Annotated in this window: 56 protein-coding genes and 8 pseudogenes (1 of these 64 only partly in view); 40 read left to right on the top strand and 24 right to left on the bottom strand. The window is 54.8% G+C overall.

The annotated features are described in order from the left end of the window. Positions 1 to 987: 987 nt before the first annotated feature. The gene (locus AM329_RS24980; protein WP_022644917.1) at positions 988 to 1,893 is read left to right on the top strand and encodes a hypothetical protein; all 906 of its coding nucleotides are present in this window, start codon (positions 988 to 990) and stop codon (positions 1,891 to 1,893) included. A gap of 368 nt (positions 1,894 to 2,261) precedes the next feature. Further along, positions 2,262 to 2,843 (top strand): DUF2913 family protein, encoded by a 582-nt coding sequence (locus AM329_RS24970; RefSeq protein ID WP_032408940.1) that lies wholly within the window; start codon positions 2,262 to 2,264, stop codon positions 2,841 to 2,843. A 39-nt stretch (positions 2,844 to 2,882) separates the two neighbouring features. On the opposite strand, the gene AM329_RS24965 is transcribed toward AM329_RS24970, so the two are convergent. Next, positions 2,883 to 3,836, bottom strand: a complete 954-nt coding sequence (locus tag AM329_RS24965) for an Rpn family recombination-promoting nuclease/putative transposase (protein ID WP_022644915.1) — start codon at positions 3,834 to 3,836, stop codon at positions 2,883 to 2,885. A gap of 107 nt (positions 3,837 to 3,943) precedes the next feature. Further along, the gene (locus AM329_RS24960; protein WP_022644914.1) at positions 3,944 to 4,531 is read right to left on the bottom strand and encodes a recombinase family protein; all 588 of its coding nucleotides are present in this window, start codon (positions 4,529 to 4,531) and stop codon (positions 3,944 to 3,946) included. A gap of 539 nt (positions 4,532 to 5,070) precedes the next feature. Here AM329_RS24960 and AM329_RS24950 point away from each other — a divergent pair. From AM329_RS24950 to AM329_RS24940, 3 genes are all read left to right on the top strand, one after another. After that, positions 5,071 to 5,589, top strand: a complete 519-nt coding sequence (locus AM329_RS24950) for a hypothetical protein (RefSeq protein ID WP_022644913.1) — start codon at positions 5,071 to 5,073, stop codon at positions 5,587 to 5,589. A 329-nt stretch (positions 5,590 to 5,918) separates the two neighbouring features. After that, positions 5,919 to 6,566, top strand: a complete 648-nt coding sequence (locus AM329_RS24945; RefSeq protein ID WP_022644912.1) for an AAA family ATPase — start codon at positions 5,919 to 5,921, stop codon at positions 6,564 to 6,566. Next, positions 6,557 to 6,832 carry a hypothetical protein gene (locus tag AM329_RS24940; protein WP_032072061.1) on the top strand — a complete coding sequence of 92 codons (276 nt, stop codon included), beginning with the start codon at positions 6,557 to 6,559 and terminating at the stop codon, positions 6,830 to 6,832. Before AM329_RS24945 ends, AM329_RS24940 begins: the two co-directional genes overlap by 10 nt. A 200-nt stretch (positions 6,833 to 7,032) precedes the next feature. Here the strand turns inward: AM329_RS24940 and AM329_RS24935 are convergent, their stop codons facing one another. From AM329_RS24935 to AM329_RS24920, 4 genes are all read right to left on the bottom strand, one after another. After that, the gene (locus AM329_RS24935) at positions 7,033 to 7,221 is read right to left on the bottom strand and encodes a hypothetical protein (RefSeq protein ID WP_223834410.1); all 189 of its coding nucleotides are present in this window, start codon (positions 7,219 to 7,221) and stop codon (positions 7,033 to 7,035) included. 113 nt (positions 7,222 to 7,334) lie between these two features. After that, positions 7,335 to 8,606, bottom strand: coding sequence for a Y-family DNA polymerase (locus AM329_RS24930; protein ID WP_022644910.1), 1,272 nt, complete (start codon positions 8,604 to 8,606; stop codon positions 7,335 to 7,337). A gap of 11 nt (positions 8,607 to 8,617) precedes the next feature. Then, on the bottom strand, positions 8,618 to 9,079 hold the full coding sequence (gene umuD / locus AM329_RS24925; RefSeq protein ID WP_022644909.1) for a translesion error-prone DNA polymerase V autoproteolytic subunit: 462 nt from the start codon (positions 9,077 to 9,079) through the stop codon (positions 8,618 to 8,620). Then, the gene (locus AM329_RS24920; protein WP_022644908.1) at positions 9,064 to 9,309 is read right to left on the bottom strand and encodes a DinI-like family protein; all 246 of its coding nucleotides are present in this window, start codon (positions 9,307 to 9,309) and stop codon (positions 9,064 to 9,066) included. The genes umuD and AM329_RS24920 overlap by 16 nt, the downstream gene beginning before the upstream one ends. 203 nt (positions 9,310 to 9,512) lie before the next feature. Here AM329_RS24920 and AM329_RS24915 point away from each other — a divergent pair, with 203 nt between their 5' ends. From AM329_RS24915 to AM329_RS24795, 24 genes and pseudogenes are all read left to right on the top strand, one after another. Next, on the top strand, positions 9,513 to 9,743 hold the full coding sequence (locus tag AM329_RS24915; RefSeq protein WP_022644907.1) for a hypothetical protein: 231 nt from the start codon (positions 9,513 to 9,515) through the stop codon (positions 9,741 to 9,743). A 194-nt stretch (positions 9,744 to 9,937) separates the two neighbouring features. Continuing rightward, positions 9,938 to 10,052, top strand: a pseudogene (locus AM329_RS26385) (hypothetical protein); the annotation flags it as partial. 126 nt (positions 10,053 to 10,178) lie between these two features. Further along, the gene (locus tag AM329_RS24910; protein WP_022644906.1) at positions 10,179 to 11,111 is read left to right on the top strand and encodes a DUF1281 domain-containing protein; all 933 of its coding nucleotides are present in this window, start codon (positions 10,179 to 10,181) and stop codon (positions 11,109 to 11,111) included. A 34-nt stretch (positions 11,112 to 11,145) separates the two neighbouring features. Then, positions 11,146 to 11,379: pseudogene (locus AM329_RS24905) on the top strand (hypothetical protein); the annotation flags it as partial. Further along, on the top strand, positions 11,376 to 11,711 hold the full coding sequence (locus AM329_RS24900; RefSeq protein ID WP_022644905.1) for a hypothetical protein: 336 nt from the start codon (positions 11,376 to 11,378) through the stop codon (positions 11,709 to 11,711). The pseudogene AM329_RS24905 and the gene AM329_RS24900, both read left to right, overlap by 4 nt. 144 nt (positions 11,712 to 11,855) lie before the next feature. After that, positions 11,856 to 12,025: pseudogene (locus AM329_RS26215) on the top strand (hypothetical protein); the annotation flags it as partial. Between the two features lie 71 nt (positions 12,026 to 12,096). After that, positions 12,097 to 12,798, top strand: a complete 702-nt coding sequence (locus AM329_RS24895) for a DNA methylase (RefSeq protein WP_004152355.1) — start codon at positions 12,097 to 12,099, stop codon at positions 12,796 to 12,798. Continuing rightward, a complete protein-coding gene (locus AM329_RS24890; RefSeq protein WP_022644904.1) occupies positions 12,798 to 13,019 on the top strand; it encodes a hypothetical protein in 222 nt (73 codons plus the stop codon). The genes AM329_RS24895 and AM329_RS24890 overlap by 1 nt, the downstream gene beginning before the upstream one ends. Before the next feature lie 9 nt (positions 13,020 to 13,028). Continuing rightward, complete coding sequence (locus tag AM329_RS24885; protein ID WP_022644903.1) at positions 13,029 to 13,448, top strand: DUF1380 family protein; 420 nt, start codon at positions 13,029 to 13,031, stop codon at positions 13,446 to 13,448. 53 nt (positions 13,449 to 13,501) lie between these two features. Then, positions 13,502 to 14,269: a hypothetical protein gene (locus AM329_RS24880; protein WP_032072058.1), complete on the top strand. Its 768-nt coding sequence runs from the start codon at positions 13,502 to 13,504 to the stop codon at positions 14,267 to 14,269. Between the two features lie 680 nt (positions 14,270 to 14,949). Continuing rightward, on the top strand, positions 14,950 to 15,378 hold the full coding sequence (locus AM329_RS26210; protein ID WP_022644901.1) for an antirestriction protein: 429 nt from the start codon (positions 14,950 to 14,952) through the stop codon (positions 15,376 to 15,378). 44 nt (positions 15,379 to 15,422) lie between these two features. After that, on the top strand, positions 15,423 to 15,929 hold the full coding sequence (locus AM329_RS24870) for an antirestriction protein ArdA (protein ID WP_022644900.1): 507 nt from the start codon (positions 15,423 to 15,425) through the stop codon (positions 15,927 to 15,929). Positions 15,930 to 15,971: 42 nt separating this feature from the next. Further along, positions 15,972 to 16,163, top strand: a complete 192-nt coding sequence (locus AM329_RS24865) for a hypothetical protein (RefSeq protein WP_022644899.1) — start codon at positions 15,972 to 15,974, stop codon at positions 16,161 to 16,163. 193 nt (positions 16,164 to 16,356) lie between these two features. Then, a complete protein-coding gene (locus AM329_RS24860; RefSeq protein WP_025404029.1) occupies positions 16,357 to 16,611 on the top strand; it encodes a DNA polymerase III subunit theta in 255 nt (84 codons plus the stop codon). A gap of 35 nt (positions 16,612 to 16,646) precedes the next feature. Next, on the top strand, positions 16,647 to 16,967 hold the full coding sequence (locus AM329_RS24855; RefSeq protein WP_022644897.1) for a hypothetical protein: 321 nt from the start codon (positions 16,647 to 16,649) through the stop codon (positions 16,965 to 16,967). A gap of 674 nt (positions 16,968 to 17,641) precedes the next feature. Continuing rightward, positions 17,642 to 18,184 (top strand): single-stranded DNA-binding protein, encoded by a 543-nt coding sequence (gene ssb / locus AM329_RS24845; protein WP_022644896.1) that lies wholly within the window; start codon positions 17,642 to 17,644, stop codon positions 18,182 to 18,184. Positions 18,185 to 18,232: 48 nt separating this feature from the next. Then, positions 18,233 to 18,481, top strand: a complete 249-nt coding sequence (locus tag AM329_RS24840; RefSeq protein WP_022644895.1) for a DUF905 domain-containing protein — start codon at positions 18,233 to 18,235, stop codon at positions 18,479 to 18,481. A 68-nt stretch (positions 18,482 to 18,549) separates the two neighbouring features. Next, the gene (locus AM329_RS24835; RefSeq protein WP_022644894.1) at positions 18,550 to 20,550 is read left to right on the top strand and encodes a ParB/RepB/Spo0J family partition protein; all 2,001 of its coding nucleotides are present in this window, start codon (positions 18,550 to 18,552) and stop codon (positions 20,548 to 20,550) included. Positions 20,551 to 20,594: 44 nt separating this feature from the next. Beyond that, positions 20,595 to 21,026 carry a conjugation system SOS inhibitor PsiB gene (gene psiB / locus AM329_RS24830; RefSeq protein WP_015632482.1) on the top strand — a complete coding sequence of 144 codons (432 nt, stop codon included), beginning with the start codon at positions 20,595 to 20,597 and terminating at the stop codon, positions 21,024 to 21,026. Beyond that, positions 21,023 to 21,751, top strand: a complete 729-nt coding sequence (locus AM329_RS24825) for a plasmid SOS inhibition protein A (protein ID WP_022644893.1) — start codon at positions 21,023 to 21,025, stop codon at positions 21,749 to 21,751. The genes psiB and AM329_RS24825 overlap by 4 nt, the downstream gene beginning before the upstream one ends. Then, a complete protein-coding gene (locus AM329_RS24820; RefSeq protein WP_015632484.1) occupies positions 21,748 to 22,074 on the top strand; it encodes a hypothetical protein in 327 nt (108 codons plus the stop codon). Before AM329_RS24825 ends, AM329_RS24820 begins: the two co-directional genes overlap by 4 nt. A 188-nt stretch (positions 22,075 to 22,262) precedes the next feature. Beyond that, positions 22,263 to 23,638, top strand: a protein-coding gene (locus AM329_RS25310; RefSeq protein ID WP_369815890.1) for an IS3 family transposase whose coding sequence is annotated in 2 segments (ribosomal slippage) — positions 22,263 to 22,743 and positions 22,743 to 23,638 — 1,377 coding nt in all. Because the reading frame shifts where the segments join, the coding sequence is not laid out codon by codon here. A 169-nt stretch (positions 23,639 to 23,807) separates the two neighbouring features. Further along, positions 23,808 to 24,848: an AAA family ATPase gene (locus AM329_RS24800; protein ID WP_022644891.1), complete on the top strand. Its 1,041-nt coding sequence runs from the start codon at positions 23,808 to 23,810 to the stop codon at positions 24,846 to 24,848. Beyond that, a complete protein-coding gene (locus AM329_RS24795; protein WP_022644890.1) occupies positions 24,826 to 27,336 on the top strand; it encodes a S8 family peptidase in 2,511 nt (836 codons plus the stop codon). The genes AM329_RS24800 and AM329_RS24795 overlap by 23 nt, the downstream gene beginning before the upstream one ends. A gap of 433 nt (positions 27,337 to 27,769) precedes the next feature. Here AM329_RS24795 and AM329_RS24790 read toward each other — a convergent pair whose 3' ends face one another. Further along, positions 27,770 to 29,302, bottom strand: coding sequence for an IS3-like element ISKpn38 family transposase (locus tag AM329_RS24790; protein WP_015065592.1), 1,533 nt, complete (start codon positions 29,300 to 29,302; stop codon positions 27,770 to 27,772). Between the two features lie 88 nt (positions 29,303 to 29,390). Here AM329_RS24790 and AM329_RS24785 point away from each other — a divergent pair, with 88 nt between their 5' ends. Then, positions 29,391 to 30,731 (top strand): IS1202-like element ISEsa1 family transposase, encoded by a 1,341-nt coding sequence (locus AM329_RS24785; RefSeq protein WP_004196353.1) that lies wholly within the window; start codon positions 29,391 to 29,393, stop codon positions 30,729 to 30,731. Positions 30,732 to 30,986: 255 nt separating this feature from the next. Here AM329_RS24785 and AM329_RS24780 read toward each other — a convergent pair whose 3' ends face one another. The 8 genes and pseudogenes from AM329_RS24780 to AM329_RS25735 form a co-directional block, all read right to left on the bottom strand. Further along, positions 30,987 to 31,409: a nickel resistance OB fold protein NcrY gene (locus AM329_RS24780; protein WP_032072095.1), complete on the bottom strand. Its 423-nt coding sequence runs from the start codon at positions 31,407 to 31,409 to the stop codon at positions 30,987 to 30,989. A 161-nt stretch (positions 31,410 to 31,570) separates the two neighbouring features. Continuing rightward, positions 31,571 to 32,701 (bottom strand): Ni(II)/Co(II) efflux transporter permease subunit NcrC, encoded by a 1,131-nt coding sequence (locus tag AM329_RS24775; protein WP_004196366.1) that lies wholly within the window; start codon positions 32,699 to 32,701, stop codon positions 31,571 to 31,573. Between the two features lie 12 nt (positions 32,702 to 32,713). Continuing rightward, a complete protein-coding gene (locus tag AM329_RS24770; protein WP_004196355.1) occupies positions 32,714 to 32,983 on the bottom strand; it encodes a nickel-sensing transcriptional repressor NcrB in 270 nt (89 codons plus the stop codon). 105 nt (positions 32,984 to 33,088) lie between these two features. Then, positions 33,089 to 34,387: an MFS transporter gene (nirA, locus tag AM329_RS24765; RefSeq protein WP_004196314.1), complete on the bottom strand. Its 1,299-nt coding sequence runs from the start codon at positions 34,385 to 34,387 to the stop codon at positions 33,089 to 33,091. A gap of 233 nt (positions 34,388 to 34,620) precedes the next feature. Continuing rightward, positions 34,621 to 35,379 (bottom strand): hypothetical protein, encoded by a 759-nt coding sequence (locus tag AM329_RS24755; protein ID WP_004196325.1) that lies wholly within the window; start codon positions 35,377 to 35,379, stop codon positions 34,621 to 34,623. 53 nt (positions 35,380 to 35,432) lie between these two features. Beyond that, positions 35,433 to 36,353 (bottom strand): methyltransferase domain-containing protein, encoded by a 921-nt coding sequence (locus AM329_RS24750; RefSeq protein ID WP_004196315.1) that lies wholly within the window; start codon positions 36,351 to 36,353, stop codon positions 35,433 to 35,435. A 62-nt stretch (positions 36,354 to 36,415) separates the two neighbouring features. Then, positions 36,416 to 36,787, bottom strand: a complete 372-nt coding sequence (locus AM329_RS24745; protein ID WP_004196359.1) for a hypothetical protein — start codon at positions 36,785 to 36,787, stop codon at positions 36,416 to 36,418. Positions 36,788 to 36,896: 109 nt separating this feature from the next. Beyond that, a pseudogene (locus AM329_RS25735) lies at positions 36,897 to 37,104 on the bottom strand (MFS transporter); the annotation flags it as partial. 29 nt (positions 37,105 to 37,133) lie between these two features. Here AM329_RS25735 and AM329_RS26380 point away from each other — a divergent pair. Beyond that, a pseudogene (locus AM329_RS26380) lies at positions 37,134 to 37,322 on the top strand (chromate resistance protein); the annotation flags it as partial. Between the two features lie 376 nt (positions 37,323 to 37,698). Continuing rightward, positions 37,699 to 39,018: an IS1182-like element ISKpn6 family transposase gene (locus AM329_RS24730; RefSeq protein WP_004152397.1), complete on the top strand. Its 1,320-nt coding sequence runs from the start codon at positions 37,699 to 37,701 to the stop codon at positions 39,016 to 39,018. Between the two features lie 249 nt (positions 39,019 to 39,267). On the opposite strand, the gene AM329_RS24725 is transcribed toward AM329_RS24730, so the two are convergent. The 5 genes from AM329_RS24725 to tnpA form a co-directional block, all read right to left on the bottom strand. After that, entirely contained in the window at positions 39,268 to 40,149 is an 882-nt protein-coding gene (locus AM329_RS24725) for a carbapenem-hydrolyzing class A beta-lactamase KPC-3 (RefSeq protein WP_004152396.1), read from the bottom strand. Between the two features lie 28 nt (positions 40,150 to 40,177). Further along, complete coding sequence (locus AM329_RS26375) at positions 40,178 to 40,471, bottom strand: hypothetical protein (RefSeq protein ID WP_305953344.1); 294 nt, start codon at positions 40,469 to 40,471, stop codon at positions 40,178 to 40,180. Further along, on the bottom strand, positions 40,468 to 41,247 hold the full coding sequence (gene istB / locus AM329_RS24715; RefSeq protein ID WP_004152394.1) for an IS21-like element ISKpn7 family helper ATPase IstB: 780 nt from the start codon (positions 41,245 to 41,247) through the stop codon (positions 40,468 to 40,470). The genes AM329_RS26375 and istB overlap by 4 nt, the downstream gene beginning before the upstream one ends. Beyond that, entirely contained in the window at positions 41,244 to 42,269 is a 1,026-nt protein-coding gene (gene istA, locus AM329_RS24710) for an IS21 family transposase (protein ID WP_004199214.1), read from the bottom strand. Before istA ends, istB begins: the two co-directional genes overlap by 4 nt. 106 nt (positions 42,270 to 42,375) lie before the next feature. Next, positions 42,376 to 45,405: a Tn3-like element Tn4401 family transposase gene (tnpA, locus tag AM329_RS24705; protein WP_004152392.1), complete on the bottom strand. Its 3,030-nt coding sequence runs from the start codon at positions 45,403 to 45,405 to the stop codon at positions 42,376 to 42,378. Positions 45,406 to 45,514: 109 nt separating this feature from the next. Here tnpA and tnpR point away from each other — a divergent pair, with 109 nt between their 5' ends. Beyond that, entirely contained in the window at positions 45,515 to 47,230 is a 1,716-nt protein-coding gene (tnpR, locus tag AM329_RS24700) for a Tn3-like element Tn4401 family resolvase TnpR (protein ID WP_004152391.1), read from the top strand. Positions 47,231 to 47,281: 51 nt separating this feature from the next. Here tnpR and AM329_RS24695 read toward each other — a convergent pair. Further along, positions 47,282 to 48,181 (bottom strand): annotated as a pseudogene (locus AM329_RS24695) (DUF4158 domain-containing protein); the annotation flags it as partial. Between the two features lie 163 nt (positions 48,182 to 48,344). Between AM329_RS24695 and AM329_RS24690 the strand changes: the two are divergent. From AM329_RS24690 to AM329_RS24660, 7 genes and pseudogenes are all read left to right on the top strand, one after another. Further along, positions 48,345 to 48,902, top strand: a complete 558-nt coding sequence (locus AM329_RS24690) for a recombinase family protein (protein ID WP_001217881.1) — start codon at positions 48,345 to 48,347, stop codon at positions 48,900 to 48,902. Between the two features lie 233 nt (positions 48,903 to 49,135). Then, positions 49,136 to 49,690 carry an aminoglycoside N-acetyltransferase AAC(6')-Ib' gene (locus AM329_RS24685; protein WP_014454105.1) on the top strand — a complete coding sequence of 185 codons (555 nt, stop codon included), beginning with the start codon at positions 49,136 to 49,138 and terminating at the stop codon, positions 49,688 to 49,690. Between the two features lie 69 nt (positions 49,691 to 49,759). Then, the gene (gene aadA1 / locus AM329_RS24680; RefSeq protein WP_001206315.1) at positions 49,760 to 50,548 is read left to right on the top strand and encodes an ANT(3'')-Ia family aminoglycoside nucleotidyltransferase AadA1; all 789 of its coding nucleotides are present in this window, start codon (positions 49,760 to 49,762) and stop codon (positions 50,546 to 50,548) included. 59 nt (positions 50,549 to 50,607) lie between these two features. Continuing rightward, positions 50,608 to 51,432: an oxacillin-hydrolyzing class D beta-lactamase OXA-9 gene (locus tag AM329_RS24675; RefSeq protein WP_000722315.1), complete on the top strand. Its 825-nt coding sequence runs from the start codon at positions 50,608 to 50,610 to the stop codon at positions 51,430 to 51,432. Between the two features lie 199 nt (positions 51,433 to 51,631). Next, a pseudogene (locus AM329_RS24670) lies at positions 51,632 to 51,949 on the top strand (recombinase family protein); the annotation flags it as partial. A gap of 182 nt (positions 51,950 to 52,131) precedes the next feature. Beyond that, on the top strand, positions 52,132 to 52,992 hold the full coding sequence (locus AM329_RS24665) for a broad-spectrum class A beta-lactamase TEM-1 (RefSeq protein ID WP_000027057.1): 861 nt from the start codon (positions 52,132 to 52,134) through the stop codon (positions 52,990 to 52,992). A 209-nt stretch (positions 52,993 to 53,201) separates the two neighbouring features. Then, positions 53,202 to 53,606, top strand: a pseudogene (locus AM329_RS24660) (IS91 family transposase); the annotation flags it as partial. A gap of 106 nt (positions 53,607 to 53,712) precedes the next feature. On the opposite strand, the gene AM329_RS24650 reads toward AM329_RS24660, so the two are convergent. The 3 genes in view from AM329_RS24650 to sul2 are tightly spaced (at most 60 nt apart) and all read right to left on the bottom strand, a layout consistent with a single transcriptional unit that may run on beyond the window. After that, on the bottom strand, positions 53,713 to 54,549 hold the full coding sequence (locus AM329_RS24650; RefSeq protein ID WP_000480968.1) for an aminoglycoside O-phosphotransferase APH(6)-Id: 837 nt from the start codon (positions 54,547 to 54,549) through the stop codon (positions 53,713 to 53,715). Next, positions 54,549 to 55,352 (bottom strand): aminoglycoside O-phosphotransferase APH(3'')-Ib, encoded by an 804-nt coding sequence (gene aph(3'')-Ib / locus AM329_RS24645; protein WP_001082319.1) that lies wholly within the window; start codon positions 55,350 to 55,352, stop codon positions 54,549 to 54,551. Before aph(3'')-Ib ends, AM329_RS24650 begins: the two co-directional genes overlap by 1 nt. A 60-nt stretch (positions 55,353 to 55,412) precedes the next feature. Then, positions 55,413 to 56,042: the 3' portion of a sulfonamide-resistant dihydropteroate synthase Sul2 gene (sul2, locus tag AM329_RS24640; protein WP_001043260.1), read on the bottom strand. The gene runs 186 nt beyond the window's last position; the window shows 630 of its 816 coding nt (coding positions 187-816); the start codon falls outside the window, past its right edge; the stop codon is at positions 55,413 to 55,415.

Genomic DNA, 56,042 nt, shown 5'->3' with positions numbered 1-56,042 from the left:
CGGCCCCTCCGGGGCTTTTCGTGCTGGATTTTTTCAGTCACTGTTGTCAATTCAGTCCGTCTCCGACCTGATTTCACACTTTTTCTTATGATTTTGCTGCCGTCATGGCCACAGCGCGCATGTGCCTGAATACTTATCCACATAAATCCGCAAACAGATAACATACAGATTCCGGAAACAGATAAACAGAAATCTGCAAAACAGTCTTAACCCAGTTATTAATCCCCTGCATAACAAGCAGCAGGGAGATCCTTTATCTGTGTCACTTCCGTGAATAATCACATTAATGCCTTCGCTCGCAGCGACCGCAGGCGTTCGCGCCGCTCAGAAATTAGGTACCTCCCGCCGCCATGCGGCGGGCCTGTCAGCAACACTTCATCATTTAGTTACATCATCCGGGTAAATCCCCTGAGAGCCGCACCCGTGCTGTCCTCCGCATCGCATCAGACACCACAAAACAGCAGAAACCTCGCCTCTGACCACCGGAGAACGCTGACGCTTCAATCGAAACAGTGCCCACATGACCGCCACTGAAAAGCGCCGCCCCACCCCGGCCATCGGCCGGGGTAATGCATCGCTTTAAAATGGCGGATGTTGTAACTAGATCCTGTGGTTGCTGTGGGTGGTGTGGCTTTGAGTTCTGGTATACACGCTCGTAAGCGACCCTGACGGCCCGCTAACGCGGAGATACGCCCCGACTGCGGCTACCGCCTTGTCGTGACCACTCCGACCGCGCACAGAAGCTTCTGTATCGTTTTTAGCGGGTTTTGGTCTGGCAGGGCGAAGGGATGGATTGGTGGAACCTATCAACAATGTAACCGGCTGCGCCGGGCTACGGCGCCAGTCTCTCACTGAGCCATATTCACTATCAGCTGGCGCCTCCATGACGCTTCGCGCCATTCAGTGGACCGGCTGCGCACTGCTCGCCAGTCCGGTATGCATGTGATATAAACGATAGTGTTTATAAACACTTCTGTGGATATCGTTATGTTGCTGACCGACTACATTGACAGCGTGTACGGAACGGCGCGCGGAAACCGGGCGCGCTTTCTGAAGGACAACCCGGATATCCTTCCCCAGGAGCTGAGCCGCTGGCTTAAAGCTGGCCTGAAAATCAGACCTGAGACCGGAGAAATCTACAAACCCGTATCACGTCGCGTCAGGATACCGTCAGCGGTTGCCGCCGGAGCTGGCGTCTTTCTCTCTGATGACCTGCGTGAACGTGTCGCATCGCTGGCCACCGCACAGAACGTGACCACTGATGCCATGCTGAATGCCCTGGTGGAGCGCGAGGAGCTGTGCCGTAAACTGTCCCTTCAGACGGAGAATAGTGACGCCGTGCCGGAACAGCAGATTGCCGGCATTGTCAGCCGGTACTTTTCAGCACTGTCTGAGCGCAGTGAAACCGGTGCCTGGCACAGGGTGCTGGAGGGGCTGGTCCGGGAACTGACGGAGTCTGGCCTGCTGTCATTCCATACCGGTAATATTGCCGAGAGCCGCCGGCTGAACATTCCCCGCACCGCGTATTACTGGTACGGCGGTTTTGTCGCAAAGCGGGTGGCCATGATGCTGGGCTGCTACGATATCTACCTGTGGAACGAAATGATGCGGCCGGACAGCGACGTGGTCTTTGTGGGCGATGCGCGCAACGTGGTGGCCTGCTACTTCATCTGCCAGCAGATGTGCCGCCTGCTGAAAGCCGTGAGGCTGAACTGGCGTAAGCAACAGGGGACATGGGGAAGCCGGGCAGAGCTGGATGAGGCTGCGCACCGGTACACGCAGCGGCTGGCGGAGGGGATAATGGATAATGGTATTTATATTGGTGGCGACGAGCAGAACTCTTACCGACTGTACGATTATGCGGAAAAACATTACGCCTGGGCCATGCGCTGAGGCGGCAGACCCTCCTGCATGATATCAATGCTAATGTACGCATACATTAGCATTGATAATGAACGTTAATCACCTTCAGCTCTCTCGTTGTTCTGATTTTTACGGTAGTCCTGCTTCACTCTTTCGATATTCTTCAGGATACTCTGCCAGTGGTTGTCTGCCTGCTGCCGGTAACGTTCGGCAACGGCAGCAACAACGCCAGGATCGCTGTCATGGCTGCGGTGTATGGGGTTGTACGCCGGAACCGCCGAAATTTCCGTGATGGGGTTGTAAGCGGCAAGCCGCCAAAATTTTGTATATCATGGTGTAGTGAACGAGGTGCAGCCAACTTAAATAGAAAGAGGACAGCCCCCCGCGCTGGTGATGATATGAGAAATATGGAAAAAACGGGTCACCTGGCATGGTGCGCACTTATCGCCCTGCTGACTGCCAGGGAAGATGGCCTGGTGGCGTCGGAGTCGCAGGAAAACCTGTTTATCACCCGCTGGTTTGCGCAGGTGAAAAAACAGCGTCGCTTTTCTCGTGACGTGGCCACCGATGTTGACTGGATACTCAACCAGGGCCGTACGCTCGGCGTTCGCGCGCGGCTGCGCCATAAGCTGGATTATCTCTGGCGTAGCTGCACCGGCGAACTGTCTGAGCAGAACGACCTTTTTCGCCTGACCTACGCGCTGGAACTGGCGAAGCAGTACGACTGGGGGTATCACGTCCTCAGCGACAGTGAGTGGAGCGGTCGAAATAAGATTCTGCCATCGGCATCGGTGAACAGTATTTGTCTGCTGAAAAGCGCGCTGGATATTGGTTTTAATGATGACGGGACGCAGGTGCTACCTGTGCCGGCAAGAATTGGCGGCCGCGCCGAGGGGCTTAATGCGCTGCTGAAAAGCTGTGGCTGGGAGGCCGTCAGCAACGACGATCACTGGAAACTGGTGACCATCAGCGCTGGTTGACCAGTAAAGAACGGGTCGCCAGCAGGCAACCCGGTAGTGTCAGTGGGTGATGCGCTGTAGATCTTCTTCAGTCAGACCGGTCATGGCCATCACTGTATTGCGGTCGATGCCGCTCTGCAGCATCGTGCGGGCAATTCTCAGGGTCGCTTCGCGCTCGCCTTCAGAGCGTCCTTTCTCGATGCCGCGCTGTTCGCCAAGCTGGATACCTTCTTCACGGGCCTTCTGTTCCAGGCGTTGTGCAATAGTCATTAAAATCTCCTCGTGTTGCGGTGACCGGCGGGCCAGTTCCTGCAGGAATGCCTCGGGTCTGGCCGTGTCTCCCGTCTGCAGCATCCAGTTCATCACAGTGACCAGCTGCTCATCGGTAGTGTAACCCGCAATCAGCAGGGTGACCAGATGTTCGGTCAGCTCAGCCAGGTCGCGGGTTTGTGCGTGCTTCAGCATCAGTTCCAGCAGGGCCATCCGGCGGTGCTTCATGATTTCATCGTCATCGATGGCGCCAACATCAATGAGGGGAAAATCACCGGTATACAGTTTTCGTGCTGTTTCCGGGCTGGCAAACAGCTCCGTCCAGTTCAGCGTCCAGGGCCAGGGGCTGCCACGGCCGTGGGAAAACAGCAGCGGAATAACCAGCGGCAGCTGCTCATGGCCGGCGTCCAGGTGTTTCTGCATGGCGGCAATTGAGTACCGCATGAGTCTGAACGCCATATGCCTGTCCGGACTGCTCTGATGCTCAATGAGCGTATAAATGTATCCCTCACCCTCGGTGGTCTTCAGGGAGTACAGCACGTCGGCAAAATAGGTTCGCAGGTTTTCCTCAATAAAGGAGCCTGACTCCAGCTGCAGGGTGGTCAGGTCACACAGCTGCAGTAACTCTGCCGGCAGATGCAGGGCCAGAAAATCCCGGGCGGTATCTGTATGGGTCAGGAAGGTTTTAAACAGCCCGTCATGGGGAACCGGTGACTTCCCGCCCTTTCCTTTTCTGCCTGACATTCCGCGTCTCCGTTGGTTTAAGTGTGGTCATCTGGCAGTATTATACCGGAGCTGAGGTCCTAGGGGACCGTTCCGGGGTGGTTCGGTCCCCTCCCCTGTTATTCTAGTCACTCCGAGCTCACCGCATCGTCACGCAGGCGCATGATGGTTTGTCGTGAGGTTCCAAGCTGGCGGGCAACGGCGCTGATACTGGCCCCTGCCTTCAGCTGCTCAAGCGCGGTCTGTCGCTGTTCGTTATTCAGCGCCGGTGGCCGACCAAACCGTTTCCCGGCTGCTCTGGCCCTTGCCAGGCCGGAATGTGTGCGCTCAATCAGCAGGTCCTTCTCAAACTCCGCTACCGCCGAAATGACCTGCATGGTCATCTTTCCGGCCGCGCTGGTGAGGTCCACGCCACCCAGCGCGAGGCAGTGTACACGAATACCGGACGCTGCCAGCTGCTCTACGGTCTTTCGCACGTCCATTGCGTCACGACCCAGACGATCAAGTTTGGTCACTATCAGCACATCGTCATTTTCCATGCGGTCAAGTAACCTGGCAAAACCGGGCCGTTCGCTGGCCGCTACCGAACCACTAATTTGTTCCTCAATCAGGCGCTGTGGTTTAACGGTAAAACCGGCTGCTTCAATTTCCCTGCGCTGATTTTCCGTTGTCTGTTCAAGCGTGGAGACCCGACAGTAAGCAAAAACTCGTGACATGGCATAATTTTCTGTACGAAATGGGTGTACGAATTATAACGCATGTACGAAACTAATTTCACTAAGTTTTGGACAGGTACTGTAAGCAATGTACGAAAACGGTCGGTTTTGTACATCCCATATTGTATATCCCAGAGTGACTGGCAGACGCGCTCTACGGGCTTATGTATAGGCATTACTGTCGGCACTGTTTCTAATTTTTTGATGAATGAACCTTTATATTATTGAAAGGCTTTAGCTTTACATTTAAGAGACTCTGCTCACCAGACGTATCTCGGCTGAATAATTTTCGATATCCAAACTGACCCCTATTTACTGTTCTCGCTCCATTCTGAGCTGCTAGGTCGCGCAGCCAGTACTGGCTCCCCCGATAACCTGCTCCCGGGCTCCCCTTCTGCTTCTCCAGAGCATGGTAGTTGGATAGCTGAGGACAATTTTTTCACGTTCAGCTGATTAATTCTAGCTAAAAAACTAGCTATGTAATATAACTATAATTAATAGCTAATTTGTGTATCATCCACGCTTACAGGAGAGAGAGTATGTACGTAAAACCCACAGATGTTTTATCCCCCAGAGGCCATGTAGAGGTGCTGGATGTGCTTTACGATGCGGGCGAATGGGACGTGTCCGTCGCCCGCATTAACTACCGGGACGAACTGAACCAGCCCTTCAGCGAATGTACCGGCATACGCTGGAATGGTAATCTGGATGAGGGTAGTAAAGGTATGCCGCTGTCGCGGGGATATCCCGTGTGGTTTGTAATCCCCAAGGAGTTTGCCGCGTGCATTCAGGCTAGAGCACTGGAGCTCAACACCGATAATATTCCTGCAGTCATTGCCGAAATTAAAATGAAAGTCGAGTCTGAGCGCGCATCGAACCCTAACACTTACATGTTGGAATACAAAACAGCGCGTCAGCTGTCAGAAACTGACGTCGATGCGATACTGGGCGGTCTGAAAGACGTCGGGATTTTTGAGGCTTTCACGGAAGGCGCCCATACGATCGATATCAACGGTGTTCACACCCTGATGCTGATGTTTCCGGCCAAAAGAAAATAGGCAAGTAGAAAAATCGGATACCAATATAAACTGGTTGGTCAGGGAGGCATTCAGTGCTGACTTTGCCAGCCAGCCACAACTTATGTGGTCACAATAATATTACCCGATATCTTTTTAAGTGGAACACATAGAGCATACCCAAATAAAACCACTTGGCTTTCCACCCATCCCCCCCACTCAGGTTATGCACCAGATTACAAGTGGATTTGAATTTATGCTTTTGTTAAATGATAAAATGATAAAATGATAAAATGATAAAAAATCATATTATCAAAATAATTTTTTATGATAAAGTGGCTTCATAATGTCCATTTGCACTAGAGGTCCCTATGATTACTGTAATAGGTTCAAATAAAGGCGGTGCTTCAAAGAGCACAACCGCTACAAACATTGCAATTGCTTTAGCATTACGCGGAAAGGATGTTTGCCTTTTGGATGCGGATCTTCAGTCATCTGCGGCAAAGTGGCATGCTTCTCGTGAGGAAGCCGACCTGCTACCTCGCATTACCCTTATCCAGAAATATGGCAACATCAGCCAGACTTTGCGCCAGCTCGATGAAAAGTTTGATCACGTAATTGTAGATGTGGCAGGTCGCAATAGCCGCGAACTCGCTAATGCTGGGGCTGTGGCTGATATAATAATTGCTCCGCACTTGTGCTCACAGTTCGATCTGGACACTTTGGAAGAGCTTGAAGGCCAGTTGGAAGCTTGGCAGGATCTAAATCCTGATTTAAACCTCTATATGTACCAGACACGAGCGACGACTAATCCCGTATTGCGTGGTAAAGAGCGTGCAGAGTTTCTCGAATATCTGAAGGATTTCCCAACCTTACCTCCTCTTAATGCTATTAACTGTGAACGAAAAATTTATCGAGATGTTGTTCCTCTCGGGAAATCTGTTTTGGAGGCAACCAATAGAACTGCAATAGAGGAGGTTGAGCAACTGATTGAAGAGGTGTATTCCAAATGGCTTTAAAACCACGATCTGCTAAAAAACCATCCGATGCTCAGGTAGCTGCGCTCGCTGACAAACTGGCTGATAAGCAATATGGGGGGGCTGCACCTATAGTTAAAACTGAAAAAACAGTACAGCGGAGTCTTGCTCTTCCGCTGTCTCTTGATCAGGCAATTACTCGTGTGTCAGCAGAGAACAAACTCAGCGGCTCTGGTCCGAAAAATACCAGTGCTGTCATACGAGAGGCTTTAGAGCAATATCTTGAGCGGCGGAATAGTGATAACTGATTTTATGATTTTATGATTTTATGATTTTATGATTTTATGATTTTATCAAAATATTATTTAATGATTTTGATAAATAACTATGTGCTTCCAGCCTGGTCGTTCTGTTTTTTTCCGGCTATCCCGTGACTGATCTCTGTCGTAGACGCGTTCCAACCCCGGTAAATTTCCGGGGCTAACTCCTTAATACTGCCTCTTCAATTTTAGTGCCGGGGGATGCTGCTGACGTCTTCTTCAGTCTGTATGACACGACCAGGCGCATTGAACGTGATGGTGATGATCTTTTTGGCCAGCCCCTCATCTGAAAGGGCATCATCCACACTGACATCACGTATCAGTGGGCTTTCCTCTTCTATATGTTGGGCAATATCCCGTAGCCACTCTGCCAGCATTCCTCTGTCCATCCTTTTTCGCTCCCGTTGTGTACAGTCAGCATCAACATATCACACTGCATATGTGCTTTTGCATCCTCACAGAGGATGGATGATTGCTCAAATTTTGTGGATTACAGATGAGCGACGGGCAAATCAGTCCATCTGGTGGTGTAGGCAGGGGAGAGCATTTCTCGTTTCATTTGCCACTCGGGAGCGATGCCTCGTCCTGCAAACCACACTTTTCCAAGCCCTGAATGGTTAATCCCGTCCACGACGTTCATCAGCGCTTCGCTGTTTGCCCGGGGCTGAACATCATCAAACAGACTCAATTGAGAACCCCCCGCAGGTGTGAAATCGTTCAGCATCACGCCGGCTTTGGCATAACGGTGACCGGGGACCCAGATGTGTCCGAGGGCTCTGACGGCAGCGGCGATGATATCCCGCGAGTCTCTGCTCGGGAACGGCAGACTCTCGCTGGCCATGTTTCCGTAGTAAGGCTCCTTCACGGCAAACGGCGACGTTTTCACAAAGACCGCGATGTGTCTGCAGTACTGCCGCTCACTGCGCAGTTTCTCCGCAGCACGCTCCGCGTACTGGCAGACAGCCTGGCGCATTGCGTCATATTCCGTGATGCGTTCACCAAAACTCCGGCTGCAGACTATCTGCTGTTTTGGCGGAGGCGCTTCTTCCAGCGAAATACAGCTTTCTCCGTTCAGCTCCCGGACCGTTCTCTCCAGCACCACGTTGAAATTCTTCCTTATGAAGGTCGGATTCGCGCGCGCCAGCTGCAGCGCGGTGGTGATCCCCATTGTGTTCAGCTTCTTCGAGATCCGGCGCCCAACACCCCATATTTCTTCCACCGGCTGCAGTGAAAGCAGTTTCTCTGTCTGGCGGGGATTACCCCGCGTGAGCGCGAGCACGCCACCAAATTGCGGCCACTCTTTGGATGCCCACTGCGCCGATTTCGCCAGTGTTTTGGTTGGCCCCATACCGACGCCGATGGTCAGGGCGGTGTGACGGAGAACATGTTCACGCAGCTGACGACCGAAGTCCTCAAAAGCGATGCAGCTGTCGATGCCGGCGACGTCGAGGAACATTTCATCAATACTGTACTGTTCCACGCGCGGGGCCAGCGCCTCAAGGCAGCGCATGACGCGTTCTGAAAATGAATGATAAAGCGAATAATTGCTGGAGAAGACCGCCACGTGGTGCTTTTCCGCCAGCGCTTTCACCTTAAACCAGGGGGCGCCCATCGGGATACCGATGTCGCGGGCTTCGCGGCTGCGCGCGATTACGCAGCCGTCATTGTTACTCAGGCAAATGACGGGTTTTCCGCGCAAATCAGGGCGAAAGACCTTCTCGCAGCTGGCATAGAAGCTGTTGACGTCAGCCAGGGCAAACATACCGGTACTCCTTACAGGCGGGCGCGGGTACGATGAATGAAGTGCATCACCACCCCGAACAGCGTGAGTTCTTCCGGCCAGAGCGTCGGATAAGCCGGATTCATCGGCTCCAGGGCAGGGCGGGGGGTAAGGCGCAGCCGCTTCACCGTAAACCCGCCGTCCACTTCCGCAATCACCACATCGCCGTCCACGGCCTTCTCTGCACGGTCGACTACCAGAATGTCGCCGTCATACAGACCCAGGTCTCGCATACTTTCCCCGCTGGCGCGCAGAAAGTAAGTGGCTGCCGGATGGCGGATACACAGGCTGTTTAAGTCCAGCTCCTGCTCAACGTAATCCCCGGCAGGACTCGGAAAACCCGCCGCACAGGCATCCGCAAACAGGGGGATCTGCTGGGAAGACGGCGTGGCCGGGAGTGTGAACACCGCCTCCGGGTCAAACAGGGGCTCCCTGCGACTCATTCCGGCAGCCATGTGTCGTCCTGCCAGATAGCTTCAAGCGTGTTCATGATGTCTGACTTTTCCTGGTCGCTGCGCGCGCCGCTGACATCCAGCGCGGTCTGCGAACTTTTCCCGATGTTCAGCCAGAGGTGAGGGTAGCGTGGGGTGAGGCGGCGCTCAATTTCCTGCTGCAGTGCGGCAAAGGTACCGCTGCGCATGGCCTTCACCTGCTCCGGGGAGAAACGGACGGAAATCTGTAACATGGCGCACCTCTTTACTGTATGGATGTACAGTTATTATTTTCCCGGTTTTCAGAATTTGCAAGCCTCTTTGTGCAGTTCCGGGCTAAAACATTGCTGTGGTTGCGAAAAAATGAGTGACGTGAAAAAACGTATGTCGGGGCTACACCGGTAGCGGTATCCTGTAATGTACAGATACCCAATGAATTTTCATCCAGGAGGTCTTTATGTCACCCGGCTTCAGAAACGTTCTTCGCTTTGCCGGCGTCCCCGTCGACAGCAGCGAACCGGTACGCAGGCAGTACGGCAGTCGCATGATTGGCATTGTGACGGTATGCCTGCTCCCGCTCCTGGTGTTCGACGTCCCGCTGTGGGTTTTCGTGCTCTCCCAGGTCATCTGGGGCGCGGGCGTGTATATCGGGCTCTCCGTGGCCGGAGATAAAACCCGGAGCCGTTGATATCCCGCCGCTGATTGTACAAAAAAAGAACAGACGTGGTGGCGCCTGTTCTCCCGCGCTTCTCCGCTGTCTGCCTTCAGGTTATCCACAATCTTAAACCCCGCGTTTGTGGACAGGTATGTCGATGCTCCTCTTTCCCCTGGTGTTGCTGAAGGCCTGCCTCCCGCTGCCAGTGTCTCGCGTCCGGCCTGGTACGGGACGGGCGGTTTTTTTGCTCAGCCCCGGCGCCGTTGAGTGTGTACGCCAGTCCCTCGCCCTGTCAGGGAACGCCCTTCAAGCCGCTTTCGCGGCATAAACCCGTCGCCATAAAGCCGGCTCCGGGTTATTCCACGGTCGGCATTGACCCGTGACCGGACGCGATGAACAGGCAGCGTGCGGCAGGGAACGGTATCGCGGTGATACCTCCTGTCCACACTGACTATTCAGGAGCTGCATATGCCGAACTGGTGCGCCAACCGACTGACCTTCAGTGGAATACAACAACACGCCGATGAACTCAAGTCATGGGTGCGTGGCGAGCAATTATCCCTGCCCGGACGGGCAAAACGAGAAGGAATACAGCTGTTTCTGGCCGGATGTGCTGGCCTGCTGCGACCAGATACGGTCTCGCCGTATCTGCCCTGTCCGGCGCTGACCGCCAGCGGTGTGGCGACAGAAAGTACGCCCGCGTCGCAGGCATTCACCCGCTGGCTGGCGATGTTTACCGCTGGCGCTGAACTGGACACCGACACCTGTCAGACGTTGCACCAGTGCTGGCTGGACTCTGGCATCAGTCGCCTGCGCTGGAACAGGCTTGACGAGTACGCAATGGCGGTCATTGAACGCCTGTACCGCCAGAAGTCCTGCGACTGGAGCGATATTTTTCGTCCGCAAGACCCGGAGTCCTGGTGGAACACGTTGTGCGATGGCGAAGAGAACGCGGATTGCGGCGCGCCAATGGATTTTCGTCTGGTGCTGCCGACTCGCCTGGATATTGAGGTGAACGGCTTTAACGGCGGTCTGCTGGACGGCATCCCGTCCTCATACAGCCATTACATCAGCCAGTATGGCTGCAAATGGCCGGTCGGCTACGACATGAATATCTGTTTTGACGGCGACACCTCGCTGACGGTGGATTTTGATACGCCGTGGAGTCCGGTCAGTGAAGACGTGGTGGCGGCGCTGAGTTTGCGGTACGGCGCGGAGATTGAGCACTGGTACGCTGAACAGGGATGCGATTACTGCGGCTACGGACGCTACAGCAATGGCGACATTACCGAACGACTCAGCGACAGTCTGGAATGGGGAGAACCCGACCCGGAAGACGACTACCCGGACGTGACCGGCCCGGACTGGATTATTAACAACTTTGCACGCTTTGGCGGCTGAACAGGGGGCGGGCGGGAGACCGCCCGGAAACAGAATGGAAAAACGCATGACCGTGAAAGCCTTTATAGACCGCTTGTCGCAGTACCCCGACGACGCGCTGTGCTGCGGCACGTTCTGGCTGGCCGATGATTTTCTCTCACTGGACGGCTCGCTCACGGAAGGCGACATCGATGCAGCGATGGAGCGGGCGCAGGACAGTCATGATGCGAATGACGGATTTAACTGGAGCCACCTGCAGGCGGCGATTGATGAGGTAAAACGTGTATGAATACCTGGCTGGTCGGCTTTGCCGTTGAAATCAGCGGCGTGGAAATGATGGTGCATCACATGATATCAGCAACCGGCCTGGCGCAGGCTGAATCGGGCGCGATACAGATGGGCCGGACGTGGTGGGACAATTTGCTGCTCGAGGATGACCGTCACTGCTGGCAATATCCGGATGGCGTGGTCTGGTTTAACAGCATCATCCTGCTCGATGACGTGGAGAGCAGTATCCTGCGCGGACTGAAGTTTCTGGATACGTGGGCAGTAACCGGCGTAACGGATACGCCCGGCCTCTGCGATGAGTACGGAAATGACTGGCGGGATATCACACGCTGACTTTCAACCAACAGGGCGCAGTGCCCTGTTTTTAGCCCCTCTGATGCCGTCGCCTTTTCCGGCTCCGCTTTTCTTCCGCGACCGCCGGGCGGCGCGGGGGATGAACCTGCCGCCCGCTGCCAGTGTCTCGCGTCCGGTCTGGTACGGGACGGGCGGTTTTTCCGCTCCGGCCCGGCGTCGTTGAGAGTGTGCGCCAGTCCCTCGCCCTTTTAAGGAACGCCCTTCAAGCCGCTTTCGCGGCATATCCTTGCCGTCCAAAAGACGGACGGCTGCGGTATTCCACGGTCGGCCTGACCCGTGACCGGACGCGATGAACAGGCAGCGTGCGGCAGGGAACGGTATCGCGGTGATGCCTCCTGCCCCCTCAGACTACAGGAGTGCTGCCATGTCCAGATTCATTCTCGGGAACTGTATTGATGTGATGCGCGGATTCCCCGACCGTGCCGTGGACCTTATTGTGACCGATCCGCCTTACCTCGTCGGTTTTAAGGACCGTCAGGGCAGACAGATTGCCGGGGATGTGACGGACGAATGGCTGCAACCGGCCACGCTGGAGATGTACCGCGTCCTTAAAAAAGACGCGCTGATGGTGAGCTTCTACAGCTGGAACCGTGTGGACCGCTTTATGGCCGCGTGGAAGGCGGCAGGATTCTATGCCGTGGGCCAGCTTGTGTTCACCAAAAACTATGCCTCCAACCGTCGTAACGCCAGGGCCCGACGCGGATTTGTGGACTACTGCCATGAAGGGGCTTATGTCCTTGCCAAAGGCCGCCCCGTGCCGCCCCTTAAACCGCTGCCGGATGTGCTGCCCTTCCCGTATACCGGTAATACCCTGCATCCGACGCAGAAACCGGTGGAGGCGCTACAGCCGCTGATTGAGTCATTCAGCGCCCCGGGCGCGATTGTTCTCGACCCGTTTGCCGGAAGCGGTTCGACCTGCGTCGCTGCATACCGTGCCGGACGCCGCTATATCGGCATCGAAATGCTGGCGCAGTACCACCGGGCCGGAACCGAACGACTGGCCGCCATGCACCGGGCCGTCAATACCCCGGCGGCGAACGATGAATGGCTCCCGGAGGCCGCGTAATGAATTACGACGGACACGAAGCCCTGCGCCGCGATATGGCCGGGCTGGCGAACAATCTTTGCGACCTGAAAACCACCCTGAAAGTGCTGGAAGACACGTACCACTACCGGCACGACGGACTGACGGAACGGCTTGCCGGTATCAGTCTGCGACGTCTCAGCGTCCTGATGGATGAGGCGTTCAATATTGCCCTGATGCTCGATGAAAGCTTTCTGGAGTGAGGAGAGAACATGTACGGAATCCGTGAAGACATTTGCAGGATGCTGAGTGAGCAATATCCCGCAGAAACCCCGCTGAACCTGATTATCTGGACTCCGGCGGATATTGAAGCGCTGGCTGACGGGATGGAATATTCCTTTTCAGAACATGACGTAAGGGCAGTACTGGAACGCATGGACGCTATACCGGAAGAACAACGGCTTGAGTCGGGCGTGTCAGCCGGCCTGGTGATGGCACTGATAGACCAGGTGAAAGAGAACGGGCAGAGGGTGACTGTGCCGGTTGACCTGCTTGAAACCCTGCTGATTACCGCCGAACAGGCATTGTGGGACAGGGAATGGACCGCACGGGATCGCAATCTCCCGGTGCCGGAAAGCGTAATGCGCCGCCTGGCGGATACAGCAAAAGTGCGGGCATTACTGAAAAGCTGACAGCAGATCGCCCCGCCACGCTGCGGGGTGATATAACCCGGACATAGACGATAATGATGAAAAATGAAACCCTTAACACGCTTATTCTGCGTCACGGCGACCGGATGCTGCGCCAGGCTGGCTGGCCCGACACTGTTGATATGGCGCCCGTCGCCCCTGAAACCGTACCCGGCTGGCTTGCCGCCTGCGGCTCTCTCAGTGGCGTGGAAATCCTCACGCTTACGGAACAGCTTTGTCAGCCGCTGACGTATGGCCGGGCAGCGTTGTTGCTCGCCAGCGCCCGGCGGCTGGCGGGAACCCCGGCTCGTCTGCATCTCTTTCCGGTGCAGGCATATCCGCATCCGGAGCGGCTGGCTGACTGTCAGGTTATCCGCCTGCCTTACGCTCAGGAGTGGCTGACGGCGGCGGAATGTGACGATCTGCTGGCCTTCCTGAAAGCCTCCCTCACGCAGATATCGGAAATCGTCCACCGGGATACGAAGCGCATCGCCGCCGCGCTGACGTCGTCCGTCAATCCCCGTCTGATGGACAGGCGGATCGGTGACTGGCGCTTGCTGGCCGTCGAGTATGATCATGATAACTGCCTGGACGAAGACGAAACCGACAGGCTGGATCAGGTCCTCGATGCCATTCTTATTCGCGATGCGCGATTCTGCCCGATCCTGCTCACCCTGGTTAACGAGCGGGAGGAAACTATCAGGAGCGCAGGGGTTATCGCTGATCAGCTGCGTTTTACGGACACTCCGGTCCGGCGCTGGTTTGATCGCCGGGTTTTAAGGGAAATGGTGAGAGAGGCCCGCGCCAGCAGAACTCAGGAGTGACAGCCCGGCGCATCAGGGGAGGGGGGACCCTCCCTTGTCAGCCTGCCGGCACAGGAGGAGTGGTGCGATAAGGATGTCGCCGTGCCGGCTCCGCGTCCACCCGGCCCGGTTTCCGGGCCTTTTGGGTGAACACAACCCTCTGTTATCGCCGTGCCGTGTGCTGGCTGTGCCGTGCCTTCACTGTAGCCCGGCAGCCGCAGAGGCTGGAGTTCGCTGGCGCACCCATCTCCGGATAAGGAAGTCGCCGGCTTGCCGTTGCCGCCGGCTCCGCTTCACCCGGCCCCATCCCTCCGGTCTGTGGCCTTATTCCTGCGTCTGTCGCGTCGCGACATCTGCTTCCGCTTTTCTCCCTGTGGTCGAAAAACGGGGGGAGAAACCCTGTATTCAACCTCCTGCATCGCGACGGGTAGTGCCGTGCCTTCACTTTAGCCCGGCTGCTGCAGATGCAAGGGTTCGCTGACGCCGCCATCCTCGCCCGGTCGCAGTTTTTTTATGATGCTCGCCGTTCTTCCCGTCGTTTTCTCGCTCAGGTTTCGCTCGAAAACCGTCCAGACCCGCTTCGCGCTTTATCTGCGCTGCGGCCTCCGGTGTCGCCCCTGCATCTTCCGCTTTCCGCCGGGCTGACGTGTCGGCACGGCACAACCCGGTGCCGCAGTCCATGTGATTACGGAGGTTTTACCATGCAGTATGTGAAGACATGCCCTGTCCTGAATGTTGAGGAGTCCGACCGCCTGTCTTTTATGCCCTACCTGTTCGGCACGGATTTCATGCTCGCGGAATTACAGGTGTACGCTCTGGCCAAAAAATGGATGCCCGGATATGAGGGCGGCTTCTGGCATTTCATCCGCCTGCCGGAAGGGGGCGGATACATGATGCCAGACAGTGGGCGGGTACATCTGGTCAGTGGCGAAAACTGGTTTGATCGCATGGTCAGCGCCGACGCGGCGGGCATTATTCTGACCAGCCTGGCGATTAATCGCCGTCTGGCGGCCCATCATGACAGCAGTAACCCGGCACTGACTCGCCTTTATATGCTGCGTGATGCCCAGCTCTGGAATCACATTACCCTTCACCCGGAATGCAACGCCATTTACGCCGCGCTGGACTGATTAACGACCGGGGCGGCCATGCCGCCCCGCAGGGAGACGAAAAAATGAATTCATCCATCACCACTCCGGCCATCTACGTGGGCACGTATCACCAGTACAACTGCGGCAGTATTTTTGGCAAATGGTTTGATTTAACCGATTTCGACGACGAAGACGAATTTTATGACGCCTGCCGGGCGTTGCATGCCGCCGAGGATGACCCCGAGTTTATGTTTCAGGACTGGGAAGGGATCCCGTCTCAGTTTGCCTCTGAATCCTCTGTTAAGTGGGCGTTTATCGAGGCATTCCGGCAGGCGCAGGACGACGGGCGCGCAGCCGCGTTTGTGGCCTGGGCGGAATATACCGGCGAGTGCGACTATGACGCCTTTGATGATGCGTATTGCGGCGAGGCTGAAAGCGAGGAGGATTTTGCTTATGGCTTTGTGGAGGATCACGGCCTGTTAAACGAGGTGCCTGAATCCCTGCGCGTCTATTTCGATTATGAGGCTTACGCGCGGGATCTGTTCAGCAGCGGCTATGTCTTCCATGAAGGCTATGTATTCAGCAACTGATTACTATCCGGCGGGGAAGCCCGCCGGTTAAGGAGAAAGCACATGAAACTTGCACCACAAAGCCGCGATATCCTGCGACAGTACAAAGCCCTGATTAATGCCCGCCGCCGCGATGCCGGTCAGCGGGAACTGACCACTGCGCAGGTGATGGATGAAATCTGCGAATACATGACCTGTCAGTGTGCCGTCTACATTGGCGGACACTTCATCTTACAGGGCGGCAAGGGCCTATAAGCTCGATGGCAGGCGTCCGGGCCGGAGGGCGCCTGTCAGTCCGCGCGCAAAACCCTGGCAGGCTGCGCCTGCCGGAGAGAGATGTCGCCGCGCCTCCGGCGCCGCGCACTCTCCTCTCCGTTGTCAGTCGCTGTTGCCCCGAAATTCGCGTAGTATCAGGGATATCTTCCTGTAAAGCAGACCGGTGATGCATATGTCAAAGTGGAATATCGCCGCTTTTTCAAAAGAGGAGCAGGACAAAGTTGCCGTCGATAAGGTGGCCGCTTCCGTTGCCTGGCAGGAGCGCATGAACAAGCCCGTCATGCCGGAACTTGTTGAACGGGAACAGCCTGAACACCTGCGCGAATATTTCCATGAACGGCTCCGCGTACATCGACTGAACAGTCAGCAGCTGCCGCGCGCAAATGCGCCCGAATATAATAAACCGGGCGAGGATCAGCAGAATTAATTTTTCTTAATCAGTGTGTCCAGGGAGGGTAATCTGTGCGTATGTCTCTGATGTTTGCTGCCGTGACGCTTTTAACCGGTATTAACCTGTTTTTTATTCCGTTTCAGCCTGTTCCGGCTCTGTGGGGGGCTATCCTGGCCGTTGCTTTTGTTCTGATTAATGTCGTGGCAGAAAAACTGCGCCTCTGGAGTGGCATGGCGTGGATTATCGTTGCCGGCATCATCATAACGCTGATGCTGCAGGGGAAAGAGCCGGGTGACGAATTTCGTGCCCTGATCACCGTTTTCGCTTTCCTGGCTTCTGCCTGGTACTGCGTTGTTCAGTACAGAAAAGAGAAGGGCGAATCTCAGTCCTGACCTGACCTGACCTGACCAGACCGGTACTCTCCCTCTTGCTGCAGCTCTTCCTCTGTTTAACTTTCTTTTCACACAATCTGCCCCGGGGCCACCTTCGGCTCCTGACCCGCTGGCGCGGTTCAGTCGTCGAGCCACACTCCGCTAACCGCGAAAAGACGCGGTAAGCTCCGCCGAACCCGCTACGCGGTTTCGGGCCTGCCGGCTAGTGTCTGATGTCTGAGGTCAACGGCAGCGCTTGCTGCGACCGTTCCGGTCGCGCCGCTTTCACCGTGCCGGCGAAGGACAGCCGGCACTCTGCAGGGCAACGCCGTTTCGCGCCCGCGCGTTCCGTCGTTGCGGCGGGTGCCTGCTCCTTTCCCCTGGTACCCGTATCACCCTTTTGAGTCCATTCGCCCGGGCTGACATAGCCACAACCTGTCGCATTGGCTGTCCAGGGTGTAATGAACAGCCCACAAAACTTTTTGCATGGAACCGCAAAAACTTTTGTGTCCTGCCCCGGACAGATGCGTCAGGCCGTGGCGTCTTTGCCCTTGCGGCGAACGGCTCTCAAACGGGTGAAGGTAACAACCAGGGGGCAGGTTCAGCAGGTCCCCGCAAAACGTCAAAACCGCGGCTCCGGCAACTCAACGGGTGATGGTTTTAAAAGGCAAAACAACGGATTAAGGAGATTCATCATGGCAGCACGTGGCGTTAACAAAGTCATTCTGGTCGGACATCTGGGACAGGATCCCGATGTGCGTTACATGCCCAACGGGGGCGCAGTGGCCAGTCTGACGCTGGCCACGTCTGAAACATGGCGTGACAAGCAGACGGGAGAGATGCGCGAAAACACCGAGTGGCACCGTGTTGTCATGTTCGGCAAGCTCGCGGAAGTGGCGGGCGAATACCTGCGTAAAGGCGCGCAGGTCTACATCGAGGGCCAGCTGCGCACCCGCAACTGGCAGGACGATGCCGGAGTCACGCGCTACGTCACCGATGTGCTGGTCGGCCAGAACGGCACCCTGCAGATGCTCGGCGGCCGCCGTGAATCCGGTGAGCCTGAGAGCGCTGCGCAGCCGCAGAGTCCTGCCGCCCCGGCACAACCTGCTCAGGCCCCGGCTAAATCCCCGAAAGCAAAGGGCGGTAAGAAAGGCCGTCAGGATGCGGCTCCGTCGCAGCAACCGCCTCAGCCACTCCCGGATGATTTCCCGCCAATGGATGATGACGCGCCCTTTTAAACCATGATGAAGACGCCCCGTTCAGGCGGGGCAGAAAAGGAGAAACACATGGACCACAACGTTTTGTCCCCGCTTGAATCCCTGCCGGATGGCACGTTTACCCGCAGGCAGGCTCAGGTTGCCGCAGCGCAGTATCAGAATGTGGCGATTGAAGATGACCAGGGGACCCATTTTCGCCTTGTCGTCCGTCATCAGGATGACGGCAGCATGATCTGGCGCGTCTGGAATTTTGAACCGGGCGGTGAGTACCTGATGAACCGCTATATCCGGGACTACGGAGTACGCAAAACGCAATAAGCCGTAAGAGGTGCCGGGCAGATGGGCCTGCCCGGCAGACATTAATCAATATCGGAGAGAAATTAATTATGTCAGTGACCGAGTCTAAAGCAAAAGCAACGGTTAAAACCAGCAAAATAACGGTGAAACCTGCCGAAGCCGCCGCCCTCAAAGCCGCGCTTGAGGCTGCTCAGATTGAAATAGTGCCGCTGTCGTCGCTGGTCAAATCCCCGCTGAACGTTCGCACGATCCCCTATCCGGCTGACAGTGTCCGGGAGATGGCTGATTCCATCATGGCGATCGGCCTGATCCAGAATCTGGTGGTTCACTCGCTGCCGGACGGTATGTCAGGTGTGGCTGCAGGTGGCCGTCGTCTTGCCGCCCTGCAACAGTTGCTCAGCGAGCAGCGTATCGATGCCGGATATCCGGTTGTCGTCAAGCGTGTCAGTGACGACCTGGCGGTGGTCGCCTCGATGGTCGAGAACGACAAGCGTGTGGCCATGCACCCGGCAGAGCAAATCAGCGGGTTCCGTACCCTCTCAGAACAGGGGAAAACCCCGGCGCAAATCGGGGACCAGCTGGGCTACAGTGCCCGTCACGTTCAGCGCATGTTGAAGCTGGCAAACCTCGCCCCGGAACTGATTACCCTGCTGGCAGAGGACAAACTCGACGTGGAGCAGTGTCAGGCCCTGAGTCTGGAGAGCGACCCGGCACGTCAGGTGCAGGTGTATGACCAGGTGAAAACCTCATACGGCAGCACACCCGCTCACCTGCTGAAGCGGGCCATCACGGATACGGAAATCGCCGTAACCCACTCCCGCTTCGTGTTTATCGGTCGTGAAGCGTATGAGGCCGCCGGGGGCGTGGTGCGTGAGGATCTGTTCAGCGCCCAGGAGGGAGACGGAACGGCGGACGGGGTACTGGTTGAGCGTCTGGTTCAGGAGAAGCTGGCGGCGGCTGCGCTGGCCATCGAACAACAGGAAGGCTGGTCATGGTCACTGGCTCGTGAGGGATCCGTCAGAAACTACGGCGATGACCGCGAGCATTATCTGGTGCTGCCGGCGCCGGAGGGGGAATTCAGCGCTGAGGAACTGCAGCGTCTTGATGAACTGTACGCCACGATGGAGGCAACGGAAACCTTTGAGGATGAAGCCGCGATTCAGGTGCTGATTGATGAGATTGAAAATGCGGCATCGGTTCGGGCGTGGACACCGGAGCAGAAAGCGGCCTGTGGCGTGGTGGTCAGTCTGTATGACGGTGAGCTTTGCGTCCAGCGTGGTGTGCAGAAGAAGAGCCAGACGGCGGCATCTGACGGCGGGGAGCACGGTGGCGAACAGGCTTCTGTGCATGTGGTCACCCGCAGTATGCCGGATGCAGCAGAGGGTATCAGCGTGCCGCTCCTGAAAAAAATGTCTTCAGAAAGGACACTGGCGGTTCAGGCCGAACTGGTTAAGCAGCCACAGAAAGCCGTGGCCCTGATGGTCTGGCGGCTGTGCAGCTGCGTGTTCGACTACTGCACCACCACCCGGCACCCGTTTGTCCTGCGCCTTGAGGTGCATCACAGCGGCCTGACCAGTGAAGCCCCGACCGGAGAGGAAGGTCAGGCATGGCGGTATCTGATGCAGGAGAAAGCCCGTCTGGAAGCCCTGCTGCCGGAGGGCTGGCAGAAAGATTTCACCACCTTCTTCACCCTCGACGGACAGACCCTGATGTCGCTGATGGCCTTCTGTACCGCCTGTTCCGTCGATGGCGTCCAGACCCGTGAATGTGGCCATACCCGCCGCAGTGACCTCGATGGCGTGGAGGCGGCGCTCGGGTTCCATCTGCGCGACTGGTGGCAGCCGACAGCGGATAACTTCCTCGGGCTGCTCAGCAAGGCCCAGATTGTGGCGGCACTGAAGGAGGCCGGGCTGACCGGAGCCGCCTCGGATGCCGAAAAAATGAAAAAGGGTGATGCTGCCAGCCATGCTGAACAGTGGCTCTCCGGCTCCCGCTGGGTACCGGGCTGGATGCAGTCCTCGGATGCCGCAAAGCCGGACGATGCACATGCTGCCCCGGACACTGACAAACCGACTTCCCACGCTGCCTGATAACGGAGACGCCGCCCTGCGGGGCGGCGATAAGGAGACTGAAAATGAAAACGTTACTGACTCTGGATGTTCTCAAAACTATGTCCGCTGACGAGCTGGAAGACTACCGTGCAGCCGGTGAAGATTTTCGCCGGGAGCTGAGCCACGCTGTCATGCGCGATCTGACCTCACCGTCCGGCTGGTCCGTGAATGCCGAGTACCGGTGCGAATTTGGGGGCTTTTTCCCGGTGCAGGTCCGCTTTTCTCCGGCCCATTGCCATTTTGATGTCGCTGTCTGCAGCCCCGGAGAGTTGAGTGACCGCTGGATGATCGTCTTTGTGACACGTGCTGGCCAGCCGTTCTCTGTTGTTCGCAGCATGGAAGAATTTAACCCGGCGTTGATCTCCCACACGCTGGCATTGATAGCGTGTCTCGATACTGACGGATATTCCTGCGCCAGTATCATCAGCACGCTGGAACAGGAGGGCGCACAATGATCCCTTCGTCCCGTTCCCTTGTCACCCTGCAGCCAGCCCGACAGGCTGCGCTGCAGGCCATCATGGCCGTGGAGAATGCCCGCCAGCGCGGTGCTCGTCTGTCTGCAGCGCCACACGTGCGTACCTTCCTGCGCCTGCTGGCCGGGAACAGCCGTATGAACACGACCGTGGCGCAGCGCATTCCCGGCCTGAACTGGGACCCGAAACATCGTCTGAGCAGTCTTAAACAGGTGGAAGAGGCGCTCGATGCACTGATTGCCAGTCACGGGGAGTGCTGTCCGCTGCCGCTGCCGGTTGATGTTCAGGCCGAACTGTTCCCCGAGGTGCAGCACAGCCGGACTGAGCGCCGGAAACTGCGCAGCAGCCTCGCCTTTACCCGTAAGATGCGTCGGGAAGAACGCGCATTGGCGCATCACTGGCGGTTACGGCAGAACCTGCTGGGACAGGCCGTCACGGAGCTGAATTTCCAGTCACCGGAGACGGTCAGCAGCTGGTACCGCCGGTGGAGCAACGAGTTTGACGCGCGTGAGCTTGCCCCTGCCTTCTGGCACTGGCGATCGCGATATGCCTCGCTGGCCTCTCTGGACTGGCTGCGGGATGCCGGGGAGCCGCTGTGTGGTGTCATCCATGAAATCAGCTTCATTGTGAGAGAGACGCCGGAGTCTGTGCGTCAGGCAGAACGCTGGCAGGTCCCGAACAAGCTGACACACCGGAGCCACGGATGAAGTGGCGCTATTCCCTGCGCTGGAAACTGCCGCACAGGCCCTGCCCGGGTCCACTGGAGCTGGTTTCCGTTGTCGTGGAGGCTGGGCAGGCGGCACCTGAAGAAGTGATGTCTTGCTGGGTGGCGGGCGCGGGATATGCGGTATGCGTGGATTTTCTCGACGAGAGGCAGATTAAGCGATGGAGCGACGAGCGGAAAGCCGCCGCCCGCCACCGGAATCTGGTGCGCCGCATCAACAGGATTGCGCCCTTGTTTGCCGACGAGCTGATCGAGCGGGAGCTTGAGAGCAGACCCGGGTATTTTCGCGGCAAATCAGAACGATGATGGCGCGATGCCTGGTCAGTATGGCAGCGGGTAAGGTATACTGGCGGTGGCGCTTGAGGCTTTTTGCCTCATGACGTGAAGGTGGTTTGTTACCGTGTTGTGTGGCAGAAAGCAGAAAGCCCCGTAGTTAATTTTCATTAACCCATGCACTGCGCCCATTTAGTTGGACTCTCAAATTGGAGAGTCCCATGTCAAGACGTAAGTACACCTTTGAACAGCGCCTCGAAGTGGTTATGCACTATTTAGCTACTGATGAAGGCTATCGCTTAACATCAGCTCGCTTTAACGTTCCCAGAACCCAGGTAAGATTATGGGTTGCAGCCTATGATGTTTATGGAGAAGAAGGTCTGAAGCCCAGAGATAAGGGCGTATCAATCGATCCCGAAATCAGAGTAGAAGCCGTGAAGGCTGTGCTGACGGGGCAGATTTCCCAGACGCAGGCAGCTGCGAAATTTAACGTTGCTGGTGCGGCATCTGTTGGGAAGTGGATGAAGGTGTTCAGCGAACATGGAGAGCAAGGGCTTCGTTCTCTTCGTGTGGGCAAAAAAAGGGCACTTCATATGATTGATGATCCTGTTGCGCTTGAAGTGGCATTGGAACGTTCGAAAGATAAACATATTCAGGAGCTGGAAAGAAAAGTTCGGTCCCTTGAATTACGGGTACTTTATCTAAAAAAGCTGAAAGCCTTAGTTCGGTAAGAGACAGAGTCAGGATTATCGACGAACTGAGGCAACACTACCCGTTCGACCAGCTTTTGCAGATTGCTCAGATACCAAGAAGCACCTTTTACTATCACCTGAAAGCGCTTAAATCTCCGGATAAATATGAAGAGATTAAAAGCAGAATCATAGAGATATATAACGAGAACTGTGGTCGTTATGGCTATCGCAGAGTCACGCTGGCACTCCGGCAGGAGGCAGGCCGCATTAACCATAAAGTTGTTCAGCGGCTGATGAACCTGCTTTCCCTGAAAGCGGCTATTAAAGTCAAGCGATACAGCTCGTGGCGAGGTGCGCTGGGGGAAACTGCTGACAATGTTCTAAAGCGGAATTTCAAGGCAACCCGACCCAATGAAAAATGGGTCACTGACGTCACCGAATTTGCCGTCAATGGGCGAAAGCTCTACCTCTCCCCGATTATCGATCTCTTTAATAACGAAGTGATTTCCTACAGTATCTCAGAGCGTCCAGCAATGGCTATGATTGATGAGATGCTGGACAAGGCGTTTGCAAAACTGGACAAGAAGAGCACGCCTATTCTCCATTCTGACCAAGGCTGGCAGTACCGGCACCGCTGGTATCAGTATCAGCTTAAAGCGAGTGGTGTAGTTCAAAGTATGTCACGAAGGGGAAATTGCCTCGACAACGCCTGTGCAGAATGCTTTTTTGGCACACTGAAGTCTGAATGCTTTTATCTCAATAAATTCAACAATATTGAGGAACTAAAGACAGCTCTTTCGGATTATATTCACTATTATAATAATCAACGAATTAGCATAAAATTAAAAGGTCTGAGCCCGGTTGAATACCGTCTGAAGGTCTGTTCCCACCCTGTCAGGACTTAACGAACCTACCTTGATAGGGGGATCCTTAAGCTGTTGCATGCTTTCACTCATGCCAATCGACCTTAAGCTACCTGTTAAACATAGAACTCGTTTACTCCGCCCATGCATAATTGCTACACTCTCATGTATATGCAGGTCAATTTCAGGCACATAAAACAGGATCACTTACGTGGCTAGCGCAGAGCAACTTAAGGCACTTATCAAATCGCACATTAGTCGCGATGATGGTCACTTTTATTCAGTGGCTATGCAGGTTGCTGCGCATGAGGCGAAACAGGGCCATGGACGATTAGCTGAGGAGCTTTTAACTCTTCTCGACAAGGCAAAAGCAAAACTGGCTAATGATAAAAGTGGGAAGCTGGTACCCCTGTCCAATGCGGCCAAAAACCGTACAGATCTTGGTAATTTATTGATTGTTAGCCAGCCAGAATACCGATTGGCCGATGTTGTTCTGGATCATTCTGCCCATTCTCAGCTGCAGCGGCTCATACGTGAACAGCGTATGATGTCTCGAATCAAAGAGCATGGCCTTTCCCCAAGACGAAAAGTTTTGTTAGTCGGTCCTCCTGGAACGGGAAAAACTTTAACAGCATCAGCATTAGCTGGTGAACTTGGTATTCCTTTGTTTCAGGTTCGTTTTGATGCTCTGATTACAAAGTTTATGGGGGAGACAGCTTCCAAGCTACGGCAGGTGTTTGATGCTATTGCTGATATTCGTGGTGTTTATTTTTTCGATGAGTTTGATGCTATCGGCTCCCAACGCAGCCTCACAAATGATGTAGGTGAGATTCGCCGCGTACTCAATAGCTTTTTGCAGATGATCGAGCAAGACAACTCAAGTAGTATAATTATTGCTGCTACTAATCATCCGGAAATTTTAGATTATGCGTTGTTCAGACGTTTTGATGATGTTATTGAGTACCATTTGCCAACGTTAGAACAGGCACTCGACTTAATAAAATCTCGACTAGGAGCATTTGCGCCCAAGCCTTTCCGTAAAAATGGATTAGAAAAACAGGTTGCTGGTTTAAGCTATGCTGAAATTTGTCGAGCTGTCGATGAATCAATTAAAGATGCCCTCATGAGCGATCGCATGCAGGTCGATCTTGCCATATTAAAGCAGGCTTTAGAAGAGCGTCGTTTGATCAGTAGTAAGTTATCACTTAACGAAAAAAACAAGTTAAAACATGACGGAACAAACCAACGATAAAAGGCTTCATCTCTCTTTACCAAAAAATTCTACAGCACAGCCCTATACAGCACATTCTCTTGGTGGGAGTGGCTCTACCTTACTACCTGAGCGGGATCGACAAGCACATGGAGTAGCCCTAAGAACTCAACTGCAGCAGGTTAAGGAAATGTCGGCCCAAATTCGTGAAGGGCAAGAAAACCTTGAGCTAATTAGCGGTCTCGGAATGCAAATTGAGTTTATTGGGCAACCTGATGTTGAATTAGCATTTGAAAGCTTGGGTAATGAGAGGGGGCGGAACAAAGCTCAGCACATAGAAGTTTTAAGTATACATAAGGAGGGCGATATAACCTCTGCAAATGTATTTGTGCCTGATGGAAAGCTAGTGCATTTCGAAAATTACATTCAGGATTATTTGACTGAGAAACGCCGCGCAGACGGGGTTTCCGCTGACCATAAATCGTTAATAAATACATTATCAGCAATACGTCTTGCAGAAATTAAATCTCTTTGGACAGACGATTTGAGTTTATTGCCATCTGACCCGGATGAGGCATTTTGGTGGGAAGTATGGCTACCAGTGAGGGGTAATAGAAATGCCGTTGTTACTGATTTTCATCGAATAAGCCATGCGACTGGATGCCAGGTCAGCGAACACAAAGTCGATTTTCCTGAGCGAACCATAACCTGGATGTATGGTTCTCAGAGCCAATTTTCTCAAGCTAGGTTGGTTTTAAACTGTGTAGCAGAATTGCGGCGTGCAAAAGATACAGCTGAGTTTTTCGAAGGACTACCAGCATTGGAACAACAGCTTTGGGTGGATGATGCACTGCGACGTCTCCAGGTTCCTTCACCCGAAGACAATGTACCTTATATCTGTTTGTTGGATTCAGGCATTAATCGCGGGCACGCTATGCTTGCACCTGTTTTGCACCAGCAGGACATGCATACAGTCAATGACGCGTGGGGAGTCAATGACACCGCAAACCATGGTACGGGGTTGGCTGGAGTTGCAATCTATGGCGATATGATTGACGCTTTGTCTTCTACTGATGCAATAGAAGTAGGACACCGACTCGAGTCAGTTAAGCTTACTCCAAATTATGGGGCCAACGTTGGTGACGCAAAACAGCATGCATATCTGTTCAGCTCAGCCGTTACACGTCCTGAAATTCTCAATGGTCAGCGCAAACGTATTTTTAGTTCAGCAGTAACAGCAACTGCTTATCGTGACTTTGGTCGCCCTTCAGCTTGGTCATCAATGGTCGATTCACTGGCAGTAGATGCGCTAGCAGAAACCCCTTTTCCCCGGTTGTTTGTTCTTTCCGCTGGGAACATAGTTGATCGCGACCATTGGGGAAACTATCCCGCCAGTCTTTCAGTTAATCAAATCCATGATCCGGGCCAGTCATGGAACGCATTAACTGTAGGTGCATTTACTGACAAGGTTGAGTTAAATGAGCCTGAATTTATTCCGGTTGCTGATCAAGGAGCATTAAGTCCTTTCACCACTACCTCAATGGGATGGGAACCTGTCTGGCCGTTTAAGCCAGATGTAGTTTTTGAGGGGGGGAATGCAGCTGCTAACACAGAATTTGTCGATAACTTTGCGAGTTTAGAATTACTAACAACAAGTGCTTCATCCCACCGCCAATTTTGGACAACTAATGCAACTAGTGCAGCTTCTGCGCTGTGTGCCAGAATGGCTGCAAGGTTAATGGCACAATATCCTGAGTATCGCCCAGAAACGATCCGTGCTCTGATCACACACTCTGCGCAATGGACACCTGCTATGTTGCGTATGTATCCTGCTCGCAATAAAAGTGGCTTCGCACAGCTTATACGCCATTGCGGCTGGGGCTCACCAGATGTTGAACGTGCGCTCTGGAGTGTGAAAAATAGTCTGACACTGGTAGCTGAAGACAGCTTGTACCCCTATCGTAAGACTCGCGACGGTATTAAAACTCGTGACTTGAATTTACATGCGCTACCTTGGCCACTGGAACAGCTCCAGGAGTTACAGGATACGCAGGTAGAGCTCAGGGTTACATTGTCTTATTTCATCGAACCTAACCCTTCAGCACGGGGGAGTTCATCAAGATATCATTACCCATCCCACCGTCTTCGCTTTGCGATGAAAAGACAAACAGAATCTTTAGACGAATTTAAAACTCGCATCAATGCAGCAGCTGAGTCTGAAGAGAGTGAGCATGGGACTACCGGTAACGATGATAACTGGTCATTAGGTGCTACTCAACGACATAAAGGGTCGTTGCATCAGGATATATGGCGGGGGGCAGCAGCAGAGCTTGCTAGTTGTGGTTATTTGGCTGTTTATCCTGCACAAGGTTGGTGGAGAACCAGAGGCGCTTTGCAACGATTTGATTCTGAAGCTAAATACAGTCTGGTTGTATCGATTCATGCACCCGAAGCAGACGTAGACCTTTATGCCGCAGTGGAAACCTTGGTCGAAAATATGGTTGAAAATCCTGTTGAAATAATGGGTTAGATGACTATAAAAGTAATGCGATCCGACAGAGGACATAACGAGCAAATCGATATGTCCTTGGCTACAATGATAGGCATAGATCATATTTCTAGCCTTTTCAGTGATTCCCAAAGGTTTTGCGAGCAAGCCCTACAACAGCATTGAAAATGAGTGAACAGTAGTGTAGGTAGTGAATAATATGGATAATTCGACTACTTAAACGTTAATTCATCCACACCTAAAAACAAAAAAGAGCTCGCATTTCTGCGAACTCTTATCGTCAAGCCTCGTTTATTCTGTCCAACTTTTTGGGGTCAGTACACCACGAGGCCACCTGTATGCCTAGACAACATCAGGATAGCCTCTTAGATGCCGCGAGGCAAGGAGATGTATGGGTCCTGTTAACACCAAGCTGTAATGTCCCCTTTGGGGCTGCGGATGTTTTCCTGGACTGTTATGTTGTGATCCCAAGATGCTGCCGGTACTTCACAGGACTCATTGCACCTAATGATAGCTTGATACGTTTCTCATTATACCAGCGTATGTACCTGTCCAGGAAGCAGATAAATTTTTCCAGCGTGATACCCGCCCAGTCTCTGCCATAGAACATTTCGTTTTTGATACGCCCGAAGAAGCCTTCACACGCAGCATTATCCGACGAGCATCCTTTGCGCGACATGGACCTTATAAGTCCGGAGGTGTTGATACGCTCAAGCCAGCCCGGCCACCGGTAATGGCCACCACGATCGCTGTGTATCACCGGTTTATCATGTTCGCTGAGCGTATCGAGTGCGTCATCGAGCATCGTATTCACCAGCGTCGCGTCCGGGCGTGTTCCTATCGACCAGCTTACAACCTGGCCATCAAAGCAGTCGATAACCGGCGACAGATAGACTTTTCCAGCCGGAAGCTGGAACTCCGTAATATCGGTCAGCCACTTCTCATTTGGCCTGCAGGAACTAAAATCCCGGGCGAGTAAATTTTCCGGTGCCGGACCGATTTCGCCACAGTAAGAGTTATATCGTCGTCGCCTGGTGCGCTTAACAACGAGCTGCTCTTCTGCCATCAGTCTGCGGACAACCTTTTCAGAAATAACTCTGTTGTTACTGCGAAGCATCGCGTGAAGGCGCCGGTAGCCGTAACAGCGGTAATTCTCCTCAAAGATATCGGCCATGATCACGCGTATTTCCGCATACTTATCGTACAGACGTTTGCTGGCTTTGTGGTAAAAATAACAGCTGCGGGCAAGTTGCAGAACGCTTAGCAACTCAGCAACGGGGTACTTTTTCTTAAGGGCATCAACTATCAGGGTTTTCTCCCTGTTTTTCAGTTTCAGAAAGCTGACGCCCAGATCTTTTTTTATCAGTTCATTCGCCTTTGTCAGTATGTCACGTTCGAGCTGCAGCTGATGAACCTGCTTCCTGAGACGCTGGATTTCACCGAGTAAAGCATCCTGATTTTTATCCTGAGGGGCTGCCTTTCGTTTGCGCATGGATTGATAAGCCTCGTCACTGATAAGGTCTTTCTTCCATTTGTACAGGACCGGGACGCTGACGCCTATGCTTTGTGCAACTTTACGCGCGGTTCCACGTCGGTTACAGAGCTCCCGGACGGCCTGAGACCTCTCTTCCGGGCTGAAGCATTTGCTTGTGCCTGAGCGAATGACCAGGGGACGCGCATTTGGGTAAAACTCTTCAATCCAGCGCTTTAGAATTTCGTTACTGGGGTAGCCGATGGCTCGGCGAGTGTACGACAGGCAACCACCGTGAGTAAGATAATGCTCAACAGCAGCAATTTTCTGTGTCCGTGAATAGCGTTCTCTTGGCTTTAATTCCCTGGGTAAATCGCCCTTCTCTTCATAAATCCGAACCCAACGGCCCAGCTGTTTTGTGGAAGGATATCCCAGCTCCATGACGACAACGGAGGCTTTCTTTCCGTACCGGTAATAGAGTTCGACGGCCCGAATCCGGTCCTCGTATGAATGCATAAATTAACTCCTGAAGGTCCAGGAATTTGTCCGCACTTCCTTTGAACCATTCTAAAATGTCCCCAGACAATTCTCTGGGGGATTTTTCATGATCAAAGAGACTGTTACGATGAGTCATAAGGAACTCCACCGACTTCAGATTATTCAGGAGTCAATTAATCGACATATTACTCAGGAACAAGCTGCGGCACGCATTGGCATTTCTATTCGGCAGGTTAAACGTCTGGTGCAACGGTATAGAAATGAAGGGCCTTCTGGTCTGGTTTCCCACCGACGTGGAAAGCGTCCTAATAATTCCTTTTCTACTGAATTCAGAGCAACAGTAATTTCACTCCTCAAAGGCCGTTACGCTGATTTTGGACCTACGTTTGCGTGCGAAAAATTGCGCGAGATACACGGTTTATCTTTATCCGTTGAAACTCTCAGAAAGTGGATGATAGAAGAGGGGTTATGGCGTGAACGCCGTCGTAAAATTGCCCGTATATATCAACGCCGCATGCGACGACCATCTTACGGTGAACTGATCCAGATTGATGGCTCACCTCATGACTGGTTTGAAAATCGAGGCCCCAGATGTACACTGATCGTTTTCATTGATGATGCCACCAGTGCGTTGATGGCGTTGCGTTTTGTGCCTGCTGAAACAACCCGGGCTTACATGGAAACCCTCCGGGGTTACCTTAATGATCATGGCGTACCGCTCGCTCTCTACTCTGATAGACACAGTATATTCAGGGTAAATAACCCAGAGCGGGAAGGTGAGCTGACCCAGTTCACTCGTGCGATAAAGACACTGGGCATCGAGCCAATCCATGCCAACAGCCCGCAGGCAAAAGGGCGGGTAGAGCGCGCCAATCAGACACTACAGGACAGGCTGGTCAAAGAAATGCGGCTTCAGAATATCAGTGATATTGAAACAGCAAATGCATGGTTGCCGACCTTTATTGAAGCCTATAACAACCGGTTCGCTACGTCGCCTCGTACTACTGATAATGCTCATCTTGATGTGCACCATTCTGAAGAGGAACTGGGTTATATCTTCAGCCTACAGGCGAAGCGCGTTCTGTCTAAAAATCTCACTTTCCAGTACAAAAGCAGTGCGTTTCAGGTACGCAGTGAGGGCCGGGGATATCGACTTAGGCATTCGGTTGTTACTGTATGCGAGAACTTTGACGGTGAAATTAACGTTCTGTATGACGGGAAAGCGCTGGGCTGGGAAAAGTATGTTGATGGCCCGGAGCCTATACCACTGGATGATGAAAAGAGTGTCCATGAACGAGTGGATAATGCCCGTATTGATTTACGCTCAAAATACTATGTTAAACCTAAAGCTGACCATCCCTGGCTTACGCGCCGAACGCAAAGTCATCAGCAAGTTAAGCCCCCGAAGTTACCTAAAAAGAAGCCTGATCCCGATAAAAAAGATTGAAACCAAGATCGATTCGGTTGAGTGCATATCCATTCATAGGGTAGATTCTTAAGTCGCGTTTCTGGTGTTCATTTTCGGGTGGTTTGTTACTTGTTTTACCGGGGATATGCCAGAAACGCGCTGAGTCAGTCTGGGCGGTGCGCGTAATGCGGCGTTATGGTAAATAGCCTATGCTAATGTCCGCTAAGAGCGAGAAGCGGACGTTTGGTTGACGAACTATATATATAAAAAAACATAGCCCGTCAGAATTGTGTTTTAGGGTTTGCTGATAACTGCAACATATAAAATTGAACCATCATTTTCATGGCTTACCGGTCCACTGACCCGTACCAGGTCCTGAGCATCGAAGTGCTGCCCGTTCCAGACTTTCTGCGGGATGCGGACTTTGATGGTACCGGTTGGGTCGCGGAACGTATACCACTCGTCCTGCTGCTGGCTGACAACATTGCCTTCCAGTGTGATCCACGCCCCTTCGTGCATTGACGATACGATCTGAATCCGGCTTTGACTATTCTCCTGCTGAACTTTATGACCGGCATACATGTGCTCAGTGACGACAGGCTCTTTCTCTGCGGAGAAGCCACCTTGCGCTGCCAGAGCAGGAATGGCGATGAACGAAGTGAGTAACACTCCGGTGACGAACTGACTGAAATATTGTTTTTGCATAGCAGATTCCATTTATAATTTTACATCCCCCATGGGGGATATTGTCGATGATAAATGAGCGGCTATAAAAGCTCAATTCCTATCCCCGGCAGGGGGATAAAAATATGATGGGCTTCAGAAATATAAAACCCACCGGTTGGTGGGTTCAGGCGTGAGATTCATACAGGAGAAAATCAGCTCGTTACGCCGATCCAGCCGTGATAGCCCATGTAAATGCCGACAAGTGCAATCAGTACGCTTGAGAAGTATGGAGCCCGCCGCGCCAGCGTATCCAGGCCACTCCAGCGTTTGGTTGCCTGACGAACGCTGAAAGCCGCCGCTGCGCCCACTGAAACCAGCGTGATCGCTAAACCGATGCTGAAACACAGTACCAGCGCGGCACCGAGCGTAAATTCCTTCACCTGGATGCAGAGCAGCAAAACGGTAATGGCTGCCGGGCAAGGAATAAGGCCGCCGGTCAGGCCGAACAGGATTATTTGTCCGGTGGTTACGCTGCGATTCGCAAAACGTTTTTTGATGTCGTTCGCATGCGCTTTTTCGTGAGCATCCTGATATTCGCGAGAATTAACATCCAGACCTTCCAGCGAGGAATGATCGTGGTCGTGTTCATGTTCACGGAATTCCACATCATAATCATGCACATGGCCGCGATGGCCTAAAGACAGGCGAACATCAAAGCTGTGTGGCTCCGGGATCGCCAGGGCCGATTCCATAAACCCGTCTTTTTCGACGAAATCAAATACCTGTGAAAATGTCCCTGGACCACGGTTGGTCACCAGAGAAATGTCGCGAGCTTCCCATTTCTTGCCGCTGAGCGAGCGTAAACGCCAGTGAGGGGGTTGTCCTTCTTCGAAAATCGAGAGTTCAACGCTGCCATGGCCCGTATCGATGATGCGGGTTTCGTCATGATCGTGATGACCGTGGCTGTGTTCCTCTTCCTGCTCCATCTTCCACAGCTTTTCGCCGCGCCAGGTTCGCCAGAACATCCATGCCGCCGTACCGAGAATGATGACGGCGGAAATCAGCTGAAACCAGGGTTCGGCTGATTCAGCAGTGAATTTCTGACTGATATACATTCCGCCGAACGCAATGAGCCAGACAACAGACGTATGAGAAATTGTCGCGGCAAGCCCCAGTAATACCGCTTGCTTGACCGTTCCCCGGATGGCCACAATAAAGGCGGCCATCATCGTTTTGGAATGCCCTGGCTCCAGTCCGTGAAGCGCACCGAGCAAAATAGCGCTGGGGATGAACAGCCAGGCATTGGCCACGCCTTGCTGTAAAAGAGTGGAAAAATCAGTCATGTTTCGCTTGCCTTAAAGATATTTAGTTATCTCTTTAAATTCGCTAAGCGTCTTATCAGACTCCGTGTGGTCAGCATGAAGGGCATCCTCCAGGCAGTGATCCAGATGGTCATGAATTAAGGTACGCTTCGCATTCGTTATCGCCTTTTCCACAGCGTGCAGTTGCTGGGCGATATCCAGACATGCTTTCTCATCTTCGAGCATCTGGATGGTACTTTTCAGGTGCCCTGCGGCACGTTTAAGTCTTTTAATAATGTCAGGGTGTGATGCATGAACGGTCATGGTTTATCCTCTCCAGGTGGAAGGGATAAGATAATGTGTATCAACGCCATGGTCACACTTTTTATCGGCTTATCCTCTCCTGATACGTTGTCTTTTTTTGGGAAATTACTTCTCTTTCTTCGGCCAGGACGGATGTTCATCGTCAATGACGAAATCATGCTCATGGGTCGATTCGTTGTTTGTTTCCGGGTCTTTGTGGCTGTGAACCTGAGCGTACACTTCATGCTCAGGACGCCAGATAAGTACGGCGGTGACCAGCGACAATGTTGCCACAACAGTCAGGGCGATGAATGAAGCCTGTGTCCCCCATGCCGCACCAACCCATCCGGCCAGCGGATAAGTCACCAGCCAGCATGAATGTGACAGTGCAAACTGGGCGGCAAACAGCGCCGGTCTGTCTTCCGCTGTTGACGAACGGCGCAGCAGGCGACCACCCGGTGTCTGAGAAAGTGAATAGCCCACCCCCAGCAGTGCCCAGAGCACAACCAGCGTGATGTAATCCTTCAGGAAAATGCCTGACCCCAGGCCAATGACTAAAAGCGCCGTACCTGCAAGCATCGGCATACGGTCGCTCATGTTGTCGAGGAGTCTGGGGAGAACCAGGGCCGATACCATGGACCCCACGCCGAAGAAGGCCAGCGCAATAGCGGTAGACCGCTGTGAGAAACCAAAGTCCGCCTGAACCAGAACGACGGTGTTGACGATAACCATTGCACTCGCTGCCGCTACGGCCATGTTGAGTGCCAGCAGGCCGCGCAGTCTGGGCGTTTTCAGGAAGATGCGCATACCTCGTGTAGTTTTGTCATAGATGCTGCGTTTGACCGTTAACGCTTTCATCTTCGGCAGTGTCACGGAAACAACCAGAGCTGCTGAAGCAAGGAACCCGACTGCCGTACCGGCAAACAGGTTGTGGAAACTCATGACCGTCAGCAGTGCAGCCGCCAGCATAGGGCTGATGACGCTTTCAAGATCGTAGGCCAGACGTGACAGAGACAGCGCCCGGGTATATTCACGTTCGTCAGGAAGAATATCCGGGATAGTTGCCTGGAAAGTAGGCGTAAACGCCGCCGAGGCAGCCTGAAGAATGAAGATCAGGATGTAGATTTCCCATATCTGGGTGACAAAAGGCAGCGTGATAGCCACGAGAGCGCGAACCAGGTCCAGTGTTACCAGCATGGTGCGACGCGGGAATTTATCGGCAAAAGCCGCCGCCACGGGCGCAACAAGAATATAGGCGCTCATTTTGATAGCCAGCGCGGTACCCAGCACTGCCCCGGCTCTGTCACCTGCGAGATCGTAGGCCAGTAACCCTAACGCAACGGTCGCCAGACCGGTGCCAATAAGGGCGATAACCTGTGCCATAAACAGGTGGCGATAGGTACGATTAGAAAGAATGTTGAGCATCAGGAAATCTCTTGGTTTGAAATCACATCCCCCCCAGGGGGATATTCAAAGCATAGAGGGACCTGAAAAAAATGACAAGCTTTATCCGGGTGAGGAGGATACTGATTCGTCTGTTATCTTGGATGTTAAATAAAAAAGCTTCAGGTATCCCAGCGTTATACCTGAAGCAGCATAAAAAGTGTCGAAGGTGTTATCGCCGCTTCCCTGCGCAGCCCCTCCTGACGAGAAGGGAATTAACTCAGTTGTCCCAGACAGGTTTTCAGGCTCAACCGGGTGGCTTCAATATCACTATGGATAATGGTGCACCAGTCATCACGGTTAGCCCGAATGACCTCCAGCCAGTTATTCAGTGCCTGATTAAACGCCATGGTTTTCTCGCGCTGCGGCCAGCTCATCTGGTTAGTGCTGTAAATGTCCTGCCCTGGCTGCGGCATTAGTACGGTTTGCTGCGTCGACATCCGGGAAGTCACCGGCCAGGTATCAGAGTTGCCATCCCAGGAAGGCATCACCGGGAAACCCGCTCCGCGCAAGGCCATATCCCAGGTGGCATCAAACAGGTATGTTTTGCCCTGTAGCTCAAAAGCCACAGTGTCATGAAATCCCTGTGTTTGCGGCAAAATTGCCAGAATATCCGCAGGTACAGGCAAATCAGCCCAGTCAAACCGCACCAGCTTTCGCTTTGCCGTAATGCCACCATCGGTCAGCAGTCGTTCGGCAGCAGCGGCTTTATGACGGCAGTCGCCAAAGCCCTGCTGAAACAGACTCATGCTTTCGCCATTCCATGCACCGAGCTGATAGGGTATCCGCCTGACCAGCTCAAAAATGGCTCTTCGCAGTTCAGTTGAGCCAGGTTTAAGCCCGAGCGACTGCAAAACCCAGCCCGGCGTTATCGCCTCTTGTTGATTGCGGCGGGTGTTTATTTTTTGCCATGTTTCACTGACTTTTTCAGCCAGAGAGGCTGCCAGGGTTTCCCCCGGCAGTAATGTTGTCATCAGCAACGCTCCTGTGGTGGTGAGAAAATGTCTGCGCGTCAACATATCGGGCGTTACACCTCTACGTTGCGACGAAGCGCCGACATAACCAGTGATTCACAGACCACTTCTTCATCCTCTGCCCGCTTTACGCCGGGGAAGACCATCTGACTTACCGGGGACGAACGAAGCCGGTGATAACGGGCAATCGCGCCATTCATTCCTCCCATTTGCTTACGTCTGACCAGCCGCAGTCCGTGCTCCCAGGCGACTTCATCCATCGCGCTCGCCAGAACAGGGTCATGGTTGAAGATCAGGACGCCATCCTCTTTCAGCAGGCGTGCAGCGCTGCGAAGGAAAGCCGTGTAATCCTGTTCGAAATAGGCCGCTGCCTGGGAGTAGATAATATCGACCTCACCTGCCTGAACACCTCTGTTTTCCAGCGCTCCCAGCCCGGCTGCTGTCACGTAAGGATGCTCAGTCACGCCTTTTGGCAGCGATGCATGCCACGGTGTGAGATTAGTGAAGTGCAGGAATACGCTTTCCCCAAGTTGCTCCCTGAACTCCCCGGAAAGCCCGGAAATCGTCGCCTGATGGCCGGCACATTCCTCAGCGCGAAAACCCGCCCAGGCGGCACCAATTTCCAGGAAGGTGACTTTCCCGTTTTTGTGGTGAATGTTTTTCGCATAGTGGGCGATGTCGAACCCAATTTCTCGCGCCAGGCGAAATGAACCGCCGCTGGATGTCCAGGGGCCATCAAAGCCAAAGGCAAGGATCGCTTTGAGCATCGAGCCCGTTTCCTGATGCATCATTTTCAGGAACGGAATGACTTTACGCCGTGAAGGAACCGGGACATTCGGACGCATTTTTTTGGCCTGAAGGTCGCGATTAACGCCCATGCAGAGCGTCTGCCAGTGCAGGGGATCAACACGATAATTGAGTGCAGTGAAATTACGCGCAATCTCTCGACGCGCCTGGATAGAGTCTTTATACATAGCCTCTCCGCTAAATCTGAAGTTGATTAAAGCCGGGCAGCAAAAACTGCCGGTAACAGCGATCAGATCTGGCGGATGCTGGGAGGACGGTAAATGATGTCCGTGGCCTTAACCGGGCTACGAAGATCGGCAAGCGGCAACCATCTGTCTGTTACAGGAGAGAGGGAAATCTCTACAGAGGGCGGCTGCTCAGGGGTTTCATGGAAATGGTCTGTCTGATGATGGCCTGCGTGGCCAGACTGAGGGATATCCGAATCGTGAGAGTGATCCTGCATTGACATGGTGACTTCTGCGTCATGCAGATTCATCTCGTAGCCTGTCAGGCCGTTTGTACCGTGCGACGCAAACGTCACCATCGACGACATCATCATGCCAATGGCCATGATGACGATCATCAGAACATAACGGGGCGAACGTTTAAACATCGGGTACATCGCTGATTGCTTTCCTCAATAGACAATGACAACGGTATAAAAAGATTAGCATCCCCCCGGGGAGGATGTAAGGGCTGGAATGTAAAGTCTTGTATTGGCGATATGAATAAAAAGGCCCGCATAATGCATCAGCGACCGGGGCGACCAGAATATAAGCAAGCATCTTCATTGCCAGCGCCGTTCCCGACTCCCCCTGCCCTGTCGCCCGCCAGCAGGCCCAGTGCAACGGTAGCAAGACCGGTACCGATAAGAGCAATTATGAGCACCATAAAAAGATAGCGATATGTACGGTTAGAAAGACTGAAAATATGTAGCAATCTCTACCATATGTATTAATCTCTACACTATGAAACTACATATCCTTATTCTGACACTGCCCACTGAGCAGGCCACATTACGTATGCGTGTCTGGCGGGCATTAAAAAATACCGGTGCCGCCATGCTGCGCGACGGCGTTTATCTGTTGCCTGAAGCGCAACAGAGCCATGAGATTTTTAACGAGATGAGTCGTGAAATCAGCGGTGAGGGAGGAACGGCCTTTGTTTTTGACGCAGAGAGGGGGGGTAAGCGGGAACCCCAGAAAATTCCGCCATTCCGCATTGTGGAATTTTTTGGGGGGGTGGTCCGCGGCATGACGACCCGCCAAAGGCTACCGCATCTATCTGAGGCGCTGTGGCGCGACGCTGAAACCCCGGGGAATTCCGCTACTCCAGTTCCAGGTCCGCAATAGTTCGTCCAGGTCGGGTGGCGTACGCCGGAAACGCCGATTTTTCCGCAACCGTTTCTGCGTTGTCGGCAAGGTGGTCTCAGAGAGCGCTCAAGAAGCGGTTTTTCTCGTATGTTTAGCTACGGTGGCCTAGGAGCCTGCGCGGCAGAAGCCAAATCGGCGGAAGATCGAGGACGATACGGGGATGGCTGCCAGTTACCTTCCTTACCGACCCGACCAATCCTATCTGCTGCCCCCTTCTCTGGGAGAGTGGCTACCTGAAGGGCATCTTGCCTACTTCATCAGCGAGACTGTCGATACGCTGGACTTGAGCGCATTCCACGCCCGGTATGCCGGCGGTGGTCCGGGCAATCAGCCGTTTCATCCGGCGATGATGGTCAAAGTGCTGATCTATGGTTACGCGAGCGGCGTCTTCTCTTCGCGCAAACTAGCCAGGAAGCTGTACGAGGATGTCGCGTTGCGTGTGCTGGCCGCTGGAAACTTCCCGGCCCACCGCACGCTGAGTGACTTCCGTGCCCTACACCTGACCGAGCTTGAGAATTTGTTCGTTCAGGTGGTGCAACTGGCGCGCGAATGTGGGCTGGTGAAGCTTGGCACGATCGCGGTCGACGGCACCAAGGTAAAAGCCAACGCCAGCCGCCACAAGGCGATGAGCTATAAGCGCATGAAGCCGGCCGAGGACGAATTGCATTGCGAGATCAAGGCGCTGCTTGATCGCGCCAAGGCTACCGACGACCAGGAGCGTAACGAGCCGGAGCTGGACATTCCTGCCGAGATTTCTCGCCGCGAGAAGCGCCTGGAGGCGATCCAGGCGGCAAAGGCGCGCCTGGAAGCGCGCCAGCGTGAAGCGGACCAGGCCCGGGGGCGCAGCGAAGACGATGGCCGCCGGCCTCGCCATCCGGATGGCTCGGACAAGGGCGGTGGCTCGTACAAACGCGAGTTTGGTGTGCCGGATGACCGTGATCAGGAAAGCTTCACCGATCCGGACAGCCGGATCATGAAACACGCCGGTGGTGGCTCCGAGCAGAGCTACAACGGGTACACAGCGGTCGATGCCGAGCACCAGATCATCGTGGCGGCGGAGTTGACCAACTGCGCCGCGGACAGTCAGGCGCTGCTGGGCATGCTGGCAGCAGTTCAGGCCAACACCGGAGAAATGCCGGCCCAGACGCTGGCGGATGCGGGATTCCGTAGTGAGGCTGTTCTGGCAAAGGTCGCCGATCACCACGGCGATGTCATCGTTGCCCTCGGCCGCGAGGGACGTGAAGATGCCAAGGTCAATGCCAAGACCCATCCGCATACGGCGGCGATTGCGGCGAAATTGAAAACGGAGCAAGGCGATGCAGCTTACCGCCGGCGCAAGTCGATCGTGGAGGCTCCGAATGGTTGGATCAAGGCGGTGATGGGATTGCGTCAGTTCAGCATGAGGGGCCTGGACAAGGTGCAAGCCGAGTGGAAGCTCGTCTGCATGGCGCTAAATCTGAGGCGAATGGCGTATCTGTGAGGGCGAAGGTTAAATGGGGCGGCTCAAATGCACCCCAGTCGTCATAACACGCCGCGCGCCGCAAGATTGGTATCCTTGGCGCCGACGCCTTGCCAATTGCAGAGAGCGCCGCCGCCATCGTCAGTGCTCTACAGAAAACCGGTCACACGGCTCTGCCGCGCAGACTCCTAGCCTAAATGTGACAGTGGTTGGTAATCCATGCCGCCCGCAAGGGCGGCGGTGGTGGGCCAATAGATGATTTTCAGAGCCTTACTGCCCGTTGACGCCCAATCCCTCGAGCGCGAGTCTAGCCGCAGCGGCGATGACGGCCTCGCTGTACTTGTCATCCTTGTTAGGCGCCCGGGTGTAGACGGCCAACACAATAGGTGCGCGCCCAGTGGGCCAGACGACGGCATAGTCATTTGCCGTGCCATACACTCCGCAGGTTCCGGTTTTGTCTCCGACTGCCCAGTCTGCCGGCACCGCCGCGCGGATGCGGTGGTTGCCGGTCGTGTTTCCCTTTAGCCAATCAACAAACTGCTGCCGCTGCGGCGCAGCCAGTGCAGAGCCCAGTGTCAGTTTTTGTAAGCTTTCCGTCACGGCGCGCGGCGATGAGGTATCGCGCGCATCGCCTGGGATGGCGGAGTTCAGCTCCAGCTCCCAGCGGTCCAGACGGAACGTGGTATCGCCGATAGAGCGCATGAAGGCCGTCAGCCCGGCCGGGCCGCCCAACTCCTTCAGCAACAAATTGGCGGCGGCGTTATCACTGTATTGCACGGCGGCCGCGGACAGCTCCGCCACCGTCATGCCTGTTGTCAGATATTTTTCCGAGATGGGTGACCACGGAACCAGCGCATTTTTGCCGTAACGGATGGGTGTGTCCAGCAAGCCGGCCTGCTGCTGGCTGCGAGCCAGCACAGCGGCAGCAAGAAAGCCCTTGAATGAGCTGCACAGTGGGAAGCGCTCCTCAGCGCGGTAACTTACAGTTGCGCCTGAGCCGGTATCCATCGCGTACACACCGATGGAGCCGCCAAAGTCCTGTTCGAGTTTAGCGAATGGTTCCGCGACGAGGTTGGTCAGCGCGGTGGCAGAAAAGCCAGCCAGCGGCCATGAGAGACAAGACAGCAGAACTAGACGGCGATACAGTGACATCAACGATATTCCTTGTTTGAAGGTGGAGCTAGGTGTAGCGGCCGGATGTAATCAGGCCGCTACAGCTGGGATTATCACCGAGCGGCAAGCCGCTCCCTCTCCAGAGGCTGTAACGGCTGTAACTGCTCAGGTCGGCGTTCATGGGTCGGCCACCTCGCCTGACCTCGGCATCCACGTTACGGACGGCCTCAGGAAGTCCTGGCCAAGCCCCGACTATTGGGGCGCGAAGATAGCACCGAGGGTACGCCGGTGTCAACACCAACTGAAAACTGACCCACTTTACCCCTGAATCACCAAAGTAATACTGACCCACCTGGATCATTCGGGTTTGGAATTTTTCCTGACCACTCCCGCCTTCCTCTTGTCCTTCAAGCGGTAGCTTTCGCCGCTCAGGGTCAGGATATGGGCATGGTGCAGCAGCCGATCCAGCATCGCGGCTGTCAGGGTGGTATCGCCGGCAAACGCGTCGGCCCACTGGCTGAACGGCAGGTTCGAGGTCAGGATCATCGCCCCTTTCTCATAGCGCTTCGCCACCACCTGAAAGAACAGGTTCGCTTCCTCGCGTCCGAAAGGCAGGTAGCCGATCTCATCGATCACCAGCAGCCGTGGACCGAGGATGGCGCGGTTGAAGTATTCCTTCAGCCGCCCTTGTCGCTGCGCCGTGCTCAGTTGCAGCATCAGGTCGGCTGCCGTGATGAAGCGTGTCTTGACCCCGGCTTGCGCGGCCTTGTAACCCAAGGCGATGGCGAGGTGGGTCTTGCCGATGCCAGAGGGTCCGATCAGCACCACGTTCTCGGCCCGTTCGACAAACGCCAGACTGCCCAGCTCCTGCACCAGTGCCTTGGGCACGCCGGGGTTGAAGCTGAAGTCATAGTCCTCCAGGGTCTTGATGCCCGGGAAGCAAGCCATCCGCGTCAGCAGTTCGCGGCTGCGCTGCTGGCGACACCCCGCTTCATGCCGCAACAGGTGTTCCAGGAAGTCGGTGAAGCTGAAGTCCTCGCGCACCGCCTGCTGCGCCAGGACGGGGTAATGCGTTGCCACCCGTTCGAGTTTGAGTTGCTGGCACAGGGCGTCGATCCGCTCATGCTGGAGGTTCATCGGCAGGCCTCCCCAATTGCGTCATAGACAGACAGTGGGTGCTGGAGAGATTCCAGTGGTACCGGGCGGAGACTGTTATCCAGCAGGGGGGCCTCGTCGCGCCGCACACGGGATGGCAAGGGTTGCAGGTGTTCCCGCTCCTGCCGCCAACGGTCGATGGGGCGCTCGTTCAGGGTGGCGTGGACCCGCACATTCGCCTCGTCTGCCAACCAGTCACGGACGCGTCGGTTGGCAGCAGCACAATCGAGCAGCAGCCCCGTGCCCTTCATCCGGGTCAGCAACGGGTTGTAGAAGCTCTCGCGGAAGTAGCGATTGAAGCGCTCGACCTTGCCTTTGGTCTGGGCCCGATACGGGCGACACAGCCGGATCCGGAACCCCAGGTCATCGGCCAGTTGAAGCAAGCCGGGGTGAAAACGGTGCTTGCCGTCACCGTAGGCATCGCGTTCCAGCACCACGGTCTTCATGTTGTCGAACAACACCTCGCGGGGCACACCGCCCAGATAGTCAAAAGCCAGCAACAGGGAGTCCCGCACGGACTCGAAGGATTCGTCCGGTACGAAGGTGACAAACGTCATGCGGCTGTATCCCAGCGTGGCGACGAAGGCCGACATGGGGGATCTGGCCCGGCGCAAGACCACGAAATCAGCCTGCAACTGCCGTCCGGGCTCGGTCTCGAAACGGACGGCCGGACCTGCTTCGCGGCGGGCGGGCTTGAGCGTGGCGAGGAAGGCGCGCAATAACGAGAGACCGCCGCCATACCCTTGAGCGCGGATTTCCCGATTCAGGACGGTGGCAGGCAGCCAGATGGGGTGGGCCTGCTCGACCCGTTGCCGCAGATAAGATTCAAATGGCCCCAGTTTGGTGGGGCGTGGTTCACGGGGCTGGTATCGCGCTACCGACGGATCGCGGAGGTAGCGGCGCACGGTATTGCGCGAGACCCCCAACGTGCGGGCGATGTGCCGGATGGAGTGGCCCTGTCGGGCAAGAACTCTGATTTCCACGGTTTGCTCCTGGGTCAACATCGACGGCCTCGAAAAGGCCGCCAAACTAGCCCAGGTGGATCAGTTTTACTTCGCTGGGGTGGGTCAGTTTTACACTGCTGCTAACACGGAACCGCTGAAAATTCCGTCACTCCAGTTCCAGGCCTGCGACGATCGCATCGAGATCGATCGTCTTGCCGCTGCTTTGAAAGGTGTAGTGCCCGTTGAGCAGGATGTGCCGCCATGCCGCAGGCGAAATTTTTGTGATGAGTGCCAGCGCCTTGCTGTTGCCGGCCGCCTCGTACTTGGTCACCAGCCGCGACAAGATTGCCGAGTTGTAGAAAATGATCGTGTTGGCGATCAGCCGTGCGCACTGGTTGCTGATCTCGATTTCAATGTCGGTGCGACCGGTCAGTTCCTTCTTACCGCCGACCTGGGCAATGGCCGAGCGTAGCTGATGGTAGGACTCGAGGCGATTTTGCGAGCGGTGCACGTTGCGTTCCAGTTGCGGATCGCGCAGGTAGCGAAGCGTGTAGATGCTGCGGATGAGCTTGTCGAACTCGAAGATCGCGCGCCGCGTCGGGTTCGTCGTGGTGTAGGTGCACAGCTTGCGGATCAGCGTGCCCTGCGTCATTTCCTTCAGCCCGAGTGTGGCGACGATCCGGTCGATGTTCGGCTTCTCGCGATGGATGAGATCGCAGTCGATTTTCCCGACTGGCCGAATCAGGCACGCCTGATACTGTGCTGGATCGTCAGCGCAGTAGAGTTCTTTCAATTGCGCGTTGAGGTCGGTGAAGCGCGGCTCGAACCGCCGGCCAAACCAATGCAGGATGGCGAAGTTGGCCTTGTTGACGCTGTGCATGTCGCCGGTGATCGCGGTCGGCATGATGTCCGACGTGTTGCGATACCAGATGTCGAACACGTGGTGGGCCTCGTAGTCGTGCGCGCCGATCAGGTAGCCGTTGAGCGGGATGTGGTTGCACAGCAGCGTGTAGGCGACCACGCCCTTGCCGCGCCCGAAGTACTTGCGCGAATAGCGCGCCTTCACGGTCGGCCGTTCGACGCTGAATTTCTGCCCGTCGACGGCACCGTACAGCGTTTCGAGGTCGAACGAGTAGTATGGGAAGATCGGTAGCGTGGCGATGGCGTTGCTGATGCAGTCGTTGGCCGCGTGCAGCGTTGCCTGGCGCAGGTACTGCTGGTAGCCGCTATCCAGCACGTGGTACGGGATGTCGCTGGTGCGCGCCATGACGTGGTTGCCGTGGTTCATCGCTTGCGCGATGATGACCGCCATCAGGCTGTCAGCGTCGGCGACCTTCTTCGCGTAGCGCGGCTGCATGGGCGTGAACGCCGACAGAAACTTGCACTCGTCGTTGACGAAGCGAAACACGTCGGCCACGTCGCAGAACGGAAGCTTCTCGTAGAATGCCTTTTCGCGCGCTTTCTCATTCTCGCTCTTGGGCTTGCGCCAGGTCAGTTTCTGCGTGTCCTTGTTGTATTCGAGGTGCGTCAGCTTGCCCTGTTTCAGCTCGCGGTTGAACGCCAGCCACTGCGTGCGCAGTTCGGCAGTCAGCGCATCGAGTTGGGCATGGACGGGTTGCTGCAGGAAGGGGATCTCCATTTTTGCGAGCACATCGATCTTCCTGTCCATCTCAACCAGTTCATCTGAGAAGTGCCGGTGTTGCAGGCTGTCGTCGAGGTAGAGTTCACCCGATTGGAGACGCTTCCTGATCTGGCGGTACAGCCAGAACTCGTAGCGGTCAGCGTGCAGGCCGGTTGGTTTACCGTCGGCGTCGAAGGTCAGCAGGTACGGCCGCAAGCGTTTCGGAAGTGTCGCCGCGGGCCACTCGTCGAGTGGCCGTTGCGACAGCCGCTGCTGCTTGGCAAAAACACCTTTGGCCCAGGCCAGCGCGGCAAGCCATGGACTGTCTGGATTGGAGCCGGAGAGGTCGAGCGCAACGTACAGTGGACGAAGATGGCGGCGCATGCGGTCGGCCAGCCCGTCCACCGCCTGCCACTGCAAGGCCAGCTTGCTCGCCGGCTTCACGCTCATACGCTGCGCCGTGGTTTGCAGCGTATCGCGAGGCATGATCTTGTAGGCGCGCTGCCGCACCTCGCCGAAGGGCGTGGGATCGGCCACGCTATCATCAACGTAGAGTGACAGCAGGCGGCCTACCCGCGGCGTTTCCTGCTGACGGCGCACCTGCTCGTCGGCAAAGGATTGTTTGGCACCAGCGCTGCTTTCGTCCTCCAACTGCTTCATGTGGTACGCCATCGCATCGACCAGGTTGTCGGAGAGCTGCCGGTAGCGTACCCAGGCATAGCACAGCAGGTAGAGTTGGGTCTGATCGGCCTTCAGATTGCGCAGGTCGTGGACGGTGTAGAAGTTTGCCAGGCTCGCGTAGTACAGCAGGTTCTGCTGCGAGACGTCGAGTTTAGGCAGCAGTGTCTTGGCGATTGCGTGCAGCGGCTCCAGCGTGGCGCGCTTTTCGCGCTCGCGGACCATCTGGCGCCAGCCGAAATTCTTGGCGTCCTGCTTGAGCGCCGCCAGTTGCGACAGGGTGTCATCACGGACCAGAAGCTGGCTCAGCGCGGCCTTGGCAGATTCGTCCAACGCTTGCTCCAGCAGATTGCCCAGGCGCCGGCGCTCGGCGGATAGCGTTTCGCTGACCAACTCTTGCAAGGTCGTATAGCCGGGCCGGATAATCTTGTGCTCATTGAGCCAGACGATCAGCTCGGCGGCGACGAACCCCGGCGTTACGTCACGCCGCACGGTCCGTGCGGCCTGCTGCTCGAGCTGCGGCAGGAAGGCGGCCGACCACGGCCAGTAGCCGAATAGTTTGGCGATCTGCTCGCGCTGGGTGTAGCGTTCATGCTTGGTGATCGCCTTGGGTTCGAACACCTCGCCGTGGAAATAGCGGCTCAGCACGAAAGCGCAATCGTCCTCGACTTCGTCCCAGTCGAAACTGAAGAAGGCATGCTTGGCCTTGAAGTAGCCGATCTGCAAGAGGCAATAGACCTTGGCATGAAGACTGGGCCGGCTGTTGGCAAGCGCCAACTCGGTTTCTGTCACAGCCAGATATTCCAGCTGCTGCGCATCATCGAACTCCGGCAGGCCATACAAGGCCTCCTGTTCGGCGTCGGATAGGACGCTGAGTAGCTTGTTCTTCTTGCTCATGGCCCGTTCTTGCTATCTTGAGGTTTCGTAGAAACATGGGGCATTTTCGATTCTACTGAAATAATCGTTATTATCGCGTTACTCGCTTTTCGAATCGCAACCTGTCCATATGAAAACGGGCCAGACTACGGCTTCGAGTTCTACCCCAGTCGGCTTTCCCGATGCGGATTCGCTGGCTGCCTTGCGCGGCTGGTACGCGGGACTCAGCTCTCGCGCGGCCGTTGAACACTACCTGGCGGCACGCAAGGCCGCCGGTCAATCAGCGCGAGGGATGCTGGGGCATATCCGCCGCCAGCTCATCGTTTTCGCCAACAGCCGCCACCGGCCGGATCTGGCCGACGTGTTCCAGCACGCCCCCGAAGAGCGACAGGGGCGCGCGGGTGCCGTCGAACGCGCGATCCGGCTCTTGCCCACGCTGCCGGCGCCGAAGCCCCAGATCAGCGACAGCATCGACCAGTGGCTGTCTCCGAGGACCGTCAGGGCACTGCAGGCGTACGGTATCCACACCCTCTCGGCGCTGACCGTGCGCATTCCCCGCCGGCGTGGCTGGTGGAAAGCCATCGAGGGACTCGGCATGACAGGCGCCCGGCAGGTCGAGGCTTTCTTTGCCGCACATCCGCAGCTCACCGAGCGCGCCCGGGCCCTGATCCCGATTATTCAGCCCAGCGGCATCGTGCCGTGGGAGCAGTTGCGTCTGCCGAACGAAGTCGACGGCTCGCAGGGCAATTTCCGGGCCCCGCGCAACGCTTGCACGCTGAATGCGACCAACGACTACGAGGCCGTGCAGGCCTGGCTGGCGCTGCACGAGACTGTCGCCACACAGCGCGCCTATCGCAAGGAGGCTGCGCGGCTAATCCTGTGGGCCATCGTCGAACGCGGACGGGCGCTATCATCCCTGACCACGGACGATGCAATCGCGTACCGGGCCTTTGTCCGGCACCCGACCCCGCGCGAGCGTTGGGTGGGGCCACCTCGACCACGCGATTCGGTGGAATGGCGCCCCTTCTCGGGCGGCTTGTCCGCACGCTCGGCAGCGTATGCGCTGACGGTGCTCTCGGCGCTGTTCCGGTGGCTCATCGAGCAGCGCTATGTGCTGGCCAACCCTTTCGCCGGCGTCAAGGTACGCGGTCACGCCTTGCGGCCCGCACTGGATACGGCGCGAGGCTTTACCGAGGGAGAATGGCTACTGCTGCGCGCCATTGCAGACGGCCTGGAATGGTCCTACGGCTGGTCCGAGCCGGCAGCACAACGCCTGCGCTTCATGCTCGACTTCGGCTATGCCACGGGCCTGCGCGCTAGCGAACTGGTCGGCGCCGTCCTGGGTAATGTCCGCCTCGACGAGCACGGTGACCACTGGCTGCATTTGGTTGGCAAAGGTGGCAAACCAGGTAAGGTGGCCTTGCCGCCGCTCGCGTATACGGCGCTGGACCAATACTTGGCACAGCGTCAACTGCCAGTCAGCCGGGAACGGTGGAATCCGAAAACGCCCCTGGTGGGCAGTCTTGGGGAAGACGGTAATGCCGGCATCACCGGCCCTCACCTTTGGTGCGTGTTGCGAAGATTCTTTACGCAAGCCGCTGAGGCCATTGAGGCCGATCATCCGGTCGCCGCCGAAAAGCTGCGCCGTGCCACGCCTCATTGGATGCGTCACAGTCATGCCAGCCATGCGTTGGCCCGGGGAGCTCAGCTCACCGCGGTGCGCGACAACCTACGCCATGCGTCGATCGCCACGACGTCGATGTATTTGCATGGCGATGAGCTCGAGCGCGCCAGGCAGATGCGGCAGGCTTTTGGCGCTCGTCACGTCAAGCGAGGAGTCGACTGAATTTTCATCATACGGAATGACGGAATTTTCTGGGATTCCCGCTTAGAACCCCAGAACGTCCAATGCATCATCCAGCGCCAGCGTTTCCCATGCAAGGACAAAGGCAACCAGAACCGCCATCCTTTTCTGCGGTGACATCCTGGCAATATTGAACACCGAAGTCATACCAGCATAACGTGCGAGATTTTTCAGGCGCACAGCCGGGAGTGTACTCAGGTTTTCAGCATGCAGGCCAAAATCGTTCAGAGTTTTCCAGCGTTCAATTGCTTCATTAAACGCCGGACCACTGATGGTCACAGGGCCCTTTTTCAGTGATTCCAGTAAAGACAGGCGGCTGCAATCAGTTGGCCCCAGCAGCATCTCCAGCTGTGAACGCTGTTCGGCTGACGGTATCAGTGCCAGTTTGTTCCACAGGCGCAACGTCGCCTTTTCCCTTACCTCTGAAATCAACCGGGTCAGCGTAGTGGCTCCGGGGAGAATAATACGATGTTGCATAAGCCACCCTGTCGCCAGATCGAAAAGCAGGCCAGGACGTTCGTTGCTTATCCAGCTCCGGGTATATAAAAGACGGGTAAGGCGAAATGTCCAGGGCCAGGCAAATTCACGATACTGATAGTGCTGACGTATCAGCGCTGCATGCTCACGGCGGGTATTTTCCCTCTGACCGTATTCTGCAAGAACGGTGATATCACGAATCCCGAGCTGTCTGGCGGTAAAATGCCGGACGCCGGAAGGAATATGATTCATATCGGTGAGGAAGGTGCCCAGAAAACGGACACATCCAATTTGCAGGGCAATGCCCAGACGGTTGTGATCACCTCTGCTTTTTCCGATAAATTCCTTGTCTGCTTCATCAAGGTGAAAATATCGTGCCAGCTGAAGCTCATCCGGTTCACCGGTGAATCTGCCATAGCTTTCAGTCTGCTCAGTGGTCAGAAAGTCAACGGGCATATCGGCCTCCCTGCCTGACGGGCATTTAGTAACATTTTTCCAACCGTACGAAATGTTATAAATTATCAGACATAGTAAAACGGCTTCGTTTGAGTGTCCATTAAATCGTCATTTTGGCATAATAGACACATCGTGTCTGATATTCGATTTAAGGTACATTTTTATGCGAATTTTTGGTTATGCGCGGGTCTCAACCAGCCAGCAGTCCCTCGATATTCAGATCAGAGCGCTCAAAGATGCAGGGGTAAAAGCTAACCGCATCTTTACCGACAAGGCATCCGGCAGTTCAACAGATCGGGAAGGGCTGGATTTGCTGAGGATGAAGGTGGAGGAAGGTGATGTCATTCTGGTGAAGAAGCTCGACCGTCTTGGCCGCGACACCGCCGACATGATCCAACTGATAAAAGAGTTTGATGCTCAGGGTGTAGCGGTTCGGTTTATTGACGACGGGATCAGTACCGACGGTGATATGGGGCAAATGGTGGTCACCATCCTGTCGGCTGTGGCACAGGCTGAACGCCGGAGGATCCTAGAGCGCACGAATGAGGGCCGACAGGAAGCAAAGCTGAAAGGAATCAAATTTGGCCGCAGGCGTACCGTGGACAGGAACGTCGTGCTGACGCTTCATCAGAAGGGCACTGGTGCAACGGAAATTGCTCATCAGCTCAGTATTGCCCGCTCCACGGTTTATAAAATTCTTGAAGACGAAAGGGCCTCGTGATACGCCTATTTTTATAGGTTAATGTCATGATAATAATGGTTTCTTAGACGTCAGGTGGCACTTTTCGGGGAAATGTGCGCGGAACCCCTATTTGTTTATTTTTCTAAATACATTCAAATATGTATCCGCTCATGAGACAATAACCCTGATAAATGCTTCAATAATATTGAAAAAGGAAGAGTATGAGTATTCAACATTTCCAAACAAAGTTAGGCATCACAAAGTACAGCATCGTGACCAACAGCAACGATTCCGTCACACTGCGCCTCATGACTGAGCATGACCTTGCGATGCTCTATGAGTGGCTAAATCGATCTCATATCGTCGAGTGGTGGGGCGGAGAAGAAGCACGCCCGACACTTGCTGACGTACAGGAACAGTACTTGCCAAGCGTTTTAGCGCAAGAGTCCGTCACTCCATACATTGCAATGCTGAATGGAGAGCCGATTGGGTATGCCCAGTCGTACGTTGCTCTTGGAAGCGGGGACGGATGGTGGGAAGAAGAAACCGATCCAGGAGTACGCGGAATAGACCAGTCACTGGCGAATGCATCACAACTGGGCAAAGGCTTGGGAACCAAGCTGGTTCGAGCTCTGGTTGAGTTGCTGTTCAATGATCCCGAGGTCACCAAGATCCAAACGGACCCGTCGCCGAGCAACTTGCGAGCGATCCGATGCTACGAGAAAGCGGGGTTTGAGAGGCAAGGTACCGTAACCACCCCAGATGGTCCAGCCGTGTACATGGTTCAAACACGCCAGGCATTCGAGCGAACACGCAGTGTTGCCTAACCCTTCCATCGAGGGGGACGTCCAAGGGCTGGCGCCCTTGGCCGCCCCTCATGTCAAACGTTAAACATCATGAGGGAAGCGGTGATCGCCGAAGTATCGACTCAACTATCAGAGGTAGTTGGCGTCATCGAGCGCCATCTCGAACCGACGTTGCTGGCCGTACATTTGTACGGCTCCGCAGTGGATGGCGGCCTGAAGCCACACAGTGATATTGATTTGCTGGTTACGGTGACCGTAAGGCTTGATGAAACAACGCGGCGAGCTTTGATCAACGACCTTTTGGAAACTTCGGCTTCCCCTGGAGAGAGCGAGATTCTCCGCGCTGTAGAAGTCACCATTGTTGTGCACGACGACATCATTCCGTGGCGTTATCCAGCTAAGCGCGAACTGCAATTTGGAGAATGGCAGCGCAATGACATTCTTGCAGGTATCTTCGAGCCAGCCACGATCGACATTGATCTGGCTATCTTGCTGACAAAAGCAAGAGAACATAGCGTTGCCTTGGTAGGTCCAGCGGCGGAGGAACTCTTTGATCCGGTTCCTGAACAGGATCTATTTGAGGCGCTAAATGAAACCTTAACGCTATGGAACTCGCCGCCCGACTGGGCTGGCGATGAGCGAAATGTAGTGCTTACGTTGTCCCGCATTTGGTACAGCGCAGTAACCGGCAAAATCGCGCCGAAGGATGTCGCTGCCGACTGGGCAATGGAGCGCCTGCCGGCCCAGTATCAGCCCGTCATACTTGAAGCTAGGCAGGCTTATCTTGGACAAGAAGATCGCTTGGCCTCGCGCGCAGATCAGTTGGAAGAATTTGTTCACTACGTGAAAGGCGAGATCACCAAGGTAGTCGGCAAATAATGTCTAAAACAAAGTTATGCACCTATTAAGCGCACAGCGGAGCAATGAAGGATACCTTGATGAAAAAAATTTTGCTGCTGCATATGTTGGTGTTCGTTTCCGCCACTCTCCCAATCAGTTCCGTGGCTTCTGATGAGGTTGAAACGCTTAAATGCACCATCATCGCAGACGCCATTACCGGAAATACCTTATATGAGACCGGAGAATGTGCCCGTCGTGTGTCTCCGTGCTCGTCTTTTAAACTTCCATTGGCAATCATGGGGTTTGATAGTGGAATCTTGCAGTCGCCAAAATCACCTACGTGGGAATTGAAGCCGGAATACAACCCGTCTCCGAGAGATCGCACATACAAACAAGTCTATCCGGCGCTATGGCAAAGCGACTCTGTTGTCTGGTTCTCGCAGCAATTAACAAGCCGTCTGGGAGTTGATCGGTTCACGGAATACGTAAAGAAATTTGAGTACGGTAATCAAGATGTTTCCGGTGACTCGGGGAAGCATAACGGCTTGACCCAGTCATGGCTGATGTCGTCGCTCACCATATCTCCCAAGGAGCAAATTCAGTTTCTTCTACGCTTTGTCGCGCATAAGCTGCCTGTATCCGAAGCGGCTTATGACATGGCGTATGCCACAATCCCGCAGTACCAGGCAGCCGAAGGATGGGCTGTACATGGAAAAAGCGGCAGCGGCTGGCTTCGGGACAATAACGGCAAGATAAATGAAAGTCGTCCGCAGGGCTGGTTCGTGGGCTGGGCTGAAAAAAACGGACGGCAAGTTGTTTTCGCCCGATTGGAAATAGGAAAGGAAAAGTCCGATATTCCCGGCGGGTCTAAAGCACGAGAGGATATTCTCGTGGAATTACCCGTGTTGATGGGTAACAAATGATATGTGGCGTCATCGAGAGCAGATGCATAACCCTGCGCTCGAGCGGACCTCGCGCATAAAGCCGCGCGAGTCCGCTCACCTTGAACGTTAGATGCACTAAGCACATAATTGCTCACAGCCAAACTATCAGGTCAAGTCTGCTTTTATTATTTTTAAGCGTGCATAATAAGCCCTACACAAATTGGGAGATATATCATGAAAAGAGTTTGATGCTCAGGGTGTAGCGGTTCGGTTTATTGACGACGGGATCAGTACCGACGGTGATATGGGGCAAATGGTGGTCACCATCCTGTCGGCTGTGGCACAGGCTGAACGCCGGAGGATCCTAGAGCGCACGAATGAGGGCCGACAGGAAGCAAAGCTGAAAGGAATCAAATTTGGCCGCAGGCGTACCGTGGACAGGAACGTCGTGCTGACGCTTCATCAGAAGGGCACTGGTGCAACGGAAATTGCTCATCAGCTCAGTATTGCCCGCTCCACGGTTTATAAAATTCTTGAAGACGAAAGGGCCTCGTGATACGCCTATTTTTATAGGTTAATGTCATGATAATAATGGTTTCTTAGACGTCAGGTGGCACTTTTCGGGGAAATGTGCGCGGAACCCCTATTTGTTTATTTTTCTAAATACATTCAAATATGTATCCGCTCATGAGACAATAACCCTGATAAATGCTTCAATAATATTGAAAAAGGAAGAGTATGAGTATTCAACATTTCCGTGTCGCCCTTATTCCCTTTTTTGCGGCATTTTGCCTTCCTGTTTTTGCTCACCCAGAAACGCTGGTGAAAGTAAAAGATGCTGAAGATCAGTTGGGTGCACGAGTGGGTTACATCGAACTGGATCTCAACAGCGGTAAGATCCTTGAGAGTTTTCGCCCCGAAGAACGTTTTCCAATGATGAGCACTTTTAAAGTTCTGCTATGTGGCGCGGTATTATCCCGTGTTGACGCCGGGCAAGAGCAACTCGGTCGCCGCATACACTATTCTCAGAATGACTTGGTTGAGTACTCACCAGTCACAGAAAAGCATCTTACGGATGGCATGACAGTAAGAGAATTATGCAGTGCTGCCATAACCATGAGTGATAACACTGCGGCCAACTTACTTCTGACAACGATCGGAGGACCGAAGGAGCTAACCGCTTTTTTGCACAACATGGGGGATCATGTAACTCGCCTTGATCGTTGGGAACCGGAGCTGAATGAAGCCATACCAAACGACGAGCGTGACACCACGATGCCTGCAGCAATGGCAACAACGTTGCGCAAACTATTAACTGGCGAACTACTTACTCTAGCTTCCCGGCAACAATTAATAGACTGGATGGAGGCGGATAAAGTTGCAGGACCACTTCTGCGCTCGGCCCTTCCGGCTGGCTGGTTTATTGCTGATAAATCTGGAGCCGGTGAGCGTGGGTCTCGCGGTATCATTGCAGCACTGGGGCCAGATGGTAAGCCCTCCCGTATCGTAGTTATCTACACGACGGGGAGTCAGGCAACTATGGATGAACGAAATAGACAGATCGCTGAGATAGGTGCCTCACTGATTAAGCATTGGTAACTGTCAGACCAAGTTTACTCATATATACTTTAGATTGATTTAAAACTTCATTTTTAATTTAAAAGGATCTAGGTGAAGATCCTTTTTGATAATCTCATGACCAAAATCCCTTAACGTGAGTTTTCGTTCCACTGAGCGTCAGACCCCTAAAAGAACTTTCCGCTAAGCGATAGACTGTATGTAAACACAGTATTGCAAGGACGCGGAACATGCCTCATGTGGCGGCCAGGACGGCCAGCCGGGATCGGGATACTGGTCGTTACCAGAGCCACCGACCCGAGCAAACCCTTCTCTATCAGATCGTTGACGAGTATTACCCGGCATTCGCTGCGCTTATGGCAGAGCAGGGAAAGGAATTGCCGGGCTATGTGCAACGGGAATTTGAAGAATTTCTCCAATGCGGGCGGCTGGAGCATGGCTTTCTACGGGTTCGCTGCGAGTCTTGCCACGCCGAGCACCTGGTCGCTTTCAGCTGTAAGCGTCGCGGTTTCTGCCCGAGCTGTGGGGCGCGGCGGATGGCCGAAAGTGCCGCCTTGCTGGTTGATGAAGTACTGCCTGAACAACCCATGCGTCAGTGGGTGTTGAGCTTCCCGTTTCAGCTGCGTTTCCTGTTTGGGGTCGTTTGCGGGAAGGGGCGGAATCCTACGCTAAGGCTTTGGCCAGCGATATTCTCCGGTGAGATTGATGTGTTCCCAGGGGATAGGAGAAGTCGCTTGATATCTAGTATGACGTCTGTCGCACCTGCTTGATCGCGGCCGCGATAGCTAGATCGCGTTGCTCCTCTTCTCCATCCGCGTTCCAAGCTGCGGAAAGGCACCCATAAGCGTACGCCTGGTCGAGCAGGCGACGCGGATCGACGTCCAGCGCACGAGAGAATGCGTCCGCCATCTGTGCAATGCGTCTAGGATCGAGACAAAGGTCGTCTCTGTCAGCCGGATCGTAGAACATATTGGCGGCGCCAAAGCCCACTTCACCGACCAGACCGACGGGATCTATCACCAGCCAGCCGCGACTGGAGAACATGATGTTTTCATGATGCAGATCGCCATGTAGCCCACGCAGTTCCGAGGCATTGCTCATCATTTGATCGGCTATAATCGCCGCGTGGACGTAGTCAGTTTGACAACCTGCGTTTTGATCATCGCGCGCCCGCTGAAACAAAGCTGCAAAGCGATCCCGGATCGGGAGAAGGGCAGAAGGCAGGGGTTCCTCAGATGCGGCATACAGCTTCGCCATTAGTTCCGCTGCAATTTCGGTCGCCTGGTAGTCGCCGTGCTCGGCAACGATGTGAGAGAGCATTCGCTCCCCGGCATATTCGAGCAACATCAGATTGTTCTCACGACCGAGCAACCGGACTGCTCCCCTCCCATTGCGCCATACCAGATAGTCGGCCCCGCGCAGTTCATCAGCAATGTCTTCTATAGGTTTCAATCCCTTGACGATTGCAGGAGTCCCGTCTGGCAATGAAACTTTCCAAACGAGGCTGGAAAAGGTGTCCGCAATGAGAACAGGTTGCGAAACGTGCCAATGAGCAGGAAAAACAGGCGGCATGAACATCAACCCCAAGTCAGAGGGTCCAATCGCAGATAGAAGGCAAGGCGTTCGCGGTCGGGGGCTTCGATCCCCAATACATTGAATAGGACAGCGAAGGCGCGCTCTGCTTCATCTGGCGCTGCCCAGTTCTCTTCGGCGTTAGCAATCATGAGTGCCAAATCGGCATAGCGATCTGCTGTTCCGAGCCGCCCAAGGTCGATCAGACCCGTGCATTGAAGAGTTTTAGGGTCCACCATGAAGTTCGGCATGCAGGGATCACCATGGCAAACAACCATATCGGTGCGCTCTTGGTCGAGCCGCACCGGTAGCTCTCGTTCGACACGAGCCAAAAGATCGAGCTGCGGCGTACTCTTGTCCTCGTCCGGTAAGAAGTCGGGATTGACGGCATTGCGGGACACCACATCAACGGCGCGTCCGAACATTCGCGACAGCCTGCGCTCAAACGGACATTGATCAACCGATAGGCTGTGAACAGCGCCAAGTTGCTGCCCCATTGACGGCCACGCTTTGAGCAAATCCGCTCCAGACAGATCAGCCGCCGGTACTCCCGGAATTGCCGTTATCACCAAGCATGCACCCTCCTGTTCCTCCTGCCAGTTGATGACCTCGGGGCAAGCCACACCTCGACCTTTGAGCCAAATGAGGCGGTCACGCTCTCCAGCGAGCTCACCGCGGCGGGAAGCAGGTGCGATTTTCGCGAAGGCATGCCCGTCACCACGTCGAAAAACAAAATCACCAGATTCTCCGCCTCTGACAGGCAACCAGTCAGAATGCGATTCACCAAAAAAAATATTAGTTCGATTCAATGGAGGTTCCTTCAGTTTTCTGATGAAGCGCGAATATAGAGAAATATCCCGAATGTGCAGTTAACGAATTCTTGCGGTTTCTTTCAGCGCCGCCAATACCGCCAGCCCGTCGCGCAAGGGGCGCGGCTCGTGTGTGCGGATGAAGTCAGCTCCACCTGCGGCGGCGGCAAGCTCTGCAGCGAGTGTCGCGGCCCCGACATCCCCCGGACCACGGCCTGTGAGCGCGCGCAGAAAGGATTTGCGCGAAACAGACAGAAGCACCGGCAAATCGAAGCGCAGCCGCAATTCATCGAACCGCGCCAGCACCGAGAGCGAGGTTTCGGGAGCAGCCCCCAGAAAAAACCCCATGCCGGGATCAAGGACAAGGCGGTTGCGTTTGATACCGGCACCCGTCAGCGCCGCGATGCGCGCGTCAAAGAACGCCGCAATGTGATCCATGATGTCGCCAGCGGGTGCCTCGCGCCGATCTGCCTGCCCGTCTTGCACCGAATGCATAACGACGAGTTTGGCAGATGATTTCGCCAATTGCGGATAGAACGCAGCGTCTGGAAAACCGCGAATATCATTGAGATAGGCCACACCACGCGACAAGGCATAGGCTTGCGTCGCGGGTTGATAACTGTCGAGCGAGACGGGAATGCCATCTGCCTTGAGCGCGTCCAGCACCGGCGCGATACGCGCGATTTCTGT

The organism is Enterobacter cloacae complex sp. AR_0002 (assembly GCF_001922365.1).
In the GTDB taxonomy this organism is placed as follows: domain Bacteria; phylum Pseudomonadota; class Gammaproteobacteria; order Enterobacterales; family Enterobacteriaceae; genus Enterobacter; species Enterobacter hormaechei_C.
Note: the sequence above shows the minus strand (reverse complement) of the source record. Positions and strands in the feature narration are given on the sequence as shown.

Bases quoted from the DNA above. Each gene is read 5' to 3' on its own strand.
- AM329_RS24980 (WP_022644917.1), top strand. From the start codon at position 988: ATGTTGCTGACCGACTACATTGACAGCGTGTACGGAACGGCGCGCGGA.
- AM329_RS24970 (WP_032408940.1), top strand. From the start codon at position 2,262: ATGAGAAATATGGAAAAAACGGGTCACCTGGCATGGTGCGCACTTATC.
- AM329_RS24965 (WP_022644915.1), bottom strand. From the start codon at position 3,836: ATGTCAGGCAGAAAAGGAAAGGGCGGGAAGTCACCGGTTCCCCATGAC.
- AM329_RS24960 (WP_022644914.1), bottom strand. From the start codon at position 4,531: ATGTCACGAGTTTTTGCTTACTGTCGGGTCTCCACGCTTGAACAGACA.
- AM329_RS24950 (WP_022644913.1), top strand. From the start codon at position 5,071: ATGTACGTAAAACCCACAGATGTTTTATCCCCCAGAGGCCATGTAGAG.
- AM329_RS24945 (WP_022644912.1), top strand. From the start codon at position 5,919: ATGATTACTGTAATAGGTTCAAATAAAGGCGGTGCTTCAAAGAGCACA.
- AM329_RS24940 (WP_032072061.1), top strand. From the start codon at position 6,557: ATGGCTTTAAAACCACGATCTGCTAAAAAACCATCCGATGCTCAGGTA.
- AM329_RS24935 (WP_223834410.1), bottom strand. From the start codon at position 7,221: ATGCTGGCAGAGTGGCTACGGGATATTGCCCAACATATAGAAGAGGAA.
- AM329_RS24930 (WP_022644910.1), bottom strand. From the start codon at position 8,606: ATGTTTGCCCTGGCTGACGTCAACAGCTTCTATGCCAGCTGCGAGAAG.
- umuD (WP_022644909.1), bottom strand. From the start codon at position 9,079: ATGGCTGCCGGAATGAGTCGCAGGGAGCCCCTGTTTGACCCGGAGGCG.
- AM329_RS24920 (WP_022644908.1), bottom strand. From the start codon at position 9,309: ATGTTACAGATTTCCGTCCGTTTCTCCCCGGAGCAGGTGAAGGCCATG.
- AM329_RS24915 (WP_022644907.1), top strand. From the start codon at position 9,513: ATGTCACCCGGCTTCAGAAACGTTCTTCGCTTTGCCGGCGTCCCCGTC.
- AM329_RS24910 (WP_022644906.1), top strand. From the start codon at position 10,179: ATGCCGAACTGGTGCGCCAACCGACTGACCTTCAGTGGAATACAACAA.
- AM329_RS24900 (WP_022644905.1), top strand. From the start codon at position 11,376: ATGAATACCTGGCTGGTCGGCTTTGCCGTTGAAATCAGCGGCGTGGAA.
- AM329_RS24895 (WP_004152355.1), top strand. From the start codon at position 12,097: ATGTCCAGATTCATTCTCGGGAACTGTATTGATGTGATGCGCGGATTC.
- AM329_RS24890 (WP_022644904.1), top strand. From the start codon at position 12,798: ATGAATTACGACGGACACGAAGCCCTGCGCCGCGATATGGCCGGGCTG.
- AM329_RS24885 (WP_022644903.1), top strand. From the start codon at position 13,029: ATGTACGGAATCCGTGAAGACATTTGCAGGATGCTGAGTGAGCAATAT.
- AM329_RS24880 (WP_032072058.1), top strand. From the start codon at position 13,502: ATGATGAAAAATGAAACCCTTAACACGCTTATTCTGCGTCACGGCGAC.
- AM329_RS26210 (WP_022644901.1), top strand. From the start codon at position 14,950: ATGCAGTATGTGAAGACATGCCCTGTCCTGAATGTTGAGGAGTCCGAC.
- AM329_RS24870 (WP_022644900.1), top strand. From the start codon at position 15,423: ATGAATTCATCCATCACCACTCCGGCCATCTACGTGGGCACGTATCAC.
- AM329_RS24865 (WP_022644899.1), top strand. From the start codon at position 15,972: ATGAAACTTGCACCACAAAGCCGCGATATCCTGCGACAGTACAAAGCC.
- AM329_RS24860 (WP_025404029.1), top strand. From the start codon at position 16,357: ATGTCAAAGTGGAATATCGCCGCTTTTTCAAAAGAGGAGCAGGACAAA.
- ssb (WP_022644896.1), top strand. From the start codon at position 17,642: ATGGCAGCACGTGGCGTTAACAAAGTCATTCTGGTCGGACATCTGGGA.
- AM329_RS24840 (WP_022644895.1), top strand. From the start codon at position 18,233: ATGGACCACAACGTTTTGTCCCCGCTTGAATCCCTGCCGGATGGCACG.
- AM329_RS24835 (WP_022644894.1), top strand. From the start codon at position 18,550: ATGTCAGTGACCGAGTCTAAAGCAAAAGCAACGGTTAAAACCAGCAAA.
- psiB (WP_015632482.1), top strand. From the start codon at position 20,595: ATGAAAACGTTACTGACTCTGGATGTTCTCAAAACTATGTCCGCTGAC.
- AM329_RS24825 (WP_022644893.1), top strand. From the start codon at position 21,023: ATGATCCCTTCGTCCCGTTCCCTTGTCACCCTGCAGCCAGCCCGACAG.
- AM329_RS24820 (WP_015632484.1), top strand. From the start codon at position 21,748: ATGAAGTGGCGCTATTCCCTGCGCTGGAAACTGCCGCACAGGCCCTGC.
- AM329_RS24795 (WP_022644890.1), top strand. From the start codon at position 24,826: ATGACGGAACAAACCAACGATAAAAGGCTTCATCTCTCTTTACCAAAA.
- AM329_RS24790 (WP_015065592.1), bottom strand. From the start codon at position 29,302: ATGCATTCATACGAGGACCGGATTCGGGCCGTCGAACTCTATTACCGG.
- AM329_RS24785 (WP_004196353.1), top strand. From the start codon at position 29,391: ATGATCAAAGAGACTGTTACGATGAGTCATAAGGAACTCCACCGACTT.
- AM329_RS24780 (WP_032072095.1), bottom strand. From the start codon at position 31,409: ATGGAATCTGCTATGCAAAAACAATATTTCAGTCAGTTCGTCACCGGA.
- AM329_RS24775 (WP_004196366.1), bottom strand. From the start codon at position 32,701: ATGACTGATTTTTCCACTCTTTTACAGCAAGGCGTGGCCAATGCCTGG.
- AM329_RS24770 (WP_004196355.1), bottom strand. From the start codon at position 32,983: ATGACCGTTCATGCATCACACCCTGACATTATTAAAAGACTTAAACGT.
- nirA (WP_004196314.1), bottom strand. From the start codon at position 34,387: ATGCTCAACATTCTTTCTAATCGTACCTATCGCCACCTGTTTATGGCA.
- AM329_RS24755 (WP_004196325.1), bottom strand. From the start codon at position 35,379: ATGACAACATTACTGCCGGGGGAAACCCTGGCAGCCTCTCTGGCTGAA.
- AM329_RS24750 (WP_004196315.1), bottom strand. From the start codon at position 36,353: ATGTATAAAGACTCTATCCAGGCGCGTCGAGAGATTGCGCGTAATTTC.
- AM329_RS24745 (WP_004196359.1), bottom strand. From the start codon at position 36,787: ATGTACCCGATGTTTAAACGTTCGCCCCGTTATGTTCTGATGATCGTC.
- AM329_RS24730 (WP_004152397.1), top strand. From the start codon at position 37,699: ATGGCTGCCAGTTACCTTCCTTACCGACCCGACCAATCCTATCTGCTG.
- AM329_RS24725 (WP_004152396.1), bottom strand. From the start codon at position 40,149: ATGTCACTGTATCGCCGTCTAGTTCTGCTGTCTTGTCTCTCATGGCCG.
- AM329_RS26375 (WP_305953344.1), bottom strand. From the start codon at position 40,471: ATGATCCAGGTGGGTCAGTATTACTTTGGTGATTCAGGGGTAAAGTGG.
- istB (WP_004152394.1), bottom strand. From the start codon at position 41,247: ATGAACCTCCAGCATGAGCGGATCGACGCCCTGTGCCAGCAACTCAAA.
- istA (WP_004199214.1), bottom strand. From the start codon at position 42,269: ATGTTGACCCAGGAGCAAACCGTGGAAATCAGAGTTCTTGCCCGACAG.
- tnpA (WP_004152392.1), bottom strand. From the start codon at position 45,405: ATGAGCAAGAAGAACAAGCTACTCAGCGTCCTATCCGACGCCGAACAG.
- tnpR (WP_004152391.1), top strand. From the start codon at position 45,515: ATGAAAACGGGCCAGACTACGGCTTCGAGTTCTACCCCAGTCGGCTTT.
- AM329_RS24690 (WP_001217881.1), top strand. From the start codon at position 48,345: ATGCGAATTTTTGGTTATGCGCGGGTCTCAACCAGCCAGCAGTCCCTC.
- aadA1 (WP_001206315.1), top strand. From the start codon at position 49,760: ATGAGGGAAGCGGTGATCGCCGAAGTATCGACTCAACTATCAGAGGTA.
- AM329_RS24675 (WP_000722315.1), top strand. From the start codon at position 50,608: ATGAAAAAAATTTTGCTGCTGCATATGTTGGTGTTCGTTTCCGCCACT.
- AM329_RS24665 (WP_000027057.1), top strand. From the start codon at position 52,132: ATGAGTATTCAACATTTCCGTGTCGCCCTTATTCCCTTTTTTGCGGCA.
- AM329_RS24650 (WP_000480968.1), bottom strand. From the start codon at position 54,549: ATGTTCATGCCGCCTGTTTTTCCTGCTCATTGGCACGTTTCGCAACCT.